Below are 50,321 nucleotides of genomic sequence, written 5' to 3' on the forward strand. Positions count from 1 at the left end.
GCCCGCCCGTAGGCTGGGGGTATGACCACGACGGGGGAAGTTCACCGAGCCGCGGTCAGGCGTCGACCTTCTCCATGACCTCGTCCGAGACGTCGAAGTTGGCGAAGACGTTCTGCACGTCGTCGCTGTCCTCCAGGGCGTCGATCAGCTTGAAGATCTTGCGCGCGCCTTCCTCGTCCAGCTCGACCTGCATGGTCGGGACGAAGTTGGCGTCGGCGGAGTCGTAGTCGATGCCGGCGTCCTGCAAGGCGGTGCGGACCGCGACGAGGTCGGTGGCCTCGGAGAGCACCTCGAAGGACTCGCCCAGGTCGTTGACCTCTTCGGCGCCCGCGTCGAGGACGGCTCCGAGGACGTCGTCCTCGCTCAGCTCGCCCTTGGGGACGACCACGACGCCCTTGCGGTGGAAGAGGTACGACACGGAGCCCGGGTCGGCCATGTTGCCGCCGTTGCGGGTCATGGCGACGCGCACGTCGGAGGCGGCGCGGTTGCGGTTGTCGGTGAGGCACTCGATGAGCACCGCGACGCCGTTCGGACCGTACCCCTCGTACATGATCGTCTCGTAGTCGGCGCCACCGGCTTCGAGACCGGCGCCGCGCTTGACCGCGGAGTCGATGTTCTTGTTCGGGACCGAGCTCTTCTTGGCCTTCTGGATGGCGTCGAAGAGGGTCGGGTTACCGGACACGTCGGCGCCGCCCGTGCGGGCCGCGACCTCGATGTTCTTGATCATCTTCGCGAAGAGTTTGCCGCGCTTGGCGTCGATCACGGCCTTCTTGTGCTTCGTCGTAGCCCATTTAGAGTGGCCGGACATCTGCCTGTCTCCTTCGCGTAACCAACCTCAGTACGAACGCAGCGATCCTACAAGGAACCCGCGGCACCCTTCGCCCGCACCATGTCGACGAAAAGGCCGTGGAGCCGGTGGTCCCCGGTCAGCTCGGGGTGGAAGGACGTCGCCAGCGCGTCGCCCTGCCGCACGGCCACGATGTGCCCTTCGTGCTCGGCGAGCACCTCCACGGCCGCGCCCACGGACTCCACCCAGGGGGCGCGGATGAAGACGCCCTCGACCGGAGCGCCCTCGACGCCCCGGACGTGGACGGCCGCTTCGAAGGACTCGTTCTGCCGCCCGAAGGCGTTGCGGCGCACGATCATGTCGATGCCGCCGAGGGACTCCTGGCCCGAGCGCGGGTCGAGGATCTTGTCGGCGAGCAGGATCATGCCGGCGCAGGTGCCGTAGACGGGCATCCCGGCGCGCACGCGCGCGCGCAGGGGCTCCATCAGGCCGAACAGCTCGGCCAGTTTGGAGATGGTCGTCGACTCGCCGCCGGGGATGACCAGGCCGTCGACCTCGGCCAGCTCTTCGGGGCGCCGCACCGGCCTGGCCACGGCGTCGGCCGTGGCCAGGGCGATGAGGTGCTCCCGTACGTCGCCCTGGAGCGCCAGGACGCCGATGACGGGGGTGGTGCTCATGGTGGTTACCAGCCCCGGTTCGCGTAGCGCTCGGTCTCGGGCAGGGTGTCGCAGTTGATGCCGACCATGGCCTCGCCGAGGTTGCGGGAGGCGTCCGCGATGACCTTGGGGTCGTCGTAGAAGGTGGTGGCCTTCACGATGGCGGCGGCGCGCTTGGCCGGGTCGCCCGACTTGAAGATGCCGGAGCCGACGAAGACGCCCTCGGCGCCGAGCTGGCGCATGAGCGCGGCGTCGGCCGGGGTGGCGACACCCCCGGCGGAGAAGAGGACCACGGGCAGCCGGCCCAGCTCGGAGACCTCCTTGACCAGCTCGTAGGGGGCGCGCAGGTCCTTGGCGGCGGCGTACAGCTCGTTGTTGTCGAAGCCGCGCAGGCGGGCGATCTCGTTCTTGATCTGGCGCAGGTGGCGGACGGCCTCCACGACGTTGCCGGTGCCGGCCTCGCCCTTGGAGCGGATCATGGCCGCGCCCTCGGCGATGCGGCGCAGGGCCTCGCCGAGGTTGGTGGCGCCGCAGACGAACGGCGTGGTGAAGGCGAACTTGTCGCTGTGGTTGACCTCGTCGGCCGGGGTCAGGACCTCGGACTCGTCGATGTAGTCGACGCCGAGGGACTGCAGGACCTGGGCCTCGACGAAGTGGCCGATGCGGGACTTGGCCATGACCGGGATGGAGACCGCGCCGATGATCTCCTCGATCATGTTCGGGTCGGACATCCGGGCCACGCCGCCGTCCTTGCGGATGTCGGCCGGGACCCGCTCCAGGGCCATGACGGCGACGGCGCCCGCGTCCTCGGCTATCTTCGCCTGCTCGGCGTCGACCACGTCCATGATGACGCCGCCCTTGAGCTGCTCGGCCATGCCGCGCTTGACGCGGGCGGTGCCGGTGGCGGGAGCTTCGGGAAGCGCGGGGGCGGCGGGCTGCGGGGTGCTGCTGGACACGGGTGACCTCACTCGGTGACGAAGGCTCGATGCACCACCGAGGTAACCGCCGTGGGCCAGGCCACTGCAAGAGCCAATGAACAGCCGGTGGCTCCTTTTGCGGCGTGGCCCTACGAAGTGGCGCGGTCGGCGACGGACGCCGGGGGCTCGTCGTCCATCTCGACGGCCAGGGGGAACGGGGCGTGGCCGGCGAGCCGGAACCAGCGGACGGTGCGGTGGCGGCGCAGGGCGCGGACCGCGCGGACGGCGTCGTTGTGGAAGCGGCGGGCCATGGGCACCCGGCGCACCGCCTGGGCCAGTTCCTCGGCCGCCTCCTCGCCGCCGGGCGCCTCCCGGACGGTCTCGATCTGGGCGGCGTCGCCGAAGACCGCGCGCAGCGCCTGGCTCAGTTCGCTCTCGGCGACCTCGCGCTGCTCCTCCTCGGCCTGCCGGGCGGCGTGCGCGGCCTCGTAGAGCACGATCGAGGCGGCCGGGTCGAGCACCCCGGAGGTGGCCAGTTCCTGGGCGACGGAGGCGCGGCGCAGCAGTTGGGCGTCGAGGGCGGCGCGGGCCGCGTCGATGCGGGCGTGCAGCCGGTCGAGGCGTCCCGCGGTCCAGCTCAGGTAGAGGCCGATGGCGAAGAGGGCTACGGCGATCCAGATCAGGGTGGCGGTCACGGGCGGCAAGATTACCGGTGCCGGGGCCGGCCCCCGCGCGCGCGGCAGGGGCCCCGCCCGGCGCTCAGTTGCGGGCCAGGCCGAACCGGGCCCGCAGGCCCGTGCGTTCGTCGGCGGCCACCACCGCCGCGCCGTGCGTCACCGTCTCGTAGACCGAGAGGATGTCGGCGCCGACGGTCGACCAGTCGAAGCGGCGCACGTGCTTGCTGCCGCGCTCGCGCAGATCGTCGCGGCGGGCGGGGTCGGCCAGCAGGCGCAGCGCCGCGTCCGCCAGCGCGTCCGCGTCCTCGTTCGCGAACAGCTCGCCGGCCGCTCCCTGGTCGAGGACCTGGGCGAAGGCGTCCAGGTCGGAGGCGAGCACCGGGGCGCCCGCCGACATCGCCTCGACGAGGATGATCCCGAAGCTCTCGCCGCCGGTGTTCGGGGCGACGTAGACGTCGATGCTGCGCAGGAACCGCGCCTTGTCGACGTCGCTGACCATGCCGAGGAACTCGACGCGCTCGCGCATCTCCTTGGGCAGGGACGCGACGGCCTCCACCTCGTCGCCGCGGCCGGCGACCAGGAGCCGGGTCTCGGGCCGCTCCGCGAGGATCTTCGGCAGCGCCTTCATCAGGACCGGCAGCCCCTTGCGGGGCTCGTCGATGCGTCCGATGAAGCCGATCGTGCCGCCCCGCGCGCCGGCCCCGGGCCCGCCGCGCCACTCCGCCTTGGGCTCGGCGCGCGCGAAGAAGTCGACGTCGACCCCGTTCGGGATGACCACCGCGTCCCCGCCCAGGTGTTCGACGAGGGTACGGCGCGCGTACTCGCTGACCGCGATGCGCGCGCTGATCTTCTCCAGGGCGGGCTGCAGGATCGGGTACGCGGCGATCATCGCCCGCGAGCGGGGGTTGGAGGTGTGGAAGGTCGCGACGATGGGGCCCTGCGCCGCCCAGCACGACAGCAGGCCGAGCGAGGGCGAGGTCGGTTCGTGGATGTGGATCACGTCGAACGCGCCGTCGTGCAGCCAGCGGCGCACGCGCGCGGCGCTCAGGAAGCCGAAGTTGAGCCGGGCCACCGAGCCGTTGTACGGCACCGGGACCGCGCGGCCCGCCGAGACGACGTACGGCGGCAGCGGGGTCTCGTCGTCCGCCGGGGCGAGGACGGAGACCTCGTGCCCGAGGGCGATGAGGTGCTCCGCCAGATCGCGGATGTGGAACTGGACGCCGCCCGGCACGTCCCAGGAGTACGGGCAGACGATGCCGATCCTCACGCGGGCCGCTCCTCGACGTGCTCCAGGTCGGCGAGCCACAGACGTTGCAGCATGTGCCAGTCCTCCGGATGGTCCGCGATCCCTGTGGCGAAGGCGTCGGCCACCGCCTGTGTCATGACGGACGTCTTCTCCGCCCGGGTACCTGTCTCCGGCACGTCGACCGGCGGGTGGACGCGGCCCCGCATGATGGACGAGGAGTCGTACCAGAGGGTGACGGGCAGGAGCAACGCGCCCGTCTGCTGGGCGAGCAGCGCGGGTCCGGGCGGCATCCGCGTCGCCTCGCCGAAGAACTTGACCTCCACCCCGGAGGTCGACAGGTCGCGGTCGGCGACCAGGCAGACCAGGCCGCCCGCGCGCAGCCGCCGGGCCAGCGCCCCGAAGGCGGAGCCGCCGGTGTGCGGCAGCACCTCCATGCCGAGCCCCTCGCGGTACGCCACGAAGCGGTCGTACAGGGTCTCCGGCTTGAGCCGCTCGGCGACGGTGGTGAACGGGGTGTCCAGCTTGGTGGTGACCCAGGCGCCCGCGAGGTCGTAGTTGCCCATGTGGGGCAGGGCGAGCACGACGCCCTTGCCGGCCGCCAGTCCCTCGGTGAGCAGGTGGACGTCCTTGACCTCGACGCCCTCCGCGATGCGCTGCCGGCTCCACGCGGGCAGCCGGAAGGACTCCATCCAGTAGCGCAGGTAGGAGCGCATGCCCGCCCGGGACAGCGCGGCCAGCTTCTGGGGCGTCGCGTCGGGGACCACCCGGGCGAGATTGGCCTCCAGGCGCAGCACGCCCTTGCCGCGCCGCTTCCACACGGCGTCGGCGATGCTCCGGCCCAGCCGCCGCGCGACCGGCTCGGGCAGCTTCTTGACGGTGGCCCAGCCGAGCCCGTACAGCGCGTCCGTCACCCGCTCCTGGACGCCGCTCACGAGGCGGCCTCCTCCTGGGCGGCGGCCGCGGCCGCGGCGTCGGCCTCCGCGGACTCGCGGCGGACGGTCACCACCCGCTGGATCAGGGTCACGAGGCTGCCCACGGCGACGATCCACAGCGCGGCCGGCAGCAGGTACTGGATGCCGGGCACCCCGAACTTGTGCAGGCCCGCCAAGCCCGCGGCGACCAGCGAGATGACGAGGCGCTCGGCGCGCTCCACCAGGCCGTTGACGGCGACGGGCAGGCCGATCGCCTCGCCGCGCGCCTTCGTGTAGGAGACGACCTGGCCACTGGCGAGGCAGAAGATGGAGACCGCGGCCAGGACGTTGTCGTCGCCCGAACCGCCGTACCACAGGGCCAGACCGCCGAAGACGGCGCTGTCGGCGACCCGGTCGAGCGTGGAGTCGAGGAACGCGCCCCAGCGGCTGGAGCGGCCCAGCTGGCGCGCCATGTTGCCGTCCACGAGGTCCGAGAAGACGAACAGCGTGATGACGACCGTGCCCCAGAAGAACTCTCCGCGCGGGTAGAAGACCAGCGCCCCCGCCATCACTCCGGCGGTGCCGAGGAGTGTCACCGTGTCGGGACTGACCCCGCGACGGATGAGAAACGCGGCGAACGGTGTGAGGACACGCGTGAAGAATGCACGCGCGTACTTGTTCAGCATGGCCTTCCCGAGGGTCGGTGCCGGGTGACCCCTCTGGCCACCGGCTGGCCCATCGTAGTCACGCGCGCGGGAGAACGACCGCCGGGCCGCCACGCGCGCGTGGACTCGCGTACGACGTATGGACGCACCGTGACCGGAGTGGAAAGCTCGATGCCACCGCGGGCGTCGCCGAAGCCGCCTCCGCACGCGGATCCGTGCGTCCGCGCTCTCACGTCCCACACGAACCACCTCACCGTGCGACAACCGGGAGGCAAGGCATGGGCGACAAGGCGCACGCACACCCCGGAGCCGCCGGCAGGGCGGCGACGGCCGACCACCCCGCGTCGGTACGGAACGTGGTGCTGGTCGGCCACAGCGGCTCGGGCAAGACGACCCTGGTGGAGGCGCTCGCGCTGACCGCGGGGGCGGTCGGCCGGGCGGGGCGGGTCGAGGACGGCACCACCCTCTCCGACCACGACGCGATCGAGCACCGCCAACAGCGCTCGGTCCAGCTCTCGCTCGTCCCGGTGGAGTGGGGCGGCTACAAGATCAATCTGCTGGACACCCCCGGCCACGCGGATTTCGTCGGGGAGTTGCGGGCCGGTCTGCGCGCGGCGGACGCGGCCCTGTTCGTCGTCTCGGCGGCCGAGAGCCCGCAGACGATGGCCGGCGCGACCCGCATGGTGTGGGAGGAGTGTGCCGCCGTCGGCATGCCGCGGGCGATCGTCGTCACCCACCTGGAGGCGGCGCGCGCCGACTTCGCGGAGATGACACGGACCTGTGCGCGGGTCTTCGGGGGCGAGGACCCCGACGCCGTGCTCCCGCTGTACCTGCCACTGCACGGCCCGCAGGGCGCGGACGGCCACGCGCCCGTGACGGGGCTCGTCGGCCTCCTCTCGCAGCGCCTGTACGACTACGCGCGGGGCGAACGCGCGGAGTCCGCACCCGGCGCGGAGCGGCTGCCCGCGATCGAGGAGGCCCGCAACCGGCTCATCGAGGGGATCATCGCGGAGAGCGAGGACGAGACCCTCATGGACCGCTATCTGAGCGGCGCGGAACTCGACTTCACGACGCTGGTCGAGGATCTGGAGCGGGCCGTCGCGCGCGGCGTCTTCCACCCGGTCCTCGCCGCGGCGCCCGCGCCGCCGGGCGCCCGCCAGGGGCTCGGCACGGTCGAGCTCCTGGAGCTGGTCACGGGGGGTTTCCCCTCGCCGCTGGAGCGCGCGGCGCCCGCGGTGCGCACGCCCGGCGGCACGGCCCGCACGGTCGGGGCCTGCGACCCGGACGGCCCGCTGGTGGCCGAGGTCGTCAAGACGGCCTCCGACCCGTACGTGGGCCGCATCTCGCTGGTCCGGGTCTTCTCCGGCACTCTGCGCCCGGACGCGACGGTGCACGTGTCCGGGCACGGCCTGGAGGACCACGCCCACGCGGACCGCGCCCTGCACGAGTCGGACGAGCGGATCGGCGCGCTGTCGGCGCCGTTCGGCAAGCGGCAGCGCACGCTGACACGGTGCGTCGCGGGGGATCTGGCGTGCGTGGCGAAACTGCGCCGCGCCGAGACGGGCGACACCCTCTCGGCGCAGGACGATCCGCTGCTGATGGCGGCGTGGGACATGCCGGACCCGTTGCTGCCGCTCGCCGTCCGGGCCCACGGCAAGGCGGACGAGGACAAACTGTCGCAGGGGCTCGCGCGGCTCGTCGCGGAGGATCCGACGATGCGCCTGGAGCAGAACCAGGACACGCGCCAGCTGGTGCTGTGGTGCCTGGGCGAGGCGCACGCGGACGTCGCCCTGGAGCGGCTGCGCAGCCGGTACGGGGTGCGGGTCGACGTGGTCGCGCACCAGGTGTCGCTGCGGGAGACGTTCGCGGGCCGCTCCGCGGGGCGCGGGCGGCACGTGAAACAGTCCGGCGGGCACGGGCAGTTCGCGATCTGCGCGATCGAGGTGGAACCGCTGCCGGGCGGGTCCGGCATCGAGTTCGTGGACAAGGTCGTCGGCGGGGCGGTGCCGCGGCAGTTCGTCCCCTCCGTCGAGAAGGGCGTCCGCGCGCAGGCGGCCCGGGGCGTCGCGGCCGGGTACCCGCTGACCGACGTGCGGGTGACGCTGCTGGACGGCAAGGCGCACGCGGTGGACTCCTCCGACGCGGCGTTCCAGACGGCCGGGGCGCTCGCGCTGCGCGAGGCGGCGGCCGCCGCCACGATCCACCTCCTGGAGCCGGTCGCCGAGGTGCGGGTGCTGGTCGGGGACGACTACGTGGGTGCCGTGATGAGCGACCTGTCCGGGCGCCGCGGGCGCGTCGTCGGCACCGAACAGGCGCCGGGCGGGCGCACCCTCGTACGGGCCGAGGTGCCGGAGATCGAGATCGGCCGGTACGCGGTGGACCTGCGCTCGCTCTCGCACGGCACGGCCCGCTTCGGCCGCGGCTACGCGCGGCACGAGCCGATGCCGGCGCAGGTGGGCGCGAGGCTGCGCGAACAGGCCCGGTCCACGCCGTAGTTGCTCCCTTCGCCGCCGCTCGCGCCACCGGCATCCGTCTTGCCGGGGTGGATGTCGGCGGCGGCCGTTACGCTGGTCCACGGTCGGCGGATCAGGACGATCAACTGATCAACAGGTGTGCGGGGCGTGGAAGTCGGGAAAAGCCGCAGCAGCGACAGCGTGCGGTGATGGGGGCGGGCAGTGGCGGACGATGCATTCGATTTCAGGCCGGGCGCGCAGGTCCCGTTGCAGGGGTCGGCGGGCCAGACCGCGGCGACGTTCGCCATCGCCTCGGCGGCGTACCGGGACGACAGGGCGTCGAAGATCGAGGACGCCAACAACGAATGGCACAAGACCGAGGCGAAGGCCGGCCGGTGGTCGCTGTTCGCGCCCAATCTGGGTGAGGCGTTCTCGCGGGCGGTGCAGCTGCGGATGCTCGGCGCGGGCCGCAAGCCGCTCATCCAGTCGTTCGGTACGGAACCGCAGGTGGTCGTCGAGCACTGTCTGGCGGCCAACCGGATCCGGCGCGAGCGCGACAGCCTGCTCACCGGTGTGACGGCCCTCTTCGGGTTCCTCTTCCTGCCCGGCTTCCTGCTGTGGCTAGGCGCGTTCCAGATCCGGCGGACGAACAACGCCCGGATCGAGACGGCCGAGAGAATCGTCAAGGAGACCGAGGGCAAGTCCGCCAAGGAGCAGGGCGAGGCGAAGAAGCTGGAGCGCAAGGCGCGCGGGCGGGCCGCGGTGGCGACGACGATCATGACGGTCGCCGCCATCGGTCTGCTGGTCCTGTTGATCAAGCTGCCGTTCGGCGGGTTCTGGGCCTGGTATCTGCGGGCCTCGTTCGTGGCTCCGGTGATCGGCGGCCTGTGGGCGCGGCGGATCTGCGAGCGCACCGCGAAGGATCTGCGCGACCGGTGGGAGGCGCTGCTCTCCGGCGGCGGGATCGGCGCGAAGATCCCGGAGGCGGTGCCGGGCAGCCCCGGCGAGACCGCGGCCGAGCAGCTGCGCCAGAGCCTGGCGCGGCTCAGCGCGGAGCAGCAGTCGAACTCGGTCTTCTACGCGGGCCCCAAGGGCATCCTGGGCATGGGGACGCGCTGGGGCAGCTGGCAGCTGGCCGAGGACCTGGTCCCCGCCGAGGCGGGCAAGGAGATCCATCCGTTCCGCAGCTGGGACGTCATCCGCGCCATCCAGGACGAGCTGCGGCTGCTCCAGCGCGGCCCGCTGCACACGGGCGGGTTCCCGACCCCGTCGGTGAAGGACTGGATCGTCACGCCGATCGGCGAGAAGGCGACGGCGGTGGCCCGCCCGACGGGCGCGGACGTCGACGCCTTCCAGATCAGGCAGCACGAGATACAGCGGATCTGCAACGAGCAGCAGTTCGGCAGCGGCGACCGCCACTACCTGGGCGTGCAGTTCACGCTCTGGGACGGCCAGCTGGTGATCACCATGCTGATCACGGTGACGGTGCTGCACGAGACGCTGCGCATCGAGGTGACCGGCCACGCGCTCGGCCCGGTCAACTCCCTGTTCACGTCGAAGCCCGAACCGAGGACCAAGGAGGTCGCCAAGGCGGTGCGGTTCTGGGAGACGACGACGAAGACGCTGCCGCTCATCGACGCGGACGAGGCGGTCCGGGTCGCGGTCCGCGCCCCCTTCACCTGGTACCCGCCGATACTCGACCACATGGGCGGCAAGATCGTCCTGCCCGAGCCGTTCGGCCTGCGGCACGCCTGGGCGGACCAGCCCTGGCGCCACCGCTTCATGGCCGACGACGCGCTGCGCACCGCGACGCCGGTGTTGCGCGTGGTGCACGCCGCGGCGCTGCGGGTCCTGGTCGACCACGGCGTGGACACGGAGAAGTTCGGTACTCGCTCGGGTGTGCTCAGCGGACTGGTCCAGGACCCCACTCCGCGCAAGGCCGACGTGTACGACGCGTAGGCCCGGCCACCGGCCGCGCCGCGCGCCGGGCCGGTGCGCCGCTCAGGCGGCGGGCCAGGCCTTGGCGATCGCGGTACGGGTGTCGCCGAGCAGCTGCGGCAGCACCTTCGTGTGGCCGACGACCGGCATGAAGTTCGTGTCGCCGCCCCAGCGCGGGACGATGTGCTGGTGCAGGTGGGCGGCGATGCCGGCGCCCGCGACGGCGCCCTGGTTCATGCCGATGTTGAACCCGTGCGCCCCCGAGGCGGAGCGCAGCGCGGTCATGGCGCGCTTGGTGAAGGCGGCCAGCTCCGCGGTCTCCGCGTCGTCGAGGTCCGTGTAGTCGGCGACGTGCCGGTAGGGCAGCACCATCATGTGCCCGCCGTTGTACGGGTACAGGTTGAGGATCGCGAAGACGTGCTCGCCCCGCGCCACGATCAGGGCGTCCTCGTCGGAGACGGCGGGGGCCGCGCAGAAGGGACAGCCGTCGTCGGCGCCGGGGCCCGTCGGCTTGCCCTCACCCTGGATGTAGGCGATGCGGTGCGGGGTCCACAGGCGCCCGAATCCGTCCGGCTCACCCACGGGACCGATCTGCTGCTCCGGCTCACTCGTCATGAAGTGCAGCATATGGCGTCGCCCCGGCCAGGCGTGTCGGCGGGTGGCGCCCCCGCCCGGCCGGGCGATGCTGGGCGGATGACCGACACTGCCCTGGCCCGCTGGGAGCGGCACAACGGCGTCGTCCTCGCAGTGGCGTCGCTGCTCTTCCTCGCCTCGTACGCGCTGCGGGTCCTCGGCGGGGGCCTGCCCGGCGCGCTGCGGGACCTGTGCCTGGCCGTGGCGCTCGCGGCGTGGGCCGTCTTCGTCGTGGACTACGTGGTGCGGCTGCGGCTGAGCGGGCAGCGCCTGCCGCGCTTCCTGCGCACGCACTGGCTGGACGCCGTCGTCCTGCTGCTGCCGCTGCTGCGCCCGGTCCGGATCGTGCAGACCTACCAGCGGGTGCAGCGCCGCCACGAGCGGCCGCGGCTGGCGCTGCACGCGCGGGTGATCGCTTATGCGGGGGTCGCGGTGACGCTGCTGGGCTTCGCGGGCTCACTCGCCCTGTACCAGCAGGAGCACATCGCGCCGGGCGCGGACATCGTGACGTACGGCGACGCGGTCTGGTTCACCTGTACGACGCTGTCCACCGTGGGGTACGGCGATCTGGCGCCGGTGACGCCGCTGGGCCGGCTGGTGGCGGTGGGTGTCATGGTCTGCGGGCTGGCCCTGCTGGGGGCGGTCACCGGCACGTTCTCGTCCTGGCTGCTCCAGGCGTTCGCCCGGGACGGCGAGAGGCCCCCGGAGCACGCTGCGAACGCTCCGGGGGCCTCTCACCGCGTGGACGACTGAGTCCGTCAGACCTGCGCCCGCTCCTCGACGACCTTCACGATCTTCGCGATGGCGTCGGCGACCGGGATGCCGTTCTCCTGCGAGCCGTCGCGGTAGCGGAAGGAGACCGAACCGGCGTTCATGTCCTCGTCGCCCGCGATGACCATGAAGGGCACCTTGGCCTTCTGCTGGTTGCGGATCTTCTTCTGCATCCGGTCCGAGGACGAGTCGACCTCGACGCGCAGGCCCTGGGCGCGCGCCTGCTCGGCGAACTCCTGAAGGTACTGCACGTGGCCGTCGCCGATCGGGATGCCGACGGCCTGCACCGGCGCGAGCCACGCCGGGAAGGCGCCCGCGTAGTGCTCCAGGAGCACCCCGAAGAACCGCTCGATCGAACCGAACAGCGCACGGTGCAGCATGACGGGCTGCTGGCGCGAGCCGTCCGCCGCGGTGTACTCCAGGCCGAACCGCTTGGGCTGGTTGAAGTCGACCTGGAGGGTCGACATCTGCCAGGAGCGGCCGATGGCGTCCTTGGCCTGCACGGAGATCTTCGGGCCGTAGTAGGCGGCGCCGCCCGGGTCCGGCACGAGCGGGAGGTTCTGCTTCTCGGCGGCCAGGCGCAGCGCCTCGGTCGCCTCCTCCCAGTCCGCGTCCTCACCGATGAACTTGTCGGAGTCGTCGCGGGTGGACAGCTCCAGCTCGAACTCGGTCAGGCCGTAGTCGCGCAGCAGGTCGAGCACGAAGGTCAGGAGCGTGTCCAGCTCCTGCGGCATCTGCTCCTTGGTGCAGTAGATGTGCGAGTCGTCCTGGGTGAAGCCGCGCGAGCGGGTCAGGCCGTGCACGACGCCCGACTTCTCGTAGCGGTACACGGTGCCGAACTCGAAGAGCCGCAACGGCAGTTCGCGGTAGGAACGGCCCCGGGACTTGAAGATCAGGTTGTGCATCGGGCAGTTCATCGCCTTGAGGCGGTAGTTCTGCTCGTCGAACTGGATGGGCGGGAACATGCCCTCCGAGTAGTGCGGCAGGTGCCCGGAGATCTCGAAGAGCTTCTCCTTCGAGATGTGCGGGGTGTTGACGAACTCGTACCCGGAGACCTCGTGGCGCCGGCGCGAGTAGTCCTCCATGACCTTGCGGATCACCCCGCCCTTGGGGTGGAAGACCGCGAGGCCCGGGCCCAGCTCGTCGGGGAAGGAGAACAGGTCCAGCTCGGCGCCGAGCTTGCGGTGGTCGCGCTTCTCGGCCTCGGCGAGGAAGTCGAGGTATGCCTTGAGCTCGTCCTTCGACGGCCACGCGGTGCCGTAGATCCGCTGGAGCTGCGGGTTCTTCTCACTGCCCCGCCAGTACGCGGCGGCGGAGCGCATCAGCTTGAACGCCGGGATGTTCCGGGTGGTGGGCAGGTGCGGGCCGCGGCAGAGGTCCTTCCAGCACAGCTCGCCGGTCTTGGCGTCGAGGTTGTCGTAGATGGTCAGCTCGCCGCCGCCGACCTCGGCGTCGGCGCCGTCGGCGGCCTGCGCCGCGTTGCCCTTGAGGCCGATCAGCTCCAGCTTGTAGGGCTCTTCGGCCAGCTCGACGCGGGCGTCCTCGTCGGTGGTCAGCCGGCGCGAGAAGCGCTGCCCCCGCTTCTGGATCTCCTGCATCTTCTTCTCGATGCGCTTGACGTCCTCGGGGGTGAACGGCTCCTTGACGTCGAAGTCGTAGTAGAAGCCGTCCTTGATGGGCGGGCCGATGCCGAGCTTGGCCTCGGGGAACAGCTCCTGGACGGCCTGCGCCATCACGTGCGCGGTGGAGTGCCGCAGGATGCTGAGACCGTCCTCGGAGGAGATATCCACGGGCTCGACGGTCTCGCCGTCGGCCACCACGTACGCGAGGTCCTTCAGCTCACCGCCCACCCGGGCCGCGACGATGCTGCGCTCACCGGCGAAGAGCTCGGCGGCCGTGGTGCCCGTCGTCACCACGCGCTCGTCCCGCTCGGAATCGCGTTGGATGACTACACGGACGTCTGACACCGGTCTCTCCTACCTGAAGGGGGTACGCCACGCCAGTACCTGTGACGCGCGCAGTAAGGATCGTACCGAGTCGCCGGGCCCGCTCGCGAAGCGGTTCTTCCGCGCCCCGGCGGCGCGGCCTGCTACTCCTCCCCCGCGCAGGCGTCCTCGAAGAAGTCCAGGTTCTCCTGGAGCGACTTCATCAGCCGGTCCCGCTCGGCCTCCTCCACCTGGACGGGGACGACGCCCCCGGCGCCGGTCAGGCGCCGGAAGCCGCCCCGGCTCTCCAGGCGTCCGTGCACCCGGACCGGCAGGCCGACGAGGTGGGCGTGGCCCGCGGTGCGGTACCCCTCCTCGTCGAGCACCACGCGCACGTGCGGGACGTCCGCGCCCGCGAGGACGCGCAGCCGCACCGTCCCCGCGCCGCCCGGCCCCGGCCGGCGCATCCGCACGACGGTGCCGGTGATGCGGACGGGGACGGAGGGCTCGGCGTGCCGGTAGCGGGCGCCGGCGGCGCGCAGGACGTCCAGGTCGCCGGGGGAGAACTCGACGGGCGCGTCCCCGTCGGTGCACTCCGCGGGCACCCCGGCGGCGGGCGCCCAGGCGACGCTGACGCACGCGCCCTCGGTGCCGCGCACCAGTGCGACGAGCGCCTCGGTCAGCTCGTGGCTGACGCCCGCCCCGACCGCCCCGTCGAAGGCGTCCATGCCGCCGGTGGCCCGGCGGTAGTCGATGGCCTCGCGCACCGCGTAGAGCGCCTGGTGCAGCCGGACCGCGAGCGGGCGGCCCGTGGCGACGGGCACGAACGCGGTGAGCCGGTCCCCGCCGGGCGCCGTCTGCACCAGCACGTTCTCCAGGGCCGCGGCGGCGGTGCGGCGGTGCCGGGCCCCGTGGTACCCGGCGCGGTCGCGCACGGCGAGGGCTCCGGCGAGCAGCATCCGGCGGGCGGCGGAGCGCAGGCGCTCCTCCGCGGTCCAGGTGGGGGCGCCGGCCGGTCCGCCGGGCTCCTCCCGCCACCAGCGGATCTCGTCGCTCGGCACGGTGAGCGCGACGAGGATCTCGCGGGCGCCGGGGGCGTTGCCGCGCTCCAGCGCGAGGAGCGCCTCGCCGAGCAGTTCCGCGCTGTCCGGGAAGGCCGCGCTCCCGGGCACGAGCAGGCTCGGGCGGGCTCCCGGGCCGGGCGGTGTCCAGCGCGTGTAGCGGCCCGCGGCGCCGCCCCGCCGCCGCCAGCCGTGCCGGGCGAGCAGCGCGGCGAGGACCGCCGGGTCGACCTGGCCCGGCTCGGGTCCGGCGAGGCCGGCGGGGACCGCGCCGGGGGACCGTACGGATCCGTCGCTCGAACGGTGCTCCATGTCGTGGCTCCCTTCGGGGCCGGCCGGGTGGTGCGGTCCGCGGCGTCCCGTCAGGGCCGCCCGCCCGTCCCGACGCGGGTCATGATCTCGCAGAGGGCGCGGTCGTCGAAGATCCGCGTGGTGGACACGCGCACGGTGGTCCGGCGCCGGCCGGTGACCGGGTGGCCGGCGAGGTTGGTCCAGTAGCAGCAGTGCCGCAGGTCGAGCCGGTCGTGCCCGGCGCGCAGCCAGTCGTCCTGGGAGCGCGGCACGAGCATCACGACGAGGATCTTGTGCACCGACACGGGGGTCCTGGCGAGCTTCTCCAGGTGCGCGTTGTCGAGCGTGAAGGAGAAGGACGGCCCCGGCGGGTGCGGCGGGATCTGGTACGTCGCCTTGAGCTGCACCTTGATCGTGACCTCGTCGTCGACCGTGTGCCCGGGGGCGCTGTGGCTGACGTGCCAGTCGATGCCGTTGTCGGGGAATGGCTGCGAGAGCGAGCAGCCGGCGGCCGCGGCCACGGCGTGGAGGTAGCCCACCTGGAGGGTCTCCATGCAGGCGGTGGTGGCGAGTGTGCCGCGCGGCGGTGCGTTCCGCCCGGGCAGCAGCCCGCCCTGTTCGGGCCGCGCGAGCGCCATGGTGCGACGGGCCTTTCGGGACGGTGGGTTCCCCGCGAAGAGCAAGGGCGTGGTCGAGGGCAGGTCAACGGCACCCCGCTGAACTGCCATGACTCGTAACTGTGTTGTCACCGCTCCGCGTACGACGCAAACGGCCCGGGTATCACCGGATGGGCAGCGGGCGCGGATCGACGGGACGTCATCTGCCGGGTGAGACAAGGGAGTTGTATTGACATGACGTGCTGGTACGAAGGCCCACTCGCCGCCTTCGACACGGAGACGACCGGTGTGGACGTGGAGCACGACCGCATCGTGTCGGCGGCGATCGTGGTGCAGGACGCGCCGGGGCTGCGGACGAGGGTGACGCGCTGGCTGGTCAATCCGGGGGTGCCGGTGCCGCCCGGCGCGACGGAGGTGCACGGCCTGACCGACCTGCATCTTCAGCGCAACGGGCGCTGGCCGGCCCCCGTGATGGAGGAGATAGGTTACGCGCTCGCGGACCAGGCCGCGGCGGGACGGCCGCTGGTGGTCATGAACGCGCCGTTCGATCTGACCCTGCTGGACCGGGAGTTGCGGCGGCACCGCGCGTCGTCGCTCGACCGCTACCTGGACGGTTCCCCGCTGCGGGTGCTGGACCCGCGGGTCCTGGACAAACATCTGGACCGCTACCGCAAGGGCCGCCGTACGCTGACGGATCTGTGCGCGCACTACGAGGTGGAGCTGGCCGAGGCGCATGACGCGGCGGCGGACGCGCAGGCGGCGCTCGACCTCGTCCGGGCGGTCGGCCGGCGCTTCGCGGGCCGCTTGGAGCGGCTCTCGGCGGCCGAACTCCACACCCTCCAGGAGTTCTGGCACGCGGCGCAGGCCCGCGGGCTCCAGGCGTGGTTCACCCGCAGCGGCAATCCGGAGGTGGTCGATCCGGCCTGGCCGCTGCGCCCGGAGCTGCCGGCGGCGGCCTGACGCGCGGAACTTCCGGTGGCCGTCCGGCCGTTCCCCCGCTGGGGGCCCGACATGCAGAAACGAAAAACCGGCCCGTCGACCGACGGACCGGTTCTCCCGGGGTGGGCGATACTGGGTTCGAACCAGTGACCTCTTCGGTGTGAACGAAGCGCTCTCCCACTGAGCTAATCGCCCGGGAACGGGTTGAACCATACAGGGCGCGGCGGGCTGTGTTCAAACCGGTTGCAGGTGGGCGCTGAGCCCCCGCCGCCCGCCGCGCATCATCCAGGCGTGGTTGGCGACGAACACCGGCCTGCCCAGCAGGGCGAAGCGCCTCATCAGCGCCTTGCGCACCTCGACCTGCTGGTCGTAGACGGCGCGGGTGCCGCCGCCGCGGGCCGTCACGGTCCACCGCGCCCAGCCGTCGAGGTCGCCGCTCATGGCGATCTCCAGGACCCCGCCGGCCGGGTCGCGCCGCTGCTCCCGGGCGGTGACCGTGAGCGCGTACGGCAAGAAGGAGCGGAAGACCGCGACGCCGCTGGTCTCGTCCAGCGGCGTCACCGAGCGGACCTGCGGCCACCACAGCGGGTACTCCTCGGCCCGCTCCAGGGCCGCGTACACGGCGGCCGGCGGTGCGGGCAGGTCCCAGACACTGCGGAAGCGGTAACGGCTCAGGGCGCTCAGGTCCATGGGCAGAGTCTGCCCGCGCGGGTTCCTTTCAGCGGTCAGGGGCGGGGGTCAGGGCATGGCGTCCCCGATCAGGGCGAGGTTCTCGATGGCGGCGAGACCGTACAGGGCCGTGTCGTTGGTGGAGACCCAGGCCGCCTCGGCACCCGCGACCAGCGTGAGCGGTCCGCCGGTGCGCTCCGTCTTCCACGGGGCGGCCTCGGTGTAGCCGTCGCTCTTGTAGAACTTCTCCCAGGCGCGGGCGGCCAGCTTCGCGTCGCCGGTCCGCACGGCGGCGTACGCGTCGAGCCGGGAGTGGCCCTGGAAGAGCAGCAGGGAACCGAAGTCGCTGCCGTAGCGCGCCTTCTGCTCCGCCTTGGTGGCGTTGAAGTAGCGGCAGTAGTCGTAGTACGCCTCCTCGAACTCCGGCATGTCGAGGAGGTCGATGAGTTCCGCGCACAGTTCGTTGAGGCCGAAGACGGCGGACAGGTGGGAGACGGCGACCACCGGCCGGTCCGCGACGGCGAACCTGCCGGTGTCGAGGGCGTACAGGCCGCTGCCCTGCACGAAGCCGTTGGGCTGGGCGGCGATGGTCTCCATGGTGGAGCGCACCCGGTCGCGGGCCTTCTCCCACTGCGGTCCGCGCCGCTCCCACTCGGTGAGCCAGGCGGAGACGAGGCCGCTCCAGTCGGTGCCGAAGCCGATGGACAGGGCGTGCGGGTCGGGCCGGTAGTCGGGGTCGGGGCGGACCTTGCGCTGCGGGTCGAGGACGAGGAAGGTCTCGTCGGAGTCGACGGCGGCGTGCATCAGGTCGCCGACGCGTTCGTCGCCGGTCAGGAAGTAGTAGTACCGGCGGTACGTGGTGTTGGCGATGCGCTGCTGCTTGGCGGAGTCGGCGTAGTGCTGGACGCCGTGGCGGGTGCCGAGCCCGGCCCACTTGCCGAGGTGGTAGACGTCGACCTCGCCGGTGTGGCGGGTCATGGTCTCCGCGAAGCGGAAGATGTCGGCGCGGCCGCTGCGCAGGTAGGCGAACCAGAGCCAGAGGTCGGGCGAGAGTTCGGAATTGTCCCAGGCGTAGCCGCCGACGTCGTAGCGCCACTGGTGGCGCACGGCGTCGTAGGAGTGCATCACGTCCCCGTAGTCCCAGAACCCGTACCAGCGGCGCGTCTCCACCTGGTCCTTGTAGTAGGTGAAGAGGAAGTCGAGGTGGTCCTCGATCCGGGCCTTGGCGGGGGTGGAGCGGTCGGGCTTCGAGTAGAGGCCGGGGCCGAGGACGCGGGCCTTGATGAGCTGCTCGGGCGGTGCGGCGAGCTGCGGCAGGACGCGTACCGCTCTCATCTGCCGGGTGAGGGTCTCGGGCGCGGGGGTGGCGTCGTTGGCCCAGAAGAGCAGCTCGCTGGTGCGGGCGATGCCGTACGGCGTCCCGAAGCCGGGTTCGTAGTCCTCGTAGCTGATGTTGAGGCCTTCGAGTTGCTCCGCGTACGTGTCCTGGCCCATGCCGTCGTGGTAGAAGCGCAGGTCCATCGGCTGGGCCTCGGGTGACCAGAGCCAGAGGGTGACCTCGGCCTCGTCGGTCTGGGCGCCGCGGATGTCGAGTCCGGCCGGGTGCTTCTCCCAGAAGTCGCGCAGGCCGAAGGAGAAGCCGCCGCTGGGGCCGCCGAGGTAGCCGAAGCCACCGGCCCGGCGGCCGCCGCCGGCGCCGATCCAGCCGTGCCCCTTCATGGTGCGCTTGCGCAGGGTGAAGCCGTCGGCGGAGAGCTGGGAGAGGGTGTAGTCACCCCATCGGGGGATGTACTGGAGCCGTGTGGTGACGCGCTGGTCCCAGGTGGCGGGGTCGGGGAGCCGCTCGCCGGCGAACTGGGCGGCCTGGACGGCGGCGCCGGGGTCGCGGCGCAGTCCGGTGATGCCCTGGACGGCTTCGCGGAGCAGGCCGGTGTCCTCGCCGCCGATGCGGATGTGCCGGTCGTAGGCGGCGTCGCGCATCGGCACGGTGAAGCGGACGCCGAGCCCGCGGATGAAGTCGCCGGTGGCCTTGCCGGGTTCCTGCGTCCCGTCGAACGTGATCGTGTGCACCATGCGGAACGAGTCGGCGCCCGCGTGGAAGGAGAGCCGGACCGAGAAGGGCAGCCAGCTGCGCCGGCCGCGGCGGTGCCTGCCGTCGATGCGGACGACGGCGCGGACGGGCCCGTCCTGCTCGACCTTCGTCTCCTCGATGACGCTCTCGAACCGCTCGTACGCCGCGCTCCCCCGGTCACCGTCGTCGATCTCGCCCTGGCGCAGCAGGACGAGCCGTCCGTCCCGGGCGATCTCGGTGGCGCCGCGGGTGACGCTTCTGACGAGGGCCGAGCCACTCTTGCCCAGCTCGGCGACGAGAACGCCGGTGTCGACGGTGACGGTGCCGCCCTTCGTGGAGACGGTCACCCTCTTCTCGGGCGCGGCGGCCTTCCCGGCGGTGAGGGTGAGCTTCCCGGTTCCGGCGCCGGGTCCGACGGCGTGCGCGGTCCACTTCAGGGAGCCGTCCGGCCACTGCGCCAACGGCCAGGTCTGTACGGGGACCTGTCCGCCGTCCGCGTCGGTGAGGGCGAACTCCTGGCCGTGCTGGTACACCCCTTTCGGCCAGGGCACGCCGACGGTGGAGCCGGGGGCGGCGCCGAGCCCGCCGTCCTCCAGCCAGCCGAGGGTGACGGGCTCGGCCCCGGCGGCCGGCGCGGCCGGGGCGGCCTGTGCCTCTTTGTCGCCGAGTGCCCAGCCGAACTGGGCGGCGGCGCCGGCGACCGCGGCTGCTTTCAGGAGGGATCTGCGAGGAATGGGGGACATCGTCGGTCCTTTCCGTGCATGCCAGAGGTGCGGGACGAGAAGGGGGTCCGCGTGTGGCGGTGCTCAGCGCTCGCGTTCCTCGACGGCGACGGCCGCCGCGGCGAGGATGCCGAGCGCGGGGACGGCGAGCGGTGCGAGGAACCCGGCGCACAGCAGCACGACCGCGAGGCCGCAGACGAGGAGGAGAGAGCCGGCGGGCGCCCGGACGGTGCGCCGGGCGGCGGCGGGGAGGAGGGTCCGCCAGTGCGCTCCGGGTTCCCAGACGGCGGCGGCCCGCAGGACGGTGACGGCGGTGCCGAGGAGGGCGAGGACAGCGACGGCGGCGGCGAGCCGGCCGCCGGGCAGTCCGGAGCGCGCGACCCGCAGGTCGGTCCAGACAGCGGCGCAGACGGCGAGGCCGGCGAGCCCGGCCAGCCAGCCGTGGCGGGCCGCGCGGCGCAGGTCGGCGGTGAACTCCCGGTGGCTCGCGGGGTGGTGTCCGAGGTGGCGGTGCAGGTGCCGGGAGCCGGCCGCGAACGCGGCGGGCGCGGTGACGAGGGGGAGGGACGCGAGGGCGATCCACACCCCGGTCAGCAGGCACTCGGCGAAGACCGAGAACCCGATCCGGCGCCGGGACTCGACGGCCGGTGGCGCGCTCATCCCTTGAGTCCCGAGGTCGCCATGCCGTCGATCAGGTGGCGCTGGAAGGCGAGGAAGAAGGCGAGGACGGGGAGGAGCGCGACCAGCGACATGGCGATCATGCCGCCGTAGTTGGAGATGCCTTCCTGGTCGCGGAACATCATCAGGCCGAGCGACACGGTGTATTTGGAGGGGCTGTTGAGGTAGATCAGCGGCCCCATGAAGTCGTTCCAGGCATTGATGAAGGTGAAGATGGCGCTGGTGATGAGGGCGGGGCGGCTGAGCGGCAGCACGATGGACCAGTAGGTCCGCAGGTGGCCGCAGCCGTCGAGCCGGGCCGCCTCGTCCAGTTCCTTCGGCAGCCCGCGCATGAACTGCATCATCAGGAAGACGAAGAACGCCTCGGTGGCGAGGAACTTGCCCGCGACGAGCGGTACGAGGGTGTCGATGTAGCCGAGGTGGCGGAAGAGGACGTACTGCGGGATGAGCAGCACGTGGTACGGCAGCAGCAGCGTGCCGATCATCAGCGTGAAGAGCAGCTTCCGTCCGGCGAAGCGGATCTTGGCGAAGGCGTACGCGGTGAGCGAGCTGGAAAGGACGACGCCGACCACGGCGAGGACCGCGTACGTCAGCGAGTTGACGAAGAAGCTGCCGACGGAGATTCCGGAGATGCCGTCGGCGAGGCCGGAGAAGTTCGACCAGACCGGCTCCACCGGGATCAGGTCGAGGCTGCCGACGATGTCCTTGCTCGGTTTGACGGCGGCGCCCGCCACCCAGATCACCGGGTAGAGGACGACGGCGAGCACGACGAGCGCGCCGAGGTGCCAGACGACGGAGCCCCTGCGCCGCCGCTCGGTCGCGGGGCCCGCTGCGGGGCTGAGGGCACTGGTCACGTGGCGGCCTCCGTACTGTCGGCGCTGTCCGCGTAGTGCACCCACTTCTTCTGCGACCAGAACAGGACCGCCGTGACGAGCGCGACGGCGATCACGAGCGTCCAGGCCATCGCGGAGGCGAAGCCCATCTGGGACTCCTTGAAGCCCTTCTGGTAGAGGTAGCAGGTGTAGACGAGCGTGGCGTCGGCCGGACCGCAGCGGGTGTCGGAGACGACGTAGGCGGAGCCGAACACCTGGAAGGCGTGGATCGATTCCAGCAGGACGTTGAAGAACAGGACCGGCGAGATCATCGGCAGGGTGATGTTCCAGAAGCGGCGCAGCGCTCCCGCCCCGTCCACCTCGGCGGCCTCGTACAGCTCCACGGGCACCTGTCTGAGTCCGGCCAGGAAGATGACCATGGGTGCGCCGAACTGCCAGATGCTCAGGGCCACCAGGGCGTACAGGACATGGTCCGGGTTGCCGATCCAGCCGCCCCAGTCGATGCCGAAGACCTGCTGCGTGCGGTCCACGACGGCGTCGTCCGAGAAGAGGGCCCGCCATACGAAGCCCACGGAGACACTGGCGCCGATGAGGGAGGGCAGGTAGAAGGCGGCCCGGTACAGGGTCTGTCCGCGCCGGCTCTGCGCGAGCAGCAGCGCGACGCCGAGCGCGAGCAGCAGTTTGAGGGGCGTGGCGACGACGACGTACTTGAGGGTGACCTGCACCGACTTCTGCCAGCGCGGGTCCTGGAACATCGTCGTGAAGTTGTCGAGCCCCACCCACTGCGGCGGTGTGAACAGGTTGTAGCTGGTGAAGGCGTAATAGAGCGAGGCGATCATGGGTCCCGCGGTGAGCAGCAGGAACCCGGCGAGCCACGGTGACATGAAGAGGTAGCCGGCGAGGGTCTCGCGGCGCCGCCCGCGGCGCCCGGGGGCGAGAGCGGGGAGCCGCTCCCGGCCCGGGGCGGTGGGTGAGTCCTTGACGAGCGTCATGGCGTACGTCCCCTCAGCCCGCGAACGCGGCCTTGGCCTCGCCGAAGAACTGCTTGGCTGCGGCGGCCGGCTTGTTCTTGCCCTGGGCGACCTCGCCGCCGATGCGCAGGAACGCGGCCTCGATGACGTCGGCGCCGGACGGGTGCGGGGTGATCGTGCCGAGCACTCCGGCGTCGGCGACCTCCTCCTCGTAGGCGGCGACGCCCTTGTTGGTGGTGTCGGCGGGCTTGTAGGCGGCGTACTGCTCGGTGGTGGCGAGGATGCCGCGGTCGTAGCCCATGATCGAGCCGGCCTCGGGGTCGTGGACCATGAAGTCGATGAACCGGGCGGCTTCCGTGGGGTGCTTGGTGCCGGTGAAGGCGCTGAGCATGAGGGAGCCGAGGTACTGGCCCGTGTTCTTGCCGTCGGTGGTGGGGATCGGTGCGAGGCCGTAGTCGGACTCGCCTTCGCCCTCGTAGCGGATCGAGAAGTTGTCCCAGGTGAATTCGGACGCGGCGAGCCCGGCCGAGAGTCCGGACTCCGGTTTGGCCTGCTCGATCTTCTTCGGGTCGGCGACGAGACCGGACTTCACGCGCCGGTACCCGTCGTTCCACCACTGCGTCAGGTCGGCCTCGGTGAAGCCGAGTTCGGTGTCGGTGAAGAAGGCCTTGCCGTTCTGACGGAGGTACAGGTCGTAGAGGTACATGATGCTGAAGTAGCCGGTGTCGCCCGCGATCTTCTGGGTGTCCTGGATCTTCTGGAGCGCGTCGAAGTAGTCGTCCCAGGTCCAGCCCATCTCGGGCTTGATTCCCGCCTTTTCGAAGATTTTGAGGTCCACGACGAGCGACATGGTGTTGGCGCCGACGGGGACACCGAGCTGCTTCTTCTCGACCTGACCGGCGGTCAGTACTCCGTTCCGGAAGTTCTTCAGGCTCAGATTCCCCGCGTCCGCTTGGGACTTGAGGTCCATCAGGACGCCGCGCTTGTCGTACTTGCGCAGAAAGGCGACCGAATTCTGGAAGACGTCCGGCGGATTTCCGCCGGACGCCTGGGTCTGGAACTTCTCCCAGAACGATTCGTAGTCGGTGAATTCCGGTTTGATCCTGATCTTCGGGTACTTCTTCTCGAAGAGCGCGATCGTCTTCTTGATGGCGATCGTCCGGGGCTCCCCGCCCCACCACGCGTACCGGAGGGTCACCGGGCCGTCGCCCGCTCCGCTTCCGCCGCCGCAGCCGGCCGCCGTCAGACCGAGCGCCGCGAGCGACCCTCCCGTGGCCCTGAGCAGGCCACGCCGGTCGAGATCCCTGTTCGTAGGCACAGTTCGCCCCTCCACCCTGCGCATTGAATCGTTTTAGGCAAGCGCTTGCCGGGCCAAGGTAGAGAGGGGGTGGGGGCGCGTCAACGGTTCGGGCAGAATTGGCGTCGAAGCGCTTCGAAAGGGCAGTTCACGACGGTGTCCGCACGTCGGCCGGATCCGGGAACGCCGAAGGCCCCGGAGACGTGATGTCTCCGGGGCCTTCGGTCCGGGTGGGCGATACTGGGTTCGAACCAGTGACCTCTTCGGTGTGAACGAAGCGCTCTCCCACTGAGCTAATCGCCCGGGCGCAGGAAGAACATTACCCCATGTCAGAGGGGCCGATGACCACCCCGCGCGGCGCGCTCACTGCTTGATCTTCCACGGCATCTCGAAACCGAACTTCCATACGTAGACCGCGACCAGCACCACGATGATCACCAGGCCCACCGTGGTCAGGATGATGTTCCGGCGCCGCACCCGGGGGTCGAGGGCGCGCTGTGTGGCCTCGGTGACCTTCCGCTTCGTCCAGCGCAGCACGAGCTGGGCCCAGACGAACTCGGTCGCCCAGATCGCCATGCCGCCGAAGATCACCAGCCAGCCGGGGCCCGGCAGCGGCAGCATCACGATGCCCGCGCCCACCACCGCGAGGCCCACGACGAAGACGCCGACCTGCCAGCTCAGGTGGAGCGCTCTGCGCTCCTGGATGAACTCCGGCGCCCGCGAGCCGAGCGGCTTCGCCCCGGATGTGGCCTCATCGGCACCGGCGACCGGACCCGTCGCCTCGTCACTCCCCGTATTCATGGCACCAAACCTACCGGACGCATTCGCGTCACCGGAATGGCCGTTACCCACCGGATAAGACTCGGCCGTACGAGCTACGTAAAGCCGCCCAAAACACTCAGAGGGGTTTACAACGGCACCGTAGGTGGCATGTCGATTTCGCCGACGTGCGAATCCCCGAGCGCACACTGAGCGAAAGGCCCTGGCGCTTATGAACACCACGGTCAGCTGCGAGCTGCACCTGCGCCTCGTTGTGTCGAGCGAGTCCTCACTGCCTGTACCCGCAGGACTGCGGTATGACACGGCCGATCCGTATGCCGTGCACGCCACCTTCCACACCGGAGCCGAGGAGACGGTCGAGTGGGTATTCGCCCGCGATCTCCTCGCCGAAGGCCTTCACCGGCCGACCGGCACCGGCGACGTCCGAGTCTGGCCGTCCCGTAGCCATGGTCAGGGCGTCGTCTGCATCGCCCTGAGCTCTCCGGAGGGCGAGGCTCTGCTCGAGGCCCCGGCGCGGGCCCTGGAGTCCTTCCTGAAGCGGACGGACGCCGCCGTGCCACCCGGTACGGAACACCGTCACTTCGACCTCGATCAGGAGCTGTCGCACATCCTCGCGGAAAGCTGACCGCGCGGGAGGCGCACGCCGGCAGCCAGCCGGCGTGAGCGGAGCGAGAGCGCCTCGCGCCGTCCACTCGGGGAGACGGCGCGGTGCACCAAGGCAGGACAACCGCACAGCGCAGAGACCGGCGTCGCCGCCGTGGGAACGTCCACGGCGGCGGCGCCGTCGCGTGCGCCCTGCTCCCCCGCGGCGCAGGGGCGCTAGGGTCGGTCTTCCCACCGCGCCCGCCCGGCGGACGCGGGCTGACGGCCAGGGAGCGAATCGTGCTGATCACCCATGACACCCGGTGCGCGCTCGACACCGTGGTCGATCTGGTGAACACCGCGCCGGACAGCCAGGCCCCCGCCGGGACCGCCGACGGACTCGCGAGCGTCGCGGCCCTGGGGGATTTCGTGGCACAGCACGAGATCAGCGACGTCGGCGTGCTCACAGACCGTGACCTGGAGATGGTGCGGTCGGTCCGCGCCGAGTTCGCTCAGGTGTTCGCCGCCACCGAGCCGCGGCGCGCGGCGACGGTGATCAACGATCTGGTGGCGGCCGCCGGCACCACGCCCCGCCTCACCGACCACGACGGCTACGACTGGCACGTGCACTACTTCGCGCCCGGCGCCTCGGTCGCGGACCACCTGGCGGCCGACTGCGGGATGGCCCTGGCGTTCTTCGTGGTCGCCGGGGAGCAGGACCGGCTGCGGCGGTGCGAGGCCCCGGACTGCCGGTACGCGTTCGTGGACCTCTCCCGCAACCGCTCGCGCCGCTACTGCTCCAGCCGTACCTGCGGGAACCGGCTCCATGTGGCCGCCTACCGCGCGCGCCGCAAGGAAGCGGCGGGCTGAGGGCTCCCGCGCGGGCGGCGCCGCGGCGCCTCACAGCAGCAGCAGGTCGTGCAGGGCGGCGATCAGGAAGAGGCAGCCGATCACGCCCAGGAAGATCATCAGCGGCGGCTGGGAGAGGGCGAAGAGGCAGCCTCGCTGGGTTTCGGGGGGTACGGGAACGGGGGCGGGGGCGGGCGGCGCGGGCTCGCCGGTCGGCGCCTGCCCCTGGTCGGCGTCCAGCTGGTCGGCCAGCTGCGGTGTGTCCAGCATCTCGTCGCGATGATGTCGCAGATCCAGGACGGAGATCGCCCAACAGCTCCCTGGCGGCCGGGAGTTCGCCGGATTACGTGACTTTCACCCGGGCACCTGCGCGAAGAGAACGGCGCCACTCGAACACGTGGTCCACCGGGCCGGTCCCTGACCGGACGCGGATACCCCGCTCAGATGCCGTGCTTCTTCAGGATCGCCTCGATGTCGCTGAAGTCGTCGGCCCCGCCGGTCTTCGGCTTCTGCGCCCGGGGCTGCGGCTGGGCGGCGGGCGCGGGGCGCGCGTTCCCGCCGAGCGAAGGCGCGGAGGCGGCCGGGGCCACGGCCTCGCGGCGCGCCGCCTTCGCCGCCGCCCTGCGTTCCTTGCGGCTGCCGCCGCCGCGCCGCTCGGCCGCGCGGGTCCCCAGGAACAGCAGCCAGGCCGCGCCCAGCACACCGAATCCGGCCCACGCGGTCGGGCTGAAGGCGGTGTCCGCCACCCAGGCGACGGCGCCGGTCATCACCAGGCCGAGCGGCACCAGGGCGTAGGCCGCGGTGCGGGCGGCGGCGAGGAAGCGCTTGCGGTAGGCGGTCACCGCGGCGATGCCCAGGCCCGCCACGGCGACGGCGGAGCAGACGGTCTCGGCAATCATCCGGTCCTCCTGGGCTCGGGCGTCGGGTCGCGGGGCGCGGCGTGCCGTCCCCTTCCATCCTGCACCGCCGGGGCGGCCCGGGGCCACGGGCCCGGCGGACCTCAGGGACATCTCGGGGTCGTCCCTCCTTCCCAGGTCCAGGTCGAGGGCGGCGACCCGGCCTGGGAGACTGGCCCCATGAACGACCCGAACCCGATCCTTGACGTGTGGTGCGAGCTGCAGTGCCCCGACTGCCGCTCCGCCCTGGACGACGTACGCGCGCTGCGTGAGCGGTACGGCGACCGCCTCGACGTGCGGCTGCGGCACTTCCCGCTGGAGAAGCACAAGCACGCGTTCGCCGGGGCGCAGGCCGCCGAGGAGGCGTTCGAGCAGGGCCGGGGGTGGCCCTATGTCGAGGCGGTGCTGGAGCGCGTCGAGGAGTTCACGGATGAGTCCTTCCTCGTCGAGGTGGCGCGTGAACTCGGCCTGGACGCCGAGGAGTTCGACACCGCGCTGATCGACGGCCGGCACATCCTGATCGTCGACGCCGACCAGGCCGAGGGCAAGGCGATCGGGGTGACGGGCACGCCCACGTACGTCGTCGGCGGGGAGCGGCTCGACGGCGGCACGAGCCAGGACGGGCTGCGCGCGCGGATCGAGGAGATCGTCGACCGCCTCCTCGCCGAGCAGGCGGGACAGGCGGGGCCGGCCTAGAGGCTGTCGCGCGGGCCCGGGCCCGGGGGCCCGTCAGAGCAGGTGCTTGTACAGGTGGTGCCGCGTCGGTGTGTACCCAAGTGACGTGTACAGGCGCAGGGCGGGTGTGTTGCCCGCGAACACGTTGAGGCCGATCCGGGTGGCGCCCGCGGCGAGCGAGTCGGCCTCGGCGGCCAGCATCAGGGTGCGCCCGTGCCCCCGGCCCCGGTGGCCGGGGTCCACCTCGATGTCGTAGACGTACGCGCCGTCGGAGCGCTGGGCCAGCCACAGGGTGCCGACCTGCCGCGCGTCGTGTTCCAGCACGCTGATCAGGACGTCCGGGGTGGCGATGCCGCCGGGCAGCAGGGCGAGGTGGTCGCGCTCGGCCTTCGCGCGGGCTTCCTGCGGCGAGGCGCCGCGCTCGACCACGGTGCGCGCGTACCGCTCCCGCGCCCGCGTCAGCCACGGCCCGAACTCGGCCTCCGTCATCCGGCGCGCGACGCTGCCGGCGGGAAGCTCCGGCGGCCGCTCCGGCAGGGTCTTCGCGAGGTTCCGGTTGCGCTCGACGTAGCCGAGGGCGCCCGCGAGCCGGAGCAGCTCCTGCCGGTCGGCGGGGACCGTCGCCTCGATCCGGCGGCAGTCCCAGGAGCGGGCCACCTCCTCCGCGGCGAGCGCGGCGACGGTGCCGCGCCCCCTGCCCCGGTCCGGCCCGTCGACGTACAGATCCAGGACCTGGGCGACGGCCGGCCCGAACACGGGGTGCGTGGCGAGGTGGAGCGTGCCGACGGGGCGGCTGTTGACGCACACCGTGTAGTGGCGCGAGCGCGCCCCGTCGGCCGTGCGCTGGAGCGGCTCGGTCGGCCGCAGGGTCGTGGTCATCACCGGTGTTCTACCCGGCCGTGCCCTACGGACCCCAGCCGTTCACGGGTCGAGGCGCTCCCCGGCCCGCTCGTCCCAGACGCGCATCGCCTTCGTGGTGACCGGGCCGGGCGTGTCCGGCAGGTCGCGGTCGTCGATCCGGTGCACGGCCTGGATGTCGCGCAGCGTCGAGGTCAGGAACACCTCGTCGGCCTCGGCCAGCACCGACAGCGGCAGCTCCGTCTCCTGGGCGCCGGTCCACTCGACGGCCAGGGCGCGCGTGATGCCCGCCAGGCAGCCGGAGGCGAGGGGCGGGGTGTGGATCTCGCCGTCCAGGACGACGAAGACGTTCGAGCCCGTGCCCTCGCAGAGCCGGCCCAGGGTGTTGGCGAACAGCGCTTCGGAGGCGCCGAGTTCGCGGGCGCGGGCGAGCGCCACCACGTTCTCCGCGTACGAGGTGGTCTTCAGGCCCGCGAGGGCGCCGCGCTCGTTGCGGGTCCAGGGCACGGTGATCGCCGCGGTGGTGTCGGGGCGCCGCTTCGCCTCGCCGAGCGCGACGACGAGCGTGGTGCCCTCCTCGCCGCGGTCGGAGCCGAGCGGGGAGAGGCCGCCGGTGTAGGTGATGCGCAGCCGGCCCAGCGCGAGCGGGTTGGCCTCGACGACGGCGGCGCAGGCGCGGCGCACCTCGTCGAGGTCCGGCTCGGGCAGTCCGAGGCCGCGGGCCGAGCGGGCCAGCCGGTCGAGGTGGCGGGTGAGCGCGAACGGGGCGCCGTCGACCGTCTTCACCGTCTCGAAGATGCCGTCGCCCACGGTCAGCCCGTGGTCGAAGACGGAGACGCGTGCCTCCTGGGTGTCCTGCAGCCTGCCGTCGAGCCAGATCTTCACGTGAGGTCCCTCTGTCTTTCCCCGGGCGCGCCGGGAGGCGCGGGCCACGATCCGCTCGCCGGCCCGTCGTACCCCTGCGACGCTACCGCCAGCAGCCGCTCCGCCTTCAGCTCGGTCTCCCGCCACTCCCCCTCGGGGTCGGAGCCCCAGGTGATCCCGGCCCCGGTCCCGAACCGCAGGACGGCGCCGGCCGCGGTGCGGTCGATCCAGAAGGTGCGGATGCCGACGGCCAGTTCGCCGGTGCCGCGGTCGGCGTCGACCCAGCCGATACCACCGCAGTACGGGCCGCGCGGCGCCGTCTCCAGCGCGCCGATGACGCGCAGGGCGCTGGACTTCGGCGCCCCGGTCACGGACCCGGGCGGGAAGCAGGCGTCGAACAGCTCGCTCCAGCCGGCGCCGGCGCGCAGTTCACCGCGGACGAGCGAGACGAGGTGGACGAGACCGGGGTGTTTCTCGACGACGCACAGGTCGGGGACGGTCACGGTGCCGGTCGCGCAGACGCGGCCCAGATCGTTGCGGACCAGGTCCACGATCATCACGTTCTCGGTGTGGTCCTTCTCCAGGAGGTCCGCCTCGGTGCGTCCGGTGCCCTTGATGGGTCCCGATTCGACGAGAGTGCCGCGGCGGCGCAGGAACAGCTCGGGCGAGGCCGTCGCGATCTCCACGCCGTGGCCGGGCAGCCGGACGGTGGCCGCGTACGGCGCCGGGTTCCCGCGGGCGAGCAGCGAGGTGAGCGCGTCGACGTCCGCGCCGGCCGGCACCGGCGCGGACAGGACGCGGCAGAGGTTGGCCTGGTAGACCTCGCCGGCCGCGATGTGCGCGCGGATGCGGCGGACGCCCGCGGTGTACGCGGCGTGGTCGAGCGAGGACGTCCAGTCCCCCGGCGCCGGTGCGTGCCAGGCCCCGGGGCGCGGGGCGGGCACCGGCTCCCGGCGTACGCGGCCGAAGCGGGCGCAGACCAGGCGCCCCTCGAAGTCGGCGGCGACCGCCCAGAAGCCGGTGGTGTCCAGGGCGGTGGGGTCGCTGGTCACGTCGCGCAGATCGGTCGCGAGGAGTTCACCGAAGCGGGCGAGAGGCGGGAAGTCGAGCACATGGTCGAGTCTAGGGCGGGTGACGCGGCGGTGACCTGGGGTGGAGGCGGCGGCGTCGCTCCGCCGGTCGCACCTCAGCACGCTGCGCAAACGCGTTTTTGTGCTGGCCCGGGAATCCGCTAGAGTTCAACACGTCGCCGGGACGCGCAAGCGGTCCGGAATGACACGCGAACGTAGCTCAGTTGGTAGAGCGCAACCTTGCCAAGGTTGAGGTCGCCGGTTCGAACCCGGTCGTTCGCTCGAAGTGGGGGATCTTCCCGAACCCCTACGCTCCTGGTGGAGTGGCCGAGAGGCGAGGCAACGGCCTGCAAAGCCGTCTACACGGGTTCAAATCCCGTCTCCACCTCCATGCGCGATTAGCTCAGCGGGAGAGCGCTTCCCTGACACGGAAGAGGTCACTGGTTCAATCCCAGTATCGCGCACTGGATCTTCGGATTCCGGTCCGTATGCCATCCACCCCCGCGCGATTAGCTCAGCGGGAGAGCGCTTCCCTGACACGGAAGAGGTCACTGGTTCAATCCCAGTATCGCGCACGCGGCACCACGCAGTACCCGGCAGCACCCCTCGCGGCGCCTGATAGAGTCTGGCCCGTTCCCGCGCGATTAGCTCAGCGGGAGAGCGCTTCCCTGACACGGAAGAGGTCACTGGTTCAATCCCAGTATCGCGCACAGCCAAGAAGCCCCGGTCCTCGGACCGGGGCTTCTTCGTGCCCGCGGCGGCGCGGGCGCCGCCGGCTCAGGACGAGAAGAGCATCCGGCCGAAACCCCGGTTGTGGTGACCGTGGTGACCACCATGGTGACCGCCGTGGTGCGGCGCGCCCCAGGCCGGGGCGGGGGCGGCGGGGTAGGCCTGCGGGGCCGGCGGCGGCGGGGCCTGCTGCTGCCACTGCGACTCCAGGCGGGTCAGCGACTCCAGCTCCCCGTAGTCGAGGAAGATCCCGCGGCAGCCGCTGCACTGCTCGATCTGGACGCCATTGCGGTTGTACGTGTGCATCGGTGCGTGGCACTTGGGGCACTGCATGATCGGATCAACTCCTCGCCGTTCGGTACTGCTTCGCCGGAACACTTCCCGGCTTCCGTCCTGCGCACCCTACTTGGCGGCGGTGGGGCCCAACTGGGCCGGTATGCCCGCCATTCGGTCGCAGGCGTCGACGACGGCCACCTCCACCTCGTCGAGGGGCCGGCCCGCCTCGGTGGCCTTGGCGACGGCGAGGGCGGCGGTCTGCACGGTCAGGGCGCGGGCCGGGACGTCCAGGGCGGGCCAGGGGTCCGGGGCGCTCAGCCGCGGGGCGCCGCCCGCCCGCCGGTACGCGGTGAGGAAGCGGGTCCAGTCGTCGGGGGCGAGCAGGCCGCAGGCGAACCAGGCGGCCGGGCGGGCCAGGTCCCAGGCCGGGTCGCCGAGACCGAGGTCGTCGATGTCGATGAGGAGCCAGCGGCCGGAGCCGGCCGGGCTGCGGACCAGCTGCCCGAGGTGCAGGTCGCCGTGGCACAGGGCGCGGGCGTGGTCGCAGGGGGCTTCGGCGCGGGCCCACGGCGGGAGCGTGGCCCACGCCCGCCGGACGGGGCAGGCGGCGGGGTGGCCGGGGGCGCTCGCGCGCAGCCTGGCCAGGGCGCGGGCCGCCTTGAGGGGCCCGCGCATCGGCGGGAGCGGGCCCGCCGCGAGCGAGGCGGGCGGCGTGGTGTGCAGGCGGGCCAGGAGCGTGGCGGCGGCTTCCCAGGGGGCGTCTTCCGGGTGCTCGGGGTCGACCGGGGTGCCGTACGGCCAGAAGGTGACGAGCCGGCCGTGCAGGGGCGCCGCCTCGGGACGCAGGGGCGGCAGGAGGATCCCGGCGAGCGCGGGGGCGGCGGCCACGGCGAGACGCGACCGCAGCGCGGCCGCGTCGGTGTCCGGGGCGTGCGCTTTGGCGACCGCGGCGCCGTGCCGGACGACGGTGGCGTCGGGCCGGTCCGCGAGCGTCTGCGCGGTGCAGCCGTCGCAGGCGCCCGGGTGGGACGCGCCGCGGACCGCTGCGCGGAGCGCGGGGGCGAGGGACGTGGTCACGCCCGTGAGCGTACGGGCCGCGGCGACGGGCTCGTCCGGTGCCGGGGTGGGCACATGGCAATGCCGCGTGCAGCTCCCCAGCTGCACGCGGCATCTGTGCCGTCCGCCGCACCCCCGTCCCCACGGGGTTTCCTGGTCGGATGGACCAGCCCGGACCGCTCATCCGGGCCTGGAGGCGCCGCTCAGCGCCCCAGCATCACGCCCACGGACGACGCTTGCGTGACCATCGCGTCCCAGCCGCCGAAGACGACGACGAGCAGGGCAGCGAGAGGAAGGACCATGGCCGTGGCCACCAGCGGATGCCGGCGGCCGGTCGCGGAACTGCCGAACGTGACAGTCCTGCGGGCCCACGTGCTGCGGAACGCTGTCGTCCGCGGTGTCGTGTCCGCCATGGTCCTCTCCCGGTCGAGTTCGTGAAGTACGGGCAGCGGCGGGTACCTGACCTCGGGGGACGAGTGCTGTACCCGCCGCTTGACCTCAAATCTATGGGCGGCGGCCGCCGGGGGCGTCATGCCCTCGTACCGATTGCCGGGCCTCCCGGAGGATGACCGCTCCCCCGCCGCGTACTCCCCTGGGTGGAGATGAGCCCCGGCGTCTCGGGGTCTTCCCCCAGGGGGCCTCCCGCCCGCGCGCGGGGTGACTTCCCTCACTTCCGCGGCCGGCCCTGGTCGCGCCCGCACGGGGTGGCTGTGCGCTCCGTGCGGCCCGCCCGGCCCGGCCGGTCTCCGGGGAGCCAAATTCCGTCGCCCGTAACGGGATTGGCGGTCCCGGCACCGGCAAGACGCTTTGTGGCCCTGCTCTCTGACCGACTTTCACCTCCCATGCCGGAGAACGGCAATCCGATTCGGTGCGAGGGCGCGGCCTGAGCGCACAGTCGGCCACGTAAACGTAAGCTGTCGCTCGTCAGACGAGACCGGGCAGCAGCGGGGATGAACATGGCGATGATGCGCCTCAGGCGCGAGGACCCGCGCGTCGTCGGCTCGTTCAGGCTCCACAGACGGCTCGGCGCGGGCGGGATGGGCGTCGTCTACCTGGGCTCCGACCGGCGCGGGCAGCGGGTCGCACTCAAGGTGATCCGGCCGGATCTGGCGGAGGATCAGGAGTTCCGCTCGCGGTTCGCGCGCGAGGTCTCCGCCGCGCGCCGGATCCGGGGCGGCTGCACCGCGCGCCTGGTCGCCGCGGACCTGGAGGCGGACCGGCCGTGGTTCGCGACGCAGTACGTGCCCGGTCCCTCGCTGCACGACAAGGTCGCCGAGGAGGGGCCGCTGGCCGCCTCCGACGTGGCGGCCGTCGGCGCCGCCCTGTCCGAGGGACTCGTCGCCGTGCACGAGGCGGGGGTCGTCCACCGGGACCTCAAGCCGTCGAACATCCTGCTCTCCCCGAAGGGGCCGCGGATCATCGACTTCGGTATCGCCTGGGCCACCGGCGCCTCGACGCTGACCCACGTCGGGACCGCGGTCGGCTCCCCCGGCTTCCTCGCGCCGGAGCAGGTGCGCGGCGCGGCCGTCACCCCGGCCACCGACGTGTTCTCGCTCGGGGCCACCCTCGCCTATACGGCCACGGGCGACTCACCCTTCGGGCACGGCAGCTCCGAGGTCATGCTCTACCGGGTGGTGCACGAGGAGGCGCAGCTGCACGGCGTGCCGGACGCACTCGCACCGCTGCTGCGCGCCTGCCTCGCCAAGGACCCCGAGGAGCGGCCGAGCACGCTCCAGCTGTCGCTGCGGCTGAAGGAGATCGCGGCCCGCGAGGCGCAGGGCCTGGGCGAGGCCCGGCCGCCGGCGCCGCGTTCCGAGGCGGACCGTCCGACGGGCCGGCTCGCGGAGAGCTACGCGGAGCAGCGCACCCAGCGCAGCACCCAGCGGCGTACGCAGCCGGGGCCGCCCGCGTCGCGCACCGGCGGCGGGCGCACGGGCGGCGGGCGGACCGGCGGCGGGTCGGGGCCGCGCTCGACCACGTCCCGGTCGGGGAACCGGCCGGCTCCGCGCAGTGGTGCCGGGCGTCCGGCACCGCGGACGAACGGGACGGGGTCGGGCAAGAAGCTGCGGCCCGCCAATCCGCGGCTGCTGCGGCAGCGTCTTTTCGTGTTCGTGGTGGTGACGCTGCTCGTGGCGCTGGTGATCGCCGCGGCGCAGAGTCTGTGACGGGCGGACCGGCTCAGAGTCCGGGGCGGCCCGTCGCCACGGCGTAGAAGGCGACCGCGGCCGCCGCGCCCACGTTGAGCGAGTCGACTCCGTGGGCCATCGGGATGCGGACCCATTCGTCGGCCGCCATCAGGGCCTTGGTCGACAGGCCCTCGCCCTCCGCGCCCAGGAGCAGGGCGACGCGGTCCATGCGGTGCGGGGCCACCTCGTCCAGGGAGCGGGCCTTCGCGGCGGGGGTCAGCGCGAGCAAACCGAAGCCCGCCTCGCGGACCGTCTGCAGCGACTTCGGCCAGGATTCCAGGCGGGCGTAGGGCACGGAGAAGACCGCGCCCATGGAGACCTTCACCGAGCGGCGGTAGAGCGGGTCGGCGCAGTCGGGCGAGAGCAGGACCGCGTCCATGCCGAGGGCGGCGGCCGAGCGGAAGATCGCGCCGATGTTGGTGTGGTCGTTGACCGACTCCAGCACCACGATGCGGCGGGCGGTGGTGAGCAGGTCGTCGGCGGTCGGCAGCGGCTTGCGCTGCATGGAGGCGAGGGCGCCGCGGTGCACGTGGTAGCCCGTGACCTGTTCGGCGAGGTCCGGGGCGACGGCGTAGACCGGGGCCGGGACCTCGTCGATGACGTCGCGCATGGTGTCGACCCACTTCGCGGAGAGCAGCATCGAGCGCATCTCGTAGCCGGCCAGCCTGGCGCGCCGGATCACCTTCTCGCCCTCGGCGATGAACAGGCCCTCGGCCGGTTCCCGCTTGCGGCGCAGCTCGACGTCGGTCAGGCCCGTGTAGTCGCGCAGGCGGGGGTCGTCGGGGTCCTCGATGGTGAGGAGACCTTGGGGTTCAGCCACGGGTCGATACTGCCTTGTCCTGGGAGTGGTGCCAACGGTGGAGCGGCGCGCGTGCTCAGCGCTGGTCGCGGGTGGGGCTCTCGTGCACCACGGGGCCGATGACGATGACGGCCGGCGGCTTCACGCCCTCGGCCGTGACCCGCTCGCCGACCGTCGCGAGCGTCGCGTCGACCCGGCGCTGGGCGGCGGTGGTGCCCTCCTGGACCAGCGCGACGGGGGTGTCGGGGGCCTTGCCGTGCGCGACGAGCGCCGCGGCGATCTTCCCGATCTTGTCGACGCCCATCAGGATCACGAGGGTGCCGGTCAGCCGGGCGAGCGCCGCCCAGTCGACCAGGGAACGCTCGTCGTCCGGCGCGACATGGCCGCTGACCACGGTGAACTCGTGGGCGACGCCGCGGTGGGTGACCGGGATGCCGGCCGCGCCCGGTACCGAGATCGAGCTGGAGATGCCGGGGACGACGGTGACCGGGATGCCCTCGGCGGCCAGCGCCTGGGCCTCTTCCATGCCGCGTCCGAAGACGAACGGGTCGCCGCCCTTGAGCCGGACGACGGCCTTGCCCTGCTTGGCGTGGTCGATCAGCGCGTTGTTGATCGCCTCCTGCGCCATGAAGCGGCCGTAGGGGATCTTCGCGGCGTCGATCACCTCGACGTGCGGCGGCAGCTCGTCCAGCAGGTCGCGCGGGCCGAGGCGGTCGGCGATGACGACGTCGGCCTCGGCGAGCAGGCGGCGGCCGCGCACCGTGATCAGGTCCGGGTCGCCGGGGCCGCCGCCGACCAGGGCGACGCCCGGGGTGCGGGTCCGCTCGGCGGTGACGGTGCCGTCGCGCAGGGCCTCCACGAGGGCGTCGCGGACGGCGGCGGTGCGGTGCGGGTCGCGGTCGGCGGCCTCGGCGGAGAGCACGGCGACGGTCACGCCCTCGGTGCGCCCGGTCGCCGGGGTCCAGGCGGTCGCCGCCTCGGCGTCGTCGGAGCGTACGCACCAGACGCGGGCCGCTTCCGCCTCGGCCGATGCCTGCTCGTTCGCGGCGCGGTCGCCGGTGGCGATCAGCACGTACCAGGCGCCGTCGAGGTCGCCCCGCTCGTAGGGGCGCTTGAGCCAGGTCAGTTCACCCGCGTCCGCCATGGCCTCCACGGACGGGGTCGCCGAGGGGGAGATCAGGGTGAGGTCCGCGCCGGCCGCGATCAGCGCGGGGAGGCGGCGCTGGGCGACCTGGCCGCCGCCGATGACGACCGTCTTGCGGCCGGTGAGGCGGAGTCCTACGGGGTACGCGGGATGCTGAGCGGGGGGCATGTCTGTTCGGCTCCTGGCGGCTGGGCTCTTGGGCTGCGTCGTTGGAGCCCTGTGACGTGCGAGTTCGGGTGACGTCAGCTTATGGCCTGGCCACCTGGAACAGTTGCCCGGCGCTGACGTGCTGTGCCCACCCGTCCTGCCATGCGGGACGCCTGCCCACAGCGGGCGCGGACGGGCGTCCCCTTCACGTGCTGCGGGTCACTTCTCCGTGACGCCCGCTGAGTCGAACGTCGCGACCTCGTGCATCGCGCGGGCCGCGCTCTGCACGATCGGCAGCGCGAGCAGGGCGCCGGTGCCCTCCCCGAGCCGCAGGTCCAGGTCGACCAGGGGGCGCAGGCCGAGCTTGTTGAGCGCGGCGACGTGGCCCGGCTCGGCGCTGCGGTGGCCCGCGATGCAGGCGGCCAGCACCTCGGGGGCGACGGCGCGGGCCACCAGGGCGGCGGCGCCGGCGCTGACGCCGTCCAGGATGACCGGTGTGCGCAGCGAGGCACCGCCCAGGAGCAGGCCGACCAGCGCCGCGTGCTCCAGGCCGCCGACGGCCGCGAGGACGCCGATCGGGTCGGCCGGGTCGGGCTGGTGCAGTTCCAGGGCCCGGCGGACGACCTCCACCTTGCGGGCGTGCGTCTCGTCGTTGATGCCGGTGCCGCGTCCGGTGACCTCGGCGGGGTCGGCGTCGGTGTAGACGGAGATCAGCGCGGCGGACGCGGTGGTGTTGGCGATGCCCATCTCGCCGGTGAGCAGCGCCTTGTTCCCGGCCGCCACGAGGTCGCGGGCCGTCTCGATGCCGACCTCGACGGCCGCCTTGACCTCGTCGCGGGTCAGGGCGGGGCCGGTCGTCATGTCGGCGGTGCCCGCGCGGACCTTGCGGGGCAACAGGCCGGGTGTGGCCGGGAGTTCGGAGGCCACGCCCACGTCGATGACGCAGACCTCGGCGCCGACCTGGTTCGCGAACGCGTTGCAGACCGCGCCGCCGCCCAGGAAGTTCGCGACCATCTGGCCGGTCACCTCCTGCGGCCACGGGGTGACGCCCTGGGCGTGCACACCGTGGTCGCCGGCGAAGATCGCGACGGCCGCGGGCTCCGGGATCGGCGGCGGGCACATCCGGGACAGGCCGGAGAGCTGCGCGGAGATGATCTCCAGCATGCCGAGCGCGCCCGCGGGCTTGGTCATCCGCTTCTGCCGCTCCCACGCCTCGCCGAGCGCCTTGGCGTCCAGCGGGCGGATGTTGGAGACGGTCTCGGCGAGCAGGTCGTGCGGGTCCTCGCCGGGCAGCGCGCGGCGGCCGTACGTCTCCTCGTGCACGACCCAGGAGAGCGGGCGCCGCTTGGACCAGCCCGCCTGCATCAGCTCGGGCTCCTCGGGGAACTCGTCGACGTAGCCCACGCACAGGTACGCGACGACTTCCAGGTGCTCGGGCAGGCCCAGCGTGCGGACCATCTCGCGCTCGTCGAAGAACGAGACCCAGCCGACGCCGAGGCCCTCGGCGCGGGCGGCGAGCCAGAGGTTCTCCACCGCGAGCGCGGAGGAGTACGGGGCCATCTGCGGCTGGGTGTGCCGGCCCAGGGTGTGGCGGCCGCCGCGGGTCGGGTCGGCGGTGACGACGATGTTGACCGGGGTGTCGAGGATGGCCTCGATCTTCAGTTCCTTGAACTGCTTCGCGCGGCCCTTGGGCAGGGACTTGGCGTAGGCGTCCTTCTGGCGCATGGCCAGTTCGTGCATGGTGCGCCGGGTCTCCGCGGAGCGGATCACGACGAAGTCCCAGGGCTGGGAGTGGCCCACGGACGGGGCCGTGTGCGCGGCCTCCAGGACGCGCAGCAGCACCTCGTGCGGGATGGGGTCGGAGCGGAAGCCGTTGCGGATGTCGCGGCGCTCGCGCATGACGCGCAGGACCGCGTCGCGCTCGGCGTCCTCGTATCCGGAGGCGGCGGCCACACCCGGGTCGGGGCCCGCGGCCGGCACCGGCTCGGCGTCCGGTGCCGCTGCCTGCGGCTGCACCGGCTGGTGGCCGGGCTCGGGGGCGACCTCGATCAGCTCGGGTTCCTCGGCCTCGAACGGCTCGGCCGCCTCGGGCGCGGGCGTCTCGTCGGGGCCACCGTCCCGGGGCGCGGGCACGGCGGCCAGGGCCTCGGCCGGCTCCTCGGCGGTGGGGGCCTCGGGCGCCGGTCCGTCGACGGGCGGCAGCGCCTGCGCCGGCTCCTCGACGGGCAGGGGCTCGGCGGGGGCCGCCGCGGCGACGGGCTCGGCGACGACGGGCTCGGCGGCGACCGGCTCAGCGACGACGGGCTCTGTCGCGACGGGCTCAGGGACGCTCTCGGCGACCGGCTCGGTGACCGGTTCGGCGGGCAATCCGGCGTGCGGTGCGAGCGGCTGCTCGGTCGGCTGCTCGGTCATGGGCTCCGCAGCCGGCACCGGTTCCGGGACGGACCCCGGCTCCGGCTGCGCGGCGGCCAGCGGCTCGGCCGCAGGGACCGGCTCCGCGTAGGGCTCGGGCTCCGGCTGAGCGAAGGGCTGCTCCGGTTCAGCGGCGGCCACCGGCTCCGCGGCGGGCTGCTCCTCGGCGTACGCGGGCTGCTCCTCGGCGAACGCCGGCTGCGCGGCGGGCTGCTCCTGCTCCGCCGCCTGCTCGGTCGCCGCCGGCGCCTCGGCGGGCTCCGGCTCGGGCAGCGGCGGCACCGCCATGGGCCGCGGCGGCGTCGGCGCCAGGTGCGGCGTCGTGGGCACCGTGCCCTCGACCGGCACGAACTGGCCGAGCGGCTGCTCCGGCTCGGGCTGCTGCGGGAAGTCGTACGGCCCCGGCTCGTCCACGGCGTACTGGCCGGACCCGTCGGCGTGCCCCGCGTACGCGGCGACCGGCGCCGGCGCGGCCTGGGGCGCGAACTCCTGGGCGGCGGCCCCCTGCTGCGGATGCGGGAACTGCGGGGCCTGCTCAGCGGGGAAAGGTTCCCCCGCAGCCTGCGCGGGTGCCCCGGCCGGCTGCCACGGGGCGCCGCCCTGCGGCGGGATGTCGAGGTACTCCGGGCCGGTGGTGGGCGGGCCCGGGTGCCGGACCGGCATCGGGTGCGGCGGGCTCTGCGCCGGGCCGCGGTCGGCCAGCGACCGCACGGGGCCGGCGCCGGCGTCGGGGGTGGGCGGGCCCATGTGCAGCGGGCGGCGGGCGCCCCCCTGGCCGCCCTGCGTCTGGCCGGGCACCTGCATCGGGCCCAGGTCGTGGTGGCCGCTGTCGCGGCCGGCCATCTCGTGCGGTCCCGGCTCGTGGACGGCTGCCGGCTGCGGGTACTCCTGGGTGTACTGCTGCTGCGCGGGCATCGCCGCCTGCGGCGGCTCGCCCCACGCGCCCTGGGAGCCGGGCATGAGGAGCATCTCGTCGTCCTCGACGACGGCGTCGGCGGGATCGAGGTAGGTGTAGGCCCCCGGCGCGGGAGCGCCCGGCTGTCCCACCGCGCCTGCGTTCTCCGGCAGCCCTTCGCCCGGAACCTGACCGGTGTCGGTCATGCCTACCCCTCGCCCATTCGATGAGAACTTCCTGGCCGCTCCCGGCCGACCGCCGGAGATACGAGCCCCTGCATGCAAGCCGCTGACCGGAGTGGCACACGTCGTCCGCTCTTCATGTCGTCATGAAGAACGAGCGCGCGCGCCGCGCGGCACGAACCGCTCCGGACCACGGGTATTGTCCCGGCCGGACGGGGCCCGTGGCACCTGGTTCGGCCACCGCCTTCTGTGGACTGCGCCACGTTGCGCGTCCCCCGGTCGCCGCCGTACCACACGCGCTCCAAAAGTGGTGCGTTTCCGGGACATTGACCGACGCATCGGTGCACGTCCAGGTGCGGTACAACGATCGGCCAGCCTACCGCGCGCGTTGGGCCGACCGGGTCATGGGTGGCGCTCCCGCAGCCGCCCCGAGAGCAGGAACCCCACGGTCCGCTCCTTCTCCGTCCAGGCGCGTGTGTCCAGTTCGACGGATTGCAGCAGGGCGCACTCGACGTCGTAGCCGTGCTCCGTCAGGTCCCGGCCGATGAGTTCGGCCGCGTCGCGGGTCGCGGCGTGCGTGACGATGCGTGCGGGCCGCCGGTCGGCGACGGCCGAGACGACCGCCGCTCCCCCGCCGCCCACCCGGACGACGTCGGGTTCGGGCAGGTCCTCCAGGGCGTGCGGCGCGGTGCCGTGCACGAGCTGGGCCTGGACGCCGAAGCGGCGGGCGGTCGCGAGGGTGCGGGCGCAGGCGTCGGCGTCGCGGTCGACGGCGATGACGGCCGCGCCGAAGCGGCCCGCCTCCGCGGTGAACGCGCCGCTGCCGCAGCCGATGTCCCACACGAGGTCGCCGGTCCGCGGTCCCAGGCGGGCGAGTTGGGCCGCGCGCAGCTGCTCGCTCTCGCCCTCGCCGAGGGGGCCGGCGTAGGCGGTGGCGGGCAGGGCCCAGCCGCGGGGCCCCGCGTCGGGGTCGCCGCCGGCCAGCCAGCCGCCGCCGGCCTCGGTCCCGGGGGGCGCGCCGCTCTCCGGGGCGCGGGCGGCGACCGGGCCGCCGATGACGATGACGACGTTCGGGTCGCGCCAGGTGTGGTCGGCGGCCTTGTCGGAGGTGACGACGGTGACCTGCTCGCGCTCGGTGCCGAGCTCCTCGCAGATGACGAAGGTGCGGTGGACGCCGTCGAGCAGCAGACCGAGCTCGGCGGGGCCGGCGCCGGGCGAGGTGAGGACGGCGACCTTGGTGTGGGCGCGGCAGACGTTGACGGCGCGGCGCAGGGTGCGGCGGTGGGCGACGGTGACCTGGGCGTCGTCCCAGGGCATGCCGGCGCGGGCGAAGGCCTGGGCGACGGAGGAGACGGCGGGCACGACCTCCACCTCGAGGCCGTACTGCGGGGCGCGCAGAGTGCGCACGACGCCGAAGAAGCCGGGATCGCCGTCGGCGAGGACCACGGCGGTGCCGCGGTGTCCGGCGATACGGCGGGCGGCGAGGGAGACGCTGCCGAGGCGGATGCGCTCGGCGCGCTCGGGTACCTCGGGGAGCGCCAGGTGGTGGGCGGCGCCGGCCACGAGCGTGGCCGCGGCGAGCGCGGAGCGGGCCGCCGCGGTCGGCGCGGAGCCGTCCCAGCCGATCACCGTGACCCGGTCGGCCATCGTCGTCAGTCTCCCAGGTGGGCTCGGGTGCGTACACGGGTCGTGCGTGGACACGGGTCGGGGGAACCGCCGGGCGGTGCGGGGCCGGGCGGGGCACCGAGAGCGTACCCGCTGGGTCCGGGGGCCGCGCGAGCGGTCAGTTCCAGTCCGAGAAGGCGGTGAATCCCCCGGCCTCGGCGAGCTGCTCGGTGACGCCCTCGATGTCCTCGGGCAGCAGGCTCCACACGATGAAGTCGGTGCGGACGTCGGTCAGGGCTCCGTCCTCGGTGCGCGTACGCGCTATGCAGGCGCCCCGCAGGACGCCCTCGCTGATGCAGCCGATCTTCTGGGCGACCTGCTGGGAGGCGGTGTTGTCGGCGGCGGTGCGCAGTTCGATGCGCTCCATGCCCTGGTCGCGGAAGAGCCACTGGGCCATGGCGAGCGCGGCTTCGGATGCGTAGCCCTCACCGCGGGCCCAGGGGGCGATGATGTAGGAGAGTTCGGTGGAGCGGACGTGCCAGTTGGTCTTGGTCAGCTGGACGACGCCGACGAGGCGCTGGGTGAGGAACTCGGTGACGGCGAGGTCGAGTCCGGTGCCGGCGGCGCGCTCCTCGGGGGCGTAGCGGGTGATCCAGGTGCGTGCGCCGTCCTCGGTGAAGGGCTGGGGCACGGAGGTCCAGGCGGCGACGAGTTCGTCGTTCATCATCTCGGCGAGGGCGGGGGCGTCGTCGTCTTCGAGCGGACGCAGCACCAGTCGCTCCGTACTGATGGAGATGTCGGGGAAGGTGTTCGTCATACGCCGCTCCGTAACCTTCGTGGCCGCCCGCACAAGGTCGCACCGGCGCCGGGTGAAGTGCCCAGCATGCAGCATGCAGGCACGTAACTGCACATGGGGGCCGCCCCCGTTGCCGGGAGGGGCCCCCATGGACGGCGCGTCGGCCGGGACGGTGCGGTGCGGCTCAGAAGGACGGCAGGACGGAGCCCGCGTACTTGTCCTCGATGAACTTCTTCACCTCGGGAGAGGTGAGCAGCTTCGCGAGCTTCTTGACGCGCGGGTCGTCCTCGTTGCCCTCGGTCACGGCGAGCACGTTGTTGTACGCGTTGTTCTCCGTGGACTCCAGGGCGAGGGCGTCCTTGGCGGGCTTGAGGCCGGCGCCGATGGCGTAGTTGCCGTTGATCACCGCGGCGTCGACGTCCTGGAGGGAGCGGGGCGTCTGGGCCGCCTCGACCTCCTTGAACTGGACGTTCTTCGGGTTCTTGGCGACGTCCTGCGGGGTGGCGTCGCTCTCGGAGCCCTTCTTGAGCGTGATGACGCCGCTGGCGGCGAGGAAGCGCAGGGCGCGGCTCTCGTTGTCGGCGTCGTTGGGCAGGGCGATGGTGGCGCCCTTCTTCAGCTCCGCGGTCTTCTTGGCCTTCTCGGAGTAGAGGCCGAGCGGCTCGAGGTGGACCGTGGCGACGGACTTGAGGTGCGTGCCCTTCTTCTCGTTGAAGTCTTCCAGGTAGGGCTGGGTCTGGAAGTAGTTGGCGTCCACGGACCCGTCCTCGGTCGCCGTGTTCGGCGTGACGTAGTCGGTGAACTCCTTGACCTCGAGGTTGAGGCCGGCCTTCTTCGCCAGGTGGTCCTTGACGTACTTGAGGATCTCGGCGTGCGGCACGGGGGTGGCGGCGACGACGAGCGGGTCGGAGGCCTTGGCCTTGGTGTCGCCCTTGTCGGAGCCGCAGGCGGTCAGGCCCAGGGTGAGGGCGCCGGTGGCGAGGACAGCTGCGGTGATCTTGGTGGTGTTACGCACGAAAAGTGCCTTTCTCCATGGGTGGTGCGACCCGCCGGGTGGGGCGGGGAGCGGGGTGGGCGCCAGGGGCGGTGTCAGCGAGTCTTGGCGGTTCCCGTGGCGGACTTGGCCGCGGCCGGGCCGCCGGGCAGGAAGCCACCGAGGGCACGGAAGCGGAGCGGTTCGCCGCCCTTGCCCGCGCGGCGGTGCAGGACGCGGGCCCCGCTGTCACCGGCGAACTGGATGAGAGCGATGGCGACCGCGAGGACCGCCACGATGATCCACATCATCGCGGTCTCGAACCGCTGGTAGCCGTAGCGGATGGCGAGGTCGCCGAGGCCGCCCGCGCCGACCGTGCCGGCCATCGCGGAGTAGCCGATGATGGCGACGATCGTCGTGGTGGTCGCCGAGATGAGCGAGGGCAGCGACTCGGGGACGAGGGCCTTGCGGACGACGGTCCAGGTGTTGCCGCCCATCGCCTGCACGGCCTCGACGAGTCCGCCGTCCACCTCGCGTACGGAGGTCTCCACGAGCCGCGCGAAGAAGGGGACGGCGCCGACGGCGAGCGGCACGATGGCGGCCTCGCGGCCGATGGTGGTGCCGACGACCCAGCGGGTGAAGGTCATCAGGGCGACCATCAGGATGATGAAGGGCATCGAGCGGACGATGTTCACGACCTGCCCGATGACCTTGTTCGCCACGACGCTCTGGAGCAGGCCGCCGCGGTCGGTGAGGACCAGCAGGACGCCGAGCGGCAGTCCGGCGACGACGGCGATCAGCGTGGACCAGCCGACCATGTAGAAGGTGTCCCAACAGGCCTGCGACAGCAGGGGCTGCATCTCCGACCAGGTCACTTGGTGACACCTTCCTTCAGGGTTATGGACGTGCGGTCCTCGCGGGCCCCGTCCTTGACGATCTCGACCTGGAGCCCCTGTTCGCGCAGGAAGCCGATCGGGACGACGTTCTCGTCATAGCGGCCGGGCAGTTCGATGCGCATGCGGCCGACCTGGCGGCCCGCGACGGTGTCCATCGCGGCGCCGAGGATCGAGATGTCGATGTTGTAGGTGCGGGAGAGCTGCGAGATGACCGGCCGGGTCGCCGACTCCCCGTGGAAGGTGACGTCGATGACGGTGCGGTCGGCGCCGGAGGCGGAGCCGCTGACCGGGAAGAGCGCGGCGGCCAGCTCCGAGCCGGGCGTCGCGAGCAGTTCGCCGACGGTGCCGGACTCGACGATGCGGCCGCGCTCCATCAGGGCGGCGGAGTCGCAGACGCTCTTGACGACGTCCATCTCGTGCGTGATGAGCAGGACGGTCAGGCCGAGCTGCCGGTTGAGGTCGCGCAGCAGCTGGAGGATGGAGCGGGTGGTCTCCGGGTCCAGGGCGCTGGTCGCCTCGTCGGAGAGGAGCACCTTGGGGTCGCCGGCGAGGGCGCGAGCGATGCCGACGCGCTGCTTCTGGCCGCCGGAGAGCTGGGCCGGGTAGGACTTCGCCTTGTCGGCGAGGCCGACGAGGTCGAGCAGGCCCAGCGCCTTGGCGGAACGTTCCTTCCCCGACGCGCCGAGGATTTCGAGCGGCAGCTCGATGTTGTCCTGGACGGTGCGCGAGGAGAGCAGGTTGAAGTGCTGGAAGACCATGCCGATGCGGCTGCGCGCCTCGCGCAGCTCCTTGCCGGCGCGCGGTCCGCGCCCGGCGAGGGCGGTGAGGTCCTGGCCGGCCACCGTCACGGTGCCGGAGGTGGGACGCTCCAGCAGGTTCACGCAGCGGATCAGCGAGGACTTGCCGGCGCCGGACTGGCCGATGACGCCGTACACCTCACCTTCGCGCACGTGCAGATCGACGCCGTCGAGAGCGGTGACCTCGCGGCCGCGCGAGCGGTAGACCTTGGTGAGGCCCTGGGTGGTGATCACGTGGGTTTCCGTCACTGTCGAGTGCGCGGCACGGGTGGTGCCGGGCACGGGGCATACATCTCGGAACGTGCGGGGTTCCCGGGCGCGGCAGGCTCTCGCTCCGGGGAGCGGTACCGGTGCAGTACGGAGACGCTGTGCGCGGGGGCGGGCCCGGTCACGGGGGCGGCTGGCTTCTCCTGGCGGAGTCACTCCCTGCGGACGGGGCGCGCGGGCACTCGCTTCGGGGCGCGGGTGCGGCTGGTGCGGGGGCCCTCAGAAGGCGCACATTCGACACATACAACGAGCACCGGGCGTCATCGTCGCCTCGGTCGCAAGGGTGCGGCTGCTCGTCGTGGTCATGCGGGCAAGTAAAGCAGAGATGAGGAGTGCCGTGGCGCGCGCTGTCCGTATACCGGACAGCGCTGGACAGGCCGCCGGCGGCGCTCGGGCGCCGGTGCGGGCCTCCGTGCCCGCCTCCGTGACCAGTGCTGCCACGGCCGACGGGTCCCGCGCCACGATGTCCGCACGCAGTGCGTGTCCGGGTGTGCTGTGGTCAACGCCACGGTGGCCGTGCCGCCCGCCCGGTCCGCCGCGCGTGCTCCCGGCGGGCGCTCCGGGGCCGGGCGCGGTGGGCACGGCGCGCCGTAATAAAGTCGGCGCATGCTCTCTGCCCTGACCCTGGTGACGGGGATCGCCGCGCTCGCGCTCGCCGTGTGGTGCGGCTTCGCCGCCTCGCGGGACCAGCCGACCAAGGACTGGCACTTCATCGGCATGGCCGTGGTCTCGGTCCTCGCGCTGGCGCAGTTGGTCGTCGGGATCGTGCAGCTGGCGCGCGGGCAGCAGGCGGAGCAGGGCACGACGATCTTCGTCGCGTATCTGATCGGGGCCTTCGCGTGTGTGCCGGCGGCCGGCTTCATGTCGCTGGCGGAGCGGACGCGCTGGGGTTCGGTCACCGCGGCGGCGGGCGGCGTGGTCCTCGCCGTGCTCGAAGTACGGCTCTACGACATCTGGGGAGGCTGAGGTGAGCGCCATCTCAGAGGACACCGAGAACACCGAGAACACCGACAACACCGACAACGCTGGGAATGCTGACAACCCCGGGAAGAACGACGGGGCGGGCGGCGGGTCGCGGCGGCTGACCAGCGGTCCGGGCACGCTGCTGGTGTGGCTGTACGGCGTGATGGTGGTGGGCGCGGTGTCGCGCTCGGTCTTCCAGATCGCGACGGACTTCGGCAAGGCCCCCCTCGCGTACACGCTCTCGGCCGTCGCGGGCGTCGTCTACGGGTTCATCACGTACTCGCTGGTGCGCGGCGGGGACACGGCGCGCAAGGCCGCGCTGGTGTGCTGCGCGGCCGAACTCGTGGGCGTCCTCGCGGTGGGGACCTGGACGCTGGTGGAGCCCTCGGCGTTCGCGGACTCCACCGTCTGGTCCGACTACGGGATGGAGTACCTGTTCATCCCGGTGCTCCTGCCCGTCTCCGCGCTGTTCTGGCTGCGCCGGGCGCGGTCCGCTACGCGCTAGCCGCGAACGCGGCCGCCTCTGCGCCCGTGGCACCGTTGGCGTCGGCGTCCTTGGCGAGCGTCACCAGGGTCAGCCGCTCGTCCACCCGCTGGGTGGAGACCGCCGTGTAGCCGTGCTTGCGGTACAGCCGCAGGTTGTGTTCGCTGCGGTGGCCGGTGCGCAGCTCGAAGCGCGTGGCCGGGCCCGCCGCGCCGAGCGCGGACTCCACGGCGGCCAGCAGCCGGCCGCCCAGACCGTGGCGCTGCATGCGCGGGTGCACGATGAGCTTGGTGATCCGGGCGGTGCCGTCCGGGCTGGCCGTGCCCCGCACCGACGCCACGACTTCGTCACCGAGGCGGGCCACCAGGACGGTACCGCCCGTCAGTTCGGCCCTGACCGAGTCCAGGGTCTGGGTGAGCGGCTCGATCGAGTAGTCGCCGTAGAGCTGTGCCTCGCTCTGGTAGCAGAGGTACTGCAGCTTGAGGATCTGCTCGGTGTCCGCTTCGGTCGCCGCAGAGATGGTCACGCTCATGCCCATGTGTGCATACCTCCCGCTCACCTGTCCGCCTGTTGTCCCTCACCCTTTTCCCCTGCGGGGTGTGGGCGCAACCTCGGCCGCGAGGATTCTGCGCAGGCATCCCAGACATCTGGCACGTTTTGGCCCAAGACTGCCCTGTGACATACCCAACTCACCTGCGATCTCACGGTAAGTGGGGTCGTGCGGGGAGAGCAGGGCGCCCAACAGGCGGCGGCAGCGGGCGGGGAGCCGGCCGATCGCGGCGTGCAGGGCGTGGGCGCGTTCCCGGTCGAGCGTCAGGTGCTCGGGGTCGCAGGCGGCTTGCTCGGCGGCGGGCTCGGTGGCGTAGGGCGCCTCGCGCAGGGCCGCGCCGCGCTGGCGGCTCGCCTCGGCGCGCACCGCGGCCGTCAGCCAGGCGGCCGGGTCCCGCGGCGGGCCCTGCGAGCCGAGCCGCTCCAGCAGGCGGACCCAGACGGCCTGTTCGAGGTCGCCCGGTTCGGCGGCGCCGGGGAGTTCGGCGCGGGCCTCGGCGGCGAGGAGGGGGCGCAGGGCGTCGATCACCGTCTCGTACGTCATGCCCGGCGGGACGCGGCGGCCGCGGGCCCTGGTTGCCGTGGCCGCCGCGTCTCACTCCAACCGGCTGTCGCGCATCAGCCGTTGACGAAGTCCTCGCGGGCCAGGAGGGCGGTGTCGCAGTTGTCGGAGAAGATCCCGTCGATGCCGGTGGCGAAGTACGCCTGGAAGGCGCCGAACGCGTCGCCGTAGGCGTTCGGGTCCGTGCCCTTCCTGAAGTCGGCGGGCAGGAAGGTGTTCTCGTTGCGCATCGTATACGGGTGCAGGATCAGCCCGGCCCGGTGCGCGTCCCGTACGAGGGTGGTCGGCTCCAGGAGCTTGCCCGCCGCGTCCTTGGGGATGATCAGGTCCAGGGTCGGGCCGATGCCCTGCGCGTACGACGCGATCTCCTTGAGCCCCTTGGGGGTGATCAGGTCGGCGACGGTGCGCGGGTCGCCGGTCGCGACGAAGTCCGCGGGGCGGGAGTCCGCCGTGGAGAGCAGGACCACCAGGGGATTGCCGACCAGCTTGTCCAGGCGCTGGATGCTGGTCGGTTCGAAGGACTGGAGGAACGCGGGCGAGTTCTTCCCGTCGAGCCGGTAGGCGCGCAGCAGCCTGGCAAGGCGCTCCTCCAGGCCCAGGCCCAGCTTGCGGAAGTAGGTGGGGTGCTTGGTCTCGACGTGGATCCACACCTCGCGCCCGCGCTTCTTGCTCTGGGCGGCGCGCCACTGGAGGACCTCTTCGAAGGTGGGGATCGCCCAGCGGCCGTCGTAGAGGGTGTTGTGCTGACGGGTGCCGGGGATGCGCTCCTTGGCGCGCAGCGTCTTCAGCTCGGCGAGGGTGAAGTCCTCGGTGAACCAGCCGGTCGTGGAGACCCCGTCGATGACCTTCGTGGTGCGCCGGCCGGCGAACTCGGGGTGCGCCGACACGTCCGTGGTGCCGCCGATCTCCGGCTCGTGGCGGCAGACGAGGTGGCCGTCCCTGGTCGGGACGACGTCGCCCGCCTCGATGACGTGCGCGCCCATGTCGAGCGCCAACTGGTAGGAGCCGAGGGTGTGCTCGGGGCGGTAGCCGGAGGTGCCGCGGTGGGCGACGACCGTCGGCACGGGCAGGCTTCGGTAGCCCTGTCCGGAGTGATTCCCGCCACGGTCCCGGTCGGCGGCCGCGGCGGTACCGGGGGCGGCGAGGGCGGCCGCGCCCGCGCCCAGCACCGCGGCGCCCAGCAGCGAGCGCCGGCCCAGCGCCCCTTCGGCCCGCGTCTCCTGTGCGTCCTGCGCCCTGTGTGCCTGCTCGTTCCCCATGAAGCACTCCTCTTGCCGAGTCACGCCTTGCACCTGACAAAGCGGGTCGATCGTAGGGGGGCGGGAGTGACGAGTGGGAGACCCCGGACCGAACGTCAGGGTGCGGCGGGATGACTCCTCGGGGGGTTTCCGGGGGCGCCGGGGGCGAACATTTCGGTCAACTGTCCGTATCAAGTCGATGAACCCGATGTGCACCGGGTACCCGCCCGCGAGTATCGTCCTCACCTGCACAGACCCACCATCCATTCCTTGACACCGGAGGGCCCGTTGTCCCGCTTCGCGTTCATCAAGGCAGTGCTCGGACCGATCATGCGCCTGATGTTCCCCACGCGTGTCGAAGGCGCCGAGAACATTCCGGGCACCGGCCCCGTCATCCTGGCGGGCAACCATCTGACGTTCATCGACTCGATGATCCTGCCGCTCGTCTGCGACCGGCAGGTGTGCTTCATCGGCAAGGACGAGTACGTCACCGGCAAGAGTTTCAAGGGCCGCCTGATGGCCTGGTTCTTCACCGGTGTCGGCATGGTCCCGGTCGACCGGGACGGCGCCAACGGCGGCGTGGCGGCGCTGATGACCGGCCGCCGGATCCTGGAGGACGGCCGGATCTTCGGGATCTACCCCGAGGGCACGCGCTCCCCCGACGGCCGGCTCTACCGCGGCCGCACCGGCATCGCCCGCCTCACCCTCATGACGGGCGCGCCCGTCGTCCCCTTCGCGATGATCGGCACGGACAAGTTGCAGCCGGGCGGTTCGGGGATGCCGCGGCCGGGCCGGGTGACCGTGCGCTTCGGTGAGCCGATGGAGTTCTCCCGCTACGACGGCATGGGCCGCGACCGCTACGTGCTGCGCGCCGTGACCGACTCGGTGATGGCGGAGGTCATGCGCCTGTCGGGCCAGGAGTACGTGGACATGTACGCCACCAAGGCGAAGGCCGCGTAAGCGCCACCGGCACACATGACGGGGCCCCGGTGCTTGACCGCGGAGAGCCCGGCGAGCCGGTCGGCCAGCTGTCGCTGTCCGCCGCCGGCGGCCGCAACTCCCG

General features: G+C 72.5%; 48 protein-coding genes and 7 tRNA genes. 16 read left to right on the top strand and 39 right to left on the bottom strand.

Translation table 11 applies throughout. The features are described from left to right. Positions 1-55 precede the first annotated feature (55 nt). The 7 genes from ABZY33_RS27370 to pgsA all read right to left on the bottom strand — a co-directional run bounded on the left by ABZY33_RS27370 (position 56) and on the right by pgsA (position 5,880). Positions 56-808 (bottom strand): YebC/PmpR family DNA-binding transcriptional regulator, encoded by a 753-nt coding sequence (locus ABZY33_RS27370; protein ID WP_356494348.1) that lies wholly within the window; start codon positions 806-808, stop codon positions 56-58. Between the two features lie 47 nt (positions 809-855). After that, positions 856-1,464, bottom strand: coding sequence for a pyridoxal 5'-phosphate synthase glutaminase subunit PdxT (gene pdxT / locus ABZY33_RS27375; RefSeq protein WP_356494349.1), 609 nt, complete (start codon positions 1,462-1,464; stop codon positions 856-858). Positions 1,465-1,469: 5 nt separating this feature from the next. Continuing rightward, on the bottom strand, positions 1,470-2,399 hold the full coding sequence (gene pdxS, locus ABZY33_RS27380; RefSeq protein ID WP_356494350.1) for a pyridoxal 5'-phosphate synthase lyase subunit PdxS: 930 nt from the start codon (positions 2,397-2,399) through the stop codon (positions 1,470-1,472). A gap of 110 nt (positions 2,400-2,509) precedes the next feature. Continuing rightward, entirely contained in the window at positions 2,510-3,055 is a 546-nt protein-coding gene (locus ABZY33_RS27385) for a hypothetical protein (protein ID WP_356494351.1), read from the bottom strand. A 64-nt stretch (positions 3,056-3,119) separates the two neighbouring features. Then, on the bottom strand, positions 3,120-4,304 hold the full coding sequence (locus ABZY33_RS27390; RefSeq protein ID WP_356494352.1) for a glycosyltransferase family 4 protein: 1,185 nt from the start codon (positions 4,302-4,304) through the stop codon (positions 3,120-3,122). Continuing rightward, complete coding sequence (locus tag ABZY33_RS27395; protein WP_356494353.1) at positions 4,301-5,215, bottom strand: phosphatidylinositol mannoside acyltransferase; 915 nt, start codon at positions 5,213-5,215, stop codon at positions 4,301-4,303. The genes ABZY33_RS27390 and ABZY33_RS27395 overlap by 4 nt, the downstream gene beginning before the upstream one ends. Further along, a complete protein-coding gene (gene pgsA / locus ABZY33_RS27400) occupies positions 5,212-5,880 on the bottom strand; it encodes a phosphatidylinositol phosphate synthase (RefSeq protein ID WP_356494354.1) in 669 nt (222 codons plus the stop codon). The genes ABZY33_RS27395 and pgsA overlap by 4 nt, the downstream gene beginning before the upstream one ends. 257 nt (positions 5,881-6,137) lie before the next feature. Here pgsA and ABZY33_RS27405 point away from each other — a divergent pair, with 257 nt between their 5' ends. Then, positions 6,138-8,354: an elongation factor G-like protein EF-G2 gene (locus tag ABZY33_RS27405; RefSeq protein WP_356494355.1), complete on the top strand. Its 2,217-nt coding sequence runs from the start codon at positions 6,138-6,140 to the stop codon at positions 8,352-8,354. Positions 8,355-8,534: 180 nt separating this feature from the next. Continuing rightward, positions 8,535-10,271 carry a hypothetical protein gene (locus tag ABZY33_RS27410; RefSeq protein ID WP_356494356.1) on the top strand — a complete coding sequence of 579 codons (1,737 nt, stop codon included), beginning with the start codon at positions 8,535-8,537 and terminating at the stop codon, positions 10,269-10,271. 42 nt (positions 10,272-10,313) lie between these two features. On the opposite strand, the gene ABZY33_RS27415 is transcribed toward ABZY33_RS27410, so the two are convergent. Then, entirely contained in the window at positions 10,314-10,877 is a 564-nt protein-coding gene (locus ABZY33_RS27415; protein WP_356494357.1) for an HIT domain-containing protein, read from the bottom strand. Positions 10,878-10,943: 66 nt separating this feature from the next. Here ABZY33_RS27415 and ABZY33_RS27420 point away from each other — a divergent pair, with 66 nt between their 5' ends. Beyond that, on the top strand, positions 10,944-11,636 hold the full coding sequence (locus ABZY33_RS27420) for a potassium channel family protein (protein ID WP_356494358.1): 693 nt from the start codon (positions 10,944-10,946) through the stop codon (positions 11,634-11,636). A 5-nt stretch (positions 11,637-11,641) separates the two neighbouring features. On the opposite strand, the gene thrS is transcribed toward ABZY33_RS27420, so the two are convergent. The 3 genes from thrS to ABZY33_RS27435 all read right to left on the bottom strand — a co-directional run bounded on the left by thrS (position 11,642) and on the right by ABZY33_RS27435 (position 15,569). Continuing rightward, entirely contained in the window at positions 11,642-13,621 is a 1,980-nt protein-coding gene (thrS, locus tag ABZY33_RS27425) for a threonine--tRNA ligase (protein WP_356494359.1), read from the bottom strand. Positions 13,622-13,743: 122 nt separating this feature from the next. Next, positions 13,744-14,952, bottom strand: coding sequence for a hypothetical protein (locus ABZY33_RS27430; RefSeq protein WP_356494360.1), 1,209 nt, complete (start codon positions 14,950-14,952; stop codon positions 13,744-13,746). A gap of 50 nt (positions 14,953-15,002) precedes the next feature. Beyond that, on the bottom strand, positions 15,003-15,569 hold the full coding sequence (locus tag ABZY33_RS27435) for a DUF4365 domain-containing protein (RefSeq protein ID WP_356494392.1): 567 nt from the start codon (positions 15,567-15,569) through the stop codon (positions 15,003-15,005). A gap of 213 nt (positions 15,570-15,782) precedes the next feature. Here ABZY33_RS27435 and ABZY33_RS27440 point away from each other — a divergent pair, with 213 nt between their 5' ends. Then, positions 15,783-16,508, top strand: coding sequence for a 3'-5' exonuclease (locus ABZY33_RS27440; RefSeq protein WP_356494361.1), 726 nt, complete (start codon positions 15,783-15,785; stop codon positions 16,506-16,508). Between the two features lie 102 nt (positions 16,509-16,610). Here ABZY33_RS27440 and ABZY33_RS27445 read toward each other — a convergent pair. From ABZY33_RS27445 to ABZY33_RS27485, 9 genes are all read right to left on the bottom strand, one after another. Next, a tRNA-Val gene (locus ABZY33_RS27445) sits at positions 16,611-16,682 on the bottom strand. A 39-nt stretch (positions 16,683-16,721) separates the two neighbouring features. Further along, entirely contained in the window at positions 16,722-17,177 is a 456-nt protein-coding gene (locus ABZY33_RS27450; RefSeq protein WP_356494362.1) for an SRPBCC family protein, read from the bottom strand. A 48-nt stretch (positions 17,178-17,225) separates the two neighbouring features. Continuing rightward, positions 17,226-19,970 (bottom strand): Tat pathway signal sequence domain protein, encoded by a 2,745-nt coding sequence (locus ABZY33_RS27455; protein ID WP_356494363.1) that lies wholly within the window; start codon positions 19,968-19,970, stop codon positions 17,226-17,228. Between the two features lie 63 nt (positions 19,971-20,033). Continuing rightward, on the bottom strand, positions 20,034-20,609 hold the full coding sequence (locus ABZY33_RS27460; RefSeq protein WP_356494364.1) for a hypothetical protein: 576 nt from the start codon (positions 20,607-20,609) through the stop codon (positions 20,034-20,036). Continuing rightward, on the bottom strand, positions 20,606-21,481 hold the full coding sequence (locus tag ABZY33_RS27465; protein WP_356494365.1) for a carbohydrate ABC transporter permease: 876 nt from the start codon (positions 21,479-21,481) through the stop codon (positions 20,606-20,608). Before ABZY33_RS27465 ends, ABZY33_RS27460 begins: the two co-directional genes overlap by 4 nt. Beyond that, positions 21,478-22,452, bottom strand: coding sequence for a sugar ABC transporter permease (locus tag ABZY33_RS27470; protein WP_356494366.1), 975 nt, complete (start codon positions 22,450-22,452; stop codon positions 21,478-21,480). The genes ABZY33_RS27465 and ABZY33_RS27470 overlap by 4 nt, the downstream gene beginning before the upstream one ends. A gap of 13 nt (positions 22,453-22,465) precedes the next feature. Further along, positions 22,466-23,749, bottom strand: a complete 1,284-nt coding sequence (locus ABZY33_RS27475; RefSeq protein WP_356494367.1) for an extracellular solute-binding protein — start codon at positions 23,747-23,749, stop codon at positions 22,466-22,468. 210 nt (positions 23,750-23,959) lie between these two features. Beyond that, positions 23,960-24,031, bottom strand: a tRNA-Val gene (locus ABZY33_RS27480). 60 nt (positions 24,032-24,091) lie between these two features. Then, positions 24,092-24,529, bottom strand: coding sequence for a TIGR02611 family protein (locus tag ABZY33_RS27485; RefSeq protein ID WP_356494368.1), 438 nt, complete (start codon positions 24,527-24,529; stop codon positions 24,092-24,094). A gap of 190 nt (positions 24,530-24,719) precedes the next feature. On the opposite strand from ABZY33_RS27485, the gene ABZY33_RS27490 reads away from it, so the two are divergent. Together ABZY33_RS27490 and ABZY33_RS27495 are read left to right on the top strand one after the other, a co-directional pair. Further along, positions 24,720-25,133 carry an SsgA family sporulation/cell division regulator gene (locus tag ABZY33_RS27490; RefSeq protein ID WP_004002642.1) on the top strand — a complete coding sequence of 138 codons (414 nt, stop codon included), beginning with the start codon at positions 24,720-24,722 and terminating at the stop codon, positions 25,131-25,133. Between the two features lie 257 nt (positions 25,134-25,390). Beyond that, positions 25,391-25,960, top strand: coding sequence for a CGNR zinc finger domain-containing protein (locus ABZY33_RS27495; RefSeq protein ID WP_356494369.1), 570 nt, complete (start codon positions 25,391-25,393; stop codon positions 25,958-25,960). 30 nt (positions 25,961-25,990) lie between these two features. On the opposite strand, the gene ABZY33_RS27500 is transcribed toward ABZY33_RS27495, so the two are convergent. After that, a complete protein-coding gene (locus ABZY33_RS27500; RefSeq protein WP_356494370.1) occupies positions 25,991-26,209 on the bottom strand; it encodes a hypothetical protein in 219 nt (72 codons plus the stop codon). A gap of 170 nt (positions 26,210-26,379) precedes the next feature. Next, the gene (locus ABZY33_RS27505; RefSeq protein ID WP_356494371.1) at positions 26,380-26,838 is read right to left on the bottom strand and encodes a hypothetical protein; all 459 of its coding nucleotides are present in this window, start codon (positions 26,836-26,838) and stop codon (positions 26,380-26,382) included. A 177-nt stretch (positions 26,839-27,015) separates the two neighbouring features. Here ABZY33_RS27505 and ABZY33_RS27510 point away from each other — a divergent pair, with 177 nt between their 5' ends. Continuing rightward, positions 27,016-27,531 carry a DsbA family protein gene (locus ABZY33_RS27510; RefSeq protein ID WP_356494372.1) on the top strand — a complete coding sequence of 172 codons (516 nt, stop codon included), beginning with the start codon at positions 27,016-27,018 and terminating at the stop codon, positions 27,529-27,531. A gap of 33 nt (positions 27,532-27,564) precedes the next feature. On the opposite strand, the gene ABZY33_RS27515 is transcribed toward ABZY33_RS27510, so the two are convergent. Genes ABZY33_RS27515 through ABZY33_RS27525 form a run of 3 tightly spaced genes read right to left on the bottom strand, consistent with a single transcriptional unit; the run spans position 27,565 to position 30,344 of the window. Continuing rightward, positions 27,565-28,389 (bottom strand): GNAT family N-acetyltransferase, encoded by an 825-nt coding sequence (locus ABZY33_RS27515; RefSeq protein WP_356494373.1) that lies wholly within the window; start codon positions 28,387-28,389, stop codon positions 27,565-27,567. A gap of 42 nt (positions 28,390-28,431) precedes the next feature. After that, on the bottom strand, positions 28,432-29,253 hold the full coding sequence (locus ABZY33_RS27520) for an aminodeoxychorismate lyase (protein ID WP_356494374.1): 822 nt from the start codon (positions 29,251-29,253) through the stop codon (positions 28,432-28,434). Continuing rightward, a complete protein-coding gene (locus ABZY33_RS27525) occupies positions 29,250-30,344 on the bottom strand; it encodes a chorismate-binding protein (protein WP_356494375.1) in 1,095 nt (364 codons plus the stop codon). The genes ABZY33_RS27520 and ABZY33_RS27525 overlap by 4 nt, the downstream gene beginning before the upstream one ends. A 167-nt stretch (positions 30,345-30,511) precedes the next feature. Between ABZY33_RS27525 and ABZY33_RS27530 the strand changes: the two genes are divergently transcribed. From ABZY33_RS27530 to ABZY33_RS27550, 5 genes are all read left to right on the top strand, one after another. Further along, positions 30,512-30,584, top strand: a tRNA-Gly gene (locus tag ABZY33_RS27530). 35 nt (positions 30,585-30,619) lie between these two features. Beyond that, a tRNA-Cys gene (locus ABZY33_RS27535) sits at positions 30,620-30,693 on the top strand. A 1-nt stretch (position 30,694) separates the two neighbouring features. Next, positions 30,695-30,766 (top strand) — tRNA-Val (locus ABZY33_RS27540). Positions 30,767-30,805: 39 nt separating this feature from the next. Then, positions 30,806-30,877 (top strand) — tRNA-Val (locus tag ABZY33_RS27545). Between the two features lie 63 nt (positions 30,878-30,940). Then, positions 30,941-31,012, top strand: a tRNA-Val gene (locus ABZY33_RS27550). Between the two features lie 67 nt (positions 31,013-31,079). On the opposite strand, the gene ABZY33_RS27555 is transcribed toward ABZY33_RS27550, so the two are convergent. From ABZY33_RS27555 to ABZY33_RS27565, 3 genes are all read right to left on the bottom strand, one after another. Then, the gene (locus ABZY33_RS27555; RefSeq protein WP_356494376.1) at positions 31,080-31,364 is read right to left on the bottom strand and encodes a zf-TFIIB domain-containing protein; all 285 of its coding nucleotides are present in this window, start codon (positions 31,362-31,364) and stop codon (positions 31,080-31,082) included. 69 nt (positions 31,365-31,433) lie between these two features. Continuing rightward, positions 31,434-32,384, bottom strand: a complete 951-nt coding sequence (locus ABZY33_RS27560) for an aminoglycoside phosphotransferase family protein (RefSeq protein WP_356494377.1) — start codon at positions 32,382-32,384, stop codon at positions 31,434-31,436. Between the two features lie 182 nt (positions 32,385-32,566). Further along, positions 32,567-32,776: a hypothetical protein gene (locus ABZY33_RS27565; protein ID WP_356494378.1), complete on the bottom strand. Its 210-nt coding sequence runs from the start codon at positions 32,774-32,776 to the stop codon at positions 32,567-32,569. A gap of 537 nt (positions 32,777-33,313) precedes the next feature. On the opposite strand from ABZY33_RS27565, the gene ABZY33_RS27570 reads away from it, so the two are divergent. Further along, on the top strand, positions 33,314-34,528 hold the full coding sequence (locus ABZY33_RS27570; protein ID WP_356494379.1) for a serine/threonine-protein kinase: 1,215 nt from the start codon (positions 33,314-33,316) through the stop codon (positions 34,526-34,528). Between the two features lie 13 nt (positions 34,529-34,541). Here the strand turns inward: ABZY33_RS27570 and ABZY33_RS27575 are convergent, their stop codons facing one another. From ABZY33_RS27575 to ABZY33_RS27610, 8 genes are all read right to left on the bottom strand, one after another. Beyond that, positions 34,542-35,369, bottom strand: coding sequence for an RNA methyltransferase (locus ABZY33_RS27575; RefSeq protein WP_356494380.1), 828 nt, complete (start codon positions 35,367-35,369; stop codon positions 34,542-34,544). 55 nt (positions 35,370-35,424) lie between these two features. Then, entirely contained in the window at positions 35,425-36,660 is a 1,236-nt protein-coding gene (cobA, locus tag ABZY33_RS27580) for a uroporphyrinogen-III C-methyltransferase (protein ID WP_356494381.1), read from the bottom strand. 198 nt (positions 36,661-36,858) lie between these two features. Then, the gene (gene cobT, locus ABZY33_RS27585) at positions 36,859-40,152 is read right to left on the bottom strand and encodes a nicotinate-nucleotide--dimethylbenzimidazole phosphoribosyltransferase (RefSeq protein ID WP_356494382.1); all 3,294 of its coding nucleotides are present in this window, start codon (positions 40,150-40,152) and stop codon (positions 36,859-36,861) included. A gap of 378 nt (positions 40,153-40,530) precedes the next feature. After that, positions 40,531-41,775, bottom strand: coding sequence for a precorrin-6y C5,15-methyltransferase (decarboxylating) subunit CbiE (gene cbiE, locus ABZY33_RS27590; RefSeq protein ID WP_356494383.1), 1,245 nt, complete (start codon positions 41,773-41,775; stop codon positions 40,531-40,533). 136 nt (positions 41,776-41,911) lie between these two features. Then, positions 41,912-42,550, bottom strand: coding sequence for a GNAT family N-acetyltransferase (locus ABZY33_RS27595; protein WP_356494384.1), 639 nt, complete (start codon positions 42,548-42,550; stop codon positions 41,912-41,914). Positions 42,551-42,713: 163 nt separating this feature from the next. Beyond that, a complete protein-coding gene (locus ABZY33_RS27600) occupies positions 42,714-43,544 on the bottom strand; it encodes a MetQ/NlpA family ABC transporter substrate-binding protein (protein WP_356494385.1) in 831 nt (276 codons plus the stop codon). Positions 43,545-43,618: 74 nt separating this feature from the next. Beyond that, complete coding sequence (locus tag ABZY33_RS27605) at positions 43,619-44,377, bottom strand: methionine ABC transporter permease (RefSeq protein WP_356494386.1); 759 nt, start codon at positions 44,375-44,377, stop codon at positions 43,619-43,621. Continuing rightward, positions 44,374-45,429, bottom strand: a complete 1,056-nt coding sequence (locus ABZY33_RS27610) for an ATP-binding cassette domain-containing protein (RefSeq protein ID WP_356494387.1) — start codon at positions 45,427-45,429, stop codon at positions 44,374-44,376. The genes ABZY33_RS27605 and ABZY33_RS27610 overlap by 4 nt, the downstream gene beginning before the upstream one ends. 639 nt (positions 45,430-46,068) lie before the next feature. Here ABZY33_RS27610 and ABZY33_RS27615 point away from each other — a divergent pair. Both ABZY33_RS27615 and ABZY33_RS27620 read left to right on the top strand, forming a co-directional pair. Next, on the top strand, positions 46,069-46,428 hold the full coding sequence (locus ABZY33_RS27615; RefSeq protein WP_356494388.1) for a hypothetical protein: 360 nt from the start codon (positions 46,069-46,071) through the stop codon (positions 46,426-46,428). Positions 46,429-46,543: 115 nt separating this feature from the next. After that, positions 46,544-46,930, top strand: a complete 387-nt coding sequence (locus ABZY33_RS27620) for a hypothetical protein (RefSeq protein WP_356494393.1) — start codon at positions 46,544-46,546, stop codon at positions 46,928-46,930. On the opposite strand, the gene ABZY33_RS27625 is transcribed toward ABZY33_RS27620, so the two are convergent. The 3 genes from ABZY33_RS27625 to ABZY33_RS27635 form a co-directional block, all read right to left on the bottom strand. Continuing rightward, positions 46,920-47,447 carry a GNAT family N-acetyltransferase gene (locus ABZY33_RS27625; protein WP_356494389.1) on the bottom strand — a complete coding sequence of 176 codons (528 nt, stop codon included), beginning with the start codon at positions 47,445-47,447 and terminating at the stop codon, positions 46,920-46,922. The two genes, ABZY33_RS27620 and ABZY33_RS27625, sit on opposite strands and share 11 nt — an antisense overlap. Positions 47,448-47,486: 39 nt before the next feature. Continuing rightward, the gene (locus ABZY33_RS27630; protein ID WP_356494390.1) at positions 47,487-48,002 is read right to left on the bottom strand and encodes a sigma-70 family RNA polymerase sigma factor; all 516 of its coding nucleotides are present in this window, start codon (positions 48,000-48,002) and stop codon (positions 47,487-47,489) included. A 74-nt stretch (positions 48,003-48,076) separates the two neighbouring features. Further along, entirely contained in the window at positions 48,077-49,279 is a 1,203-nt protein-coding gene (locus ABZY33_RS27635) for a glycerophosphodiester phosphodiesterase (RefSeq protein ID WP_356494391.1), read from the bottom strand. Positions 49,280-49,588: 309 nt separating this feature from the next. Here ABZY33_RS27635 and ABZY33_RS27640 point away from each other — a divergent pair, with 309 nt between their 5' ends. Beyond that, the gene (locus ABZY33_RS27640) at positions 49,589-50,218 is read left to right on the top strand and encodes a lysophospholipid acyltransferase family protein (protein ID WP_356494394.1); all 630 of its coding nucleotides are present in this window, start codon (positions 49,589-49,591) and stop codon (positions 50,216-50,218) included. Positions 50,219-50,321 lie beyond the last annotated feature (103 nt).

This window comes from Streptomyces sp. NPDC006552 (genome assembly GCF_040611655.1).
Lineage (GTDB): Bacteria > Actinomycetota > Actinomycetes > Streptomycetales > Streptomycetaceae > Streptomyces.

Bases quoted from the DNA above. Each gene is read 5' to 3' on its own strand.
- ABZY33_RS27370 (WP_356494348.1), bottom strand. From the start codon at position 808: ATGTCCGGCCACTCTAAATGGGCTACGACGAAGCACAAGAAGGCCGTG.
- pdxT (WP_356494349.1), bottom strand. From the start codon at position 1,464: ATGAGCACCACCCCCGTCATCGGCGTCCTGGCGCTCCAGGGCGACGTA.
- pgsA (WP_356494354.1), bottom strand. From the start codon at position 5,880: ATGCTGAACAAGTACGCGCGTGCATTCTTCACGCGTGTCCTCACACCG.
- ABZY33_RS27405 (WP_356494355.1), top strand. From the start codon at position 6,138: ATGGGCGACAAGGCGCACGCACACCCCGGAGCCGCCGGCAGGGCGGCG.
- ABZY33_RS27415 (WP_356494357.1), bottom strand. From the start codon at position 10,877: ATGCTGCACTTCATGACGAGTGAGCCGGAGCAGCAGATCGGTCCCGTG.
- ABZY33_RS27420 (WP_356494358.1), top strand. From the start codon at position 10,944: ATGACCGACACTGCCCTGGCCCGCTGGGAGCGGCACAACGGCGTCGTC.
- ABZY33_RS27430 (WP_356494360.1), bottom strand. From the start codon at position 14,952: ATGGAGCACCGTTCGAGCGACGGATCCGTACGGTCCCCCGGCGCGGTC.
- ABZY33_RS27435 (WP_356494392.1), bottom strand. From the start codon at position 15,569: ATGGCGCTCGCGCGGCCCGAACAGGGCGGGCTGCTGCCCGGGCGGAAC.
- ABZY33_RS27440 (WP_356494361.1), top strand. From the start codon at position 15,783: ATGACGTGCTGGTACGAAGGCCCACTCGCCGCCTTCGACACGGAGACG.
- ABZY33_RS27450 (WP_356494362.1), bottom strand. From the start codon at position 17,177: ATGGACCTGAGCGCCCTGAGCCGTTACCGCTTCCGCAGTGTCTGGGAC.
- ABZY33_RS27455 (WP_356494363.1), bottom strand. From the start codon at position 19,970: ATGTCCCCCATTCCTCGCAGATCCCTCCTGAAAGCAGCCGCGGTCGCC.
- ABZY33_RS27460 (WP_356494364.1), bottom strand. From the start codon at position 20,609: ATGAGCGCGCCACCGGCCGTCGAGTCCCGGCGCCGGATCGGGTTCTCG.
- ABZY33_RS27470 (WP_356494366.1), bottom strand. From the start codon at position 22,452: ATGACGCTCGTCAAGGACTCACCCACCGCCCCGGGCCGGGAGCGGCTC.
- ABZY33_RS27485 (WP_356494368.1), bottom strand. From the start codon at position 24,529: ATGAATACGGGGAGTGACGAGGCGACGGGTCCGGTCGCCGGTGCCGAT.
- ABZY33_RS27490 (WP_004002642.1), top strand. From the start codon at position 24,720: ATGAACACCACGGTCAGCTGCGAGCTGCACCTGCGCCTCGTTGTGTCG.
- ABZY33_RS27500 (WP_356494370.1), bottom strand. From the start codon at position 26,209: ATGCTGGACACACCGCAGCTGGCCGACCAGCTGGACGCCGACCAGGGG.
- ABZY33_RS27505 (WP_356494371.1), bottom strand. From the start codon at position 26,838: ATGATTGCCGAGACCGTCTGCTCCGCCGTCGCCGTGGCGGGCCTGGGC.
- ABZY33_RS27510 (WP_356494372.1), top strand. From the start codon at position 27,016: ATGAACGACCCGAACCCGATCCTTGACGTGTGGTGCGAGCTGCAGTGC.
- ABZY33_RS27515 (WP_356494373.1), bottom strand. From the start codon at position 28,389: ATGACCACGACCCTGCGGCCGACCGAGCCGCTCCAGCGCACGGCCGAC.
- ABZY33_RS27555 (WP_356494376.1), bottom strand. From the start codon at position 31,364: ATGCAGTGCCCCAAGTGCCACGCACCGATGCACACGTACAACCGCAAT.
- ABZY33_RS27565 (WP_356494378.1), bottom strand. From the start codon at position 32,776: ATGGCGGACACGACACCGCGGACGACAGCGTTCCGCAGCACGTGGGCC.
- ABZY33_RS27570 (WP_356494379.1), top strand. From the start codon at position 33,314: ATGAACATGGCGATGATGCGCCTCAGGCGCGAGGACCCGCGCGTCGTC.
- cobA (WP_356494381.1), bottom strand. From the start codon at position 36,660: ATGCCCCCCGCTCAGCATCCCGCGTACCCCGTAGGACTCCGCCTCACC.
- cobT (WP_356494382.1), bottom strand. From the start codon at position 40,152: ATGACCGACACCGGTCAGGTTCCGGGCGAAGGGCTGCCGGAGAACGCA.
- cbiE (WP_356494383.1), bottom strand. From the start codon at position 41,775: ATGGCCGACCGGGTCACGGTGATCGGCTGGGACGGCTCCGCGCCGACC.
- ABZY33_RS27595 (WP_356494384.1), bottom strand. From the start codon at position 42,550: ATGACGAACACCTTCCCCGACATCTCCATCAGTACGGAGCGACTGGTG.
- ABZY33_RS27615 (WP_356494388.1), top strand. From the start codon at position 46,069: ATGCTCTCTGCCCTGACCCTGGTGACGGGGATCGCCGCGCTCGCGCTC.
- ABZY33_RS27625 (WP_356494389.1), bottom strand. From the start codon at position 47,447: ATGGGCATGAGCGTGACCATCTCTGCGGCGACCGAAGCGGACACCGAG.
- ABZY33_RS27630 (WP_356494390.1), bottom strand. From the start codon at position 48,002: ATGACGTACGAGACGGTGATCGACGCCCTGCGCCCCCTCCTCGCCGCC.
- ABZY33_RS27635 (WP_356494391.1), bottom strand. From the start codon at position 49,279: ATGGGGAACGAGCAGGCACACAGGGCGCAGGACGCACAGGAGACGCGG.
- ABZY33_RS27640 (WP_356494394.1), top strand. From the start codon at position 49,589: ATGCGCCTGATGTTCCCCACGCGTGTCGAAGGCGCCGAGAACATTCCG.